General features: G+C 57.7%; 43 protein-coding genes and 2 tRNA genes (2 of these 45 cut by a window edge). 18 read left to right on the top strand and 27 right to left on the bottom strand.

Annotated features, from left to right (window positions below):
* The 6 genes from BXY66_RS19940 to lepA form a co-directional block, all read right to left on the bottom strand.
* Window positions 1-582 carry the beginning of a beta-ketoacyl-[acyl-carrier-protein] synthase family protein gene (locus BXY66_RS19940; protein WP_132862175.1) on the bottom strand. Its footprint begins 627 nt before the window's first position, so only the first 582 of its 1,209 coding nucleotides appear in the window; its start codon is at window positions 580-582; the stop codon falls past the left edge of the window.
* A 1-nt stretch (window position 583) separates the two neighbouring features.
* Window positions 584-847, bottom strand: a complete 264-nt coding sequence (locus BXY66_RS19935) for a phosphopantetheine-binding protein (protein WP_132862174.1) — start codon at window positions 845-847, stop codon at window positions 584-586.
* A 194-nt stretch (window positions 848-1,041) separates the two neighbouring features.
* On the bottom strand, window positions 1,042-1,434 hold the full coding sequence (locus tag BXY66_RS19930; RefSeq protein WP_132862173.1) for a rhodanese-like domain-containing protein: 393 nt from the start codon (window positions 1,432-1,434) through the stop codon (window positions 1,042-1,044).
* A gap of 882 nt (window positions 1,435-2,316) precedes the next feature.
* Window positions 2,317-2,799: a GIY-YIG nuclease family protein gene (locus BXY66_RS19925; RefSeq protein WP_132862172.1), complete on the bottom strand. Its 483-nt coding sequence runs from the start codon at window positions 2,797-2,799 to the stop codon at window positions 2,317-2,319.
* A 218-nt stretch (window positions 2,800-3,017) separates the two neighbouring features.
* Window positions 3,018-3,368 (bottom strand): hypothetical protein, encoded by a 351-nt coding sequence (locus BXY66_RS19920; RefSeq protein WP_132862171.1) that lies wholly within the window; start codon window positions 3,366-3,368, stop codon window positions 3,018-3,020.
* Between the two features lie 168 nt (window positions 3,369-3,536).
* Window positions 3,537-5,336, bottom strand: coding sequence for a translation elongation factor 4 (gene lepA / locus BXY66_RS19915; RefSeq protein WP_132862170.1), 1,800 nt, complete (start codon window positions 5,334-5,336; stop codon window positions 3,537-3,539).
* Window positions 5,337-5,513: 177 nt separating this feature from the next.
* Here lepA and BXY66_RS19910 point away from each other — a divergent pair, with 177 nt between their 5' ends.
* From BXY66_RS19910 to BXY66_RS19900, 3 genes are all read left to right on the top strand, one after another.
* Window positions 5,514-5,759 carry a hypothetical protein gene (locus tag BXY66_RS19910; protein ID WP_132862169.1) on the top strand — a complete coding sequence of 82 codons (246 nt, stop codon included), beginning with the start codon at window positions 5,514-5,516 and terminating at the stop codon, window positions 5,757-5,759.
* Between the two features lie 102 nt (window positions 5,760-5,861).
* Window positions 5,862-6,839 carry a hypothetical protein gene (locus BXY66_RS19905; RefSeq protein WP_132862168.1) on the top strand — a complete coding sequence of 326 codons (978 nt, stop codon included), beginning with the start codon at window positions 5,862-5,864 and terminating at the stop codon, window positions 6,837-6,839.
* Window positions 6,840-6,976: 137 nt separating this feature from the next.
* The gene (locus BXY66_RS19900) at window positions 6,977-8,635 is read left to right on the top strand and encodes an adenylate/guanylate cyclase domain-containing protein (protein ID WP_132862167.1); all 1,659 of its coding nucleotides are present in this window, start codon (window positions 6,977-6,979) and stop codon (window positions 8,633-8,635) included.
* A gap of 21 nt (window positions 8,636-8,656) precedes the next feature.
* On the opposite strand, the gene arsJ is transcribed toward BXY66_RS19900, so the two are convergent.
* The 5 genes from arsJ to BXY66_RS19875 form a co-directional block, all read right to left on the bottom strand.
* Window positions 8,657-9,913, bottom strand: a complete 1,257-nt coding sequence (arsJ, locus tag BXY66_RS19895) for an organoarsenical effux MFS transporter ArsJ (protein WP_132862166.1) — start codon at window positions 9,911-9,913, stop codon at window positions 8,657-8,659.
* Between the two features lie 48 nt (window positions 9,914-9,961).
* Complete coding sequence (locus tag BXY66_RS19890; protein WP_132862165.1) at window positions 9,962-10,972, bottom strand: ArsJ-associated glyceraldehyde-3-phosphate dehydrogenase; 1,011 nt, start codon at window positions 10,970-10,972, stop codon at window positions 9,962-9,964.
* A gap of 12 nt (window positions 10,973-10,984) precedes the next feature.
* Window positions 10,985-12,043, bottom strand: a complete 1,059-nt coding sequence (gene arsB, locus BXY66_RS19885) for an ACR3 family arsenite efflux transporter (RefSeq protein ID WP_132862164.1) — start codon at window positions 12,041-12,043, stop codon at window positions 10,985-10,987.
* On the bottom strand, window positions 12,040-12,387 hold the full coding sequence (locus BXY66_RS19880) for an ArsR/SmtB family transcription factor (RefSeq protein WP_132862163.1): 348 nt from the start codon (window positions 12,385-12,387) through the stop codon (window positions 12,040-12,042). Before BXY66_RS19880 ends, arsB begins: the two co-directional genes overlap by 4 nt.
* Window positions 12,388-12,472: 85 nt before the next feature.
* The gene (locus tag BXY66_RS19875; protein WP_132862162.1) at window positions 12,473-12,952 is read right to left on the bottom strand and encodes an Lrp/AsnC family transcriptional regulator; all 480 of its coding nucleotides are present in this window, start codon (window positions 12,950-12,952) and stop codon (window positions 12,473-12,475) included.
* A 132-nt stretch (window positions 12,953-13,084) separates the two neighbouring features.
* Here BXY66_RS19875 and BXY66_RS19870 point away from each other — a divergent pair, with 132 nt between their 5' ends.
* Window positions 13,085-14,488, top strand: coding sequence for an aminotransferase class V-fold PLP-dependent enzyme (locus BXY66_RS19870; RefSeq protein WP_132862161.1), 1,404 nt, complete (start codon window positions 13,085-13,087; stop codon window positions 14,486-14,488).
* On the opposite strand, the gene BXY66_RS19865 is transcribed toward BXY66_RS19870, so the two are convergent.
* The 7 genes from BXY66_RS19865 to BXY66_RS19835 form a co-directional block, all read right to left on the bottom strand.
* Window positions 14,485-14,904 carry a PaaI family thioesterase gene (locus tag BXY66_RS19865; protein ID WP_132862160.1) on the bottom strand — a complete coding sequence of 140 codons (420 nt, stop codon included), beginning with the start codon at window positions 14,902-14,904 and terminating at the stop codon, window positions 14,485-14,487. The genes BXY66_RS19870 and BXY66_RS19865 overlap by 4 nt on opposite strands.
* A 92-nt stretch (window positions 14,905-14,996) precedes the next feature.
* Window positions 14,997-15,773 carry an SDR family NAD(P)-dependent oxidoreductase gene (locus BXY66_RS19860; RefSeq protein WP_132862159.1) on the bottom strand — a complete coding sequence of 259 codons (777 nt, stop codon included), beginning with the start codon at window positions 15,771-15,773 and terminating at the stop codon, window positions 14,997-14,999.
* A gap of 1 nt (window position 15,774) precedes the next feature.
* On the bottom strand, window positions 15,775-16,800 hold the full coding sequence (locus BXY66_RS19855; RefSeq protein ID WP_132862158.1) for a phosphotransferase family protein: 1,026 nt from the start codon (window positions 16,798-16,800) through the stop codon (window positions 15,775-15,777).
* 65 nt (window positions 16,801-16,865) lie between these two features.
* Window positions 16,866-17,537, bottom strand: a complete 672-nt coding sequence (locus BXY66_RS19850) for a histidine phosphatase family protein (protein ID WP_243694445.1) — start codon at window positions 17,535-17,537, stop codon at window positions 16,866-16,868.
* The gene (locus tag BXY66_RS19845) at window positions 17,534-18,523 is read right to left on the bottom strand and encodes an NAD(P)H-dependent flavin oxidoreductase (RefSeq protein ID WP_132862157.1); all 990 of its coding nucleotides are present in this window, start codon (window positions 18,521-18,523) and stop codon (window positions 17,534-17,536) included. Before BXY66_RS19845 ends, BXY66_RS19850 begins: the two co-directional genes overlap by 4 nt.
* A gap of 132 nt (window positions 18,524-18,655) precedes the next feature.
* Window positions 18,656-19,558 (bottom strand): alpha/beta fold hydrolase, encoded by a 903-nt coding sequence (locus BXY66_RS19840; protein WP_132862156.1) that lies wholly within the window; start codon window positions 19,556-19,558, stop codon window positions 18,656-18,658.
* 5 nt (window positions 19,559-19,563) lie between these two features.
* Entirely contained in the window at window positions 19,564-21,189 is a 1,626-nt protein-coding gene (locus BXY66_RS19835) for a long-chain fatty acid--CoA ligase (protein ID WP_132862155.1), read from the bottom strand.
* A gap of 234 nt (window positions 21,190-21,423) precedes the next feature.
* On the opposite strand from BXY66_RS19835, the gene BXY66_RS19830 reads away from it, so the two are divergent.
* Window positions 21,424-22,335 carry a pirin family protein gene (locus BXY66_RS19830; protein WP_132862154.1) on the top strand — a complete coding sequence of 304 codons (912 nt, stop codon included), beginning with the start codon at window positions 21,424-21,426 and terminating at the stop codon, window positions 22,333-22,335.
* Window positions 22,336-22,407: 72 nt separating this feature from the next.
* On the opposite strand, the gene BXY66_RS19825 is transcribed toward BXY66_RS19830, so the two are convergent.
* Window positions 22,408-22,995, bottom strand: a complete 588-nt coding sequence (locus BXY66_RS19825; protein ID WP_132862153.1) for a TetR/AcrR family transcriptional regulator — start codon at window positions 22,993-22,995, stop codon at window positions 22,408-22,410.
* A gap of 126 nt (window positions 22,996-23,121) precedes the next feature.
* Here BXY66_RS19825 and BXY66_RS19820 point away from each other — a divergent pair, with 126 nt between their 5' ends.
* The 7 genes from BXY66_RS19820 (at window position 23,122) to BXY66_RS19785 (ending at window position 29,776) form a co-directional block, all read left to right on the top strand.
* Window positions 23,122-23,367 (top strand): hypothetical protein, encoded by a 246-nt coding sequence (locus tag BXY66_RS19820; protein WP_132862152.1) that lies wholly within the window; start codon window positions 23,122-23,124, stop codon window positions 23,365-23,367.
* An 80-nt stretch (window positions 23,368-23,447) separates the two neighbouring features.
* Entirely contained in the window at window positions 23,448-24,746 is a 1,299-nt protein-coding gene (locus BXY66_RS19815) for a homoserine dehydrogenase (RefSeq protein ID WP_132862151.1), read from the top strand.
* Window positions 24,747-24,900: 154 nt separating this feature from the next.
* Window positions 24,901-26,478 (top strand): VCBS domain-containing protein, encoded by a 1,578-nt coding sequence (locus BXY66_RS19805; RefSeq protein WP_165929257.1) that lies wholly within the window; start codon window positions 24,901-24,903, stop codon window positions 26,476-26,478.
* 136 nt (window positions 26,479-26,614) lie between these two features.
* Entirely contained in the window at window positions 26,615-27,589 is a 975-nt protein-coding gene (glpX, locus tag BXY66_RS19800) for a class II fructose-bisphosphatase (protein WP_132862148.1), read from the top strand.
* A gap of 87 nt (window positions 27,590-27,676) precedes the next feature.
* Window positions 27,677-29,419 (top strand): single-stranded-DNA-specific exonuclease RecJ, encoded by a 1,743-nt coding sequence (gene recJ, locus BXY66_RS19795; protein ID WP_132862147.1) that lies wholly within the window; start codon window positions 27,677-27,679, stop codon window positions 29,417-29,419.
* A gap of 156 nt (window positions 29,420-29,575) precedes the next feature.
* Window positions 29,576-29,650, top strand: a tRNA-Glu gene (locus tag BXY66_RS19790).
* Between the two features lie 51 nt (window positions 29,651-29,701).
* A tRNA-Glu gene (locus tag BXY66_RS19785) sits at window positions 29,702-29,776 on the top strand.
* A gap of 58 nt (window positions 29,777-29,834) precedes the next feature.
* Here the strand turns inward: BXY66_RS19785 and BXY66_RS19780 are convergent.
* Window positions 29,835-43,277, bottom strand: coding sequence for a putative Ig domain-containing protein (locus BXY66_RS19780; protein ID WP_165929256.1), 13,443 nt, complete (start codon window positions 43,275-43,277; stop codon window positions 29,835-29,837).
* Between the two features lie 415 nt (window positions 43,278-43,692).
* On the opposite strand from BXY66_RS19780, the gene BXY66_RS19775 reads away from it, so the two are divergent.
* Window positions 43,693-43,893 carry a hypothetical protein gene (locus tag BXY66_RS19775; protein ID WP_132862145.1) on the top strand — a complete coding sequence of 67 codons (201 nt, stop codon included), beginning with the start codon at window positions 43,693-43,695 and terminating at the stop codon, window positions 43,891-43,893.
* A gap of 3 nt (window positions 43,894-43,896) precedes the next feature.
* On the opposite strand, the gene BXY66_RS19770 is transcribed toward BXY66_RS19775, so the two are convergent.
* From BXY66_RS19770 to BXY66_RS19750, 5 genes are all read right to left on the bottom strand, one after another.
* Window positions 43,897-44,379 carry an SAM-dependent methyltransferase gene (locus BXY66_RS19770; RefSeq protein ID WP_132862144.1) on the bottom strand — a complete coding sequence of 161 codons (483 nt, stop codon included), beginning with the start codon at window positions 44,377-44,379 and terminating at the stop codon, window positions 43,897-43,899.
* A gap of 8 nt (window positions 44,380-44,387) precedes the next feature.
* On the bottom strand, window positions 44,388-45,710 hold the full coding sequence (locus BXY66_RS19765) for a TRAP transporter large permease (protein ID WP_132862143.1): 1,323 nt from the start codon (window positions 45,708-45,710) through the stop codon (window positions 44,388-44,390).
* Entirely contained in the window at window positions 45,707-46,213 is a 507-nt protein-coding gene (locus tag BXY66_RS19760) for a TRAP transporter small permease (protein ID WP_243694444.1), read from the bottom strand. The genes BXY66_RS19765 and BXY66_RS19760 overlap by 4 nt, the downstream gene beginning before the upstream one ends.
* 67 nt (window positions 46,214-46,280) lie before the next feature.
* Window positions 46,281-46,676, bottom strand: coding sequence for a Cu(I)-responsive transcriptional regulator (gene cueR, locus BXY66_RS19755; protein ID WP_132862142.1), 396 nt, complete (start codon window positions 46,674-46,676; stop codon window positions 46,281-46,283).
* Window positions 46,673-49,129: a heavy metal translocating P-type ATPase gene (locus tag BXY66_RS19750; protein ID WP_132862141.1), complete on the bottom strand. Its 2,457-nt coding sequence runs from the start codon at window positions 49,127-49,129 to the stop codon at window positions 46,673-46,675. The genes cueR and BXY66_RS19750 overlap by 4 nt, the downstream gene beginning before the upstream one ends.
* Window positions 49,130-49,368: 239 nt before the next feature.
* On the opposite strand from BXY66_RS19750, the gene xylB reads away from it, so the two are divergent.
* The 3 genes from xylB to BXY66_RS19735 all read left to right on the top strand — a co-directional run bounded on the left by xylB (window position 49,369) and on the right by BXY66_RS19735 (window position 53,512).
* On the top strand, window positions 49,369-50,823 hold the full coding sequence (gene xylB, locus BXY66_RS19745) for a xylulokinase (protein WP_132862140.1): 1,455 nt from the start codon (window positions 49,369-49,371) through the stop codon (window positions 50,821-50,823).
* Window positions 50,820-52,124, top strand: a complete 1,305-nt coding sequence (xylA, locus tag BXY66_RS19740; protein ID WP_207911352.1) for a xylose isomerase — start codon at window positions 50,820-50,822, stop codon at window positions 52,122-52,124. Before xylB ends, xylA begins: the two co-directional genes overlap by 4 nt.
* Window positions 52,125-52,207: 83 nt before the next feature.
* On the top strand, window positions 52,208-53,512 hold the full coding sequence (locus BXY66_RS19735; RefSeq protein ID WP_132862138.1) for a cytochrome-c peroxidase: 1,305 nt from the start codon (window positions 52,208-52,210) through the stop codon (window positions 53,510-53,512).
* Between the two features lie 43 nt (window positions 53,513-53,555).
* On the opposite strand, the gene BXY66_RS19730 is transcribed toward BXY66_RS19735, so the two are convergent.
* Window positions 53,556-55,100, bottom strand: a complete 1,545-nt coding sequence (locus BXY66_RS19730) for an FG-GAP repeat domain-containing protein (RefSeq protein WP_132862137.1) — start codon at window positions 55,098-55,100, stop codon at window positions 53,556-53,558.
* Window positions 55,090-56,283, bottom strand: coding sequence for an ROK family transcriptional regulator (locus BXY66_RS19725; protein ID WP_132862136.1), 1,194 nt, complete (start codon window positions 56,281-56,283; stop codon window positions 55,090-55,092). Before BXY66_RS19725 ends, BXY66_RS19730 begins: the two co-directional genes overlap by 11 nt.
* Window positions 56,284-56,497: 214 nt before the next feature.
* On the opposite strand from BXY66_RS19725, the gene xylF reads away from it, so the two are divergent.
* Together xylF and BXY66_RS19715 are read left to right on the top strand one after the other, a co-directional pair.
* On the top strand, window positions 56,498-57,511 hold the full coding sequence (gene xylF, locus BXY66_RS19720; protein WP_132862135.1) for a D-xylose ABC transporter substrate-binding protein: 1,014 nt from the start codon (window positions 56,498-56,500) through the stop codon (window positions 57,509-57,511).
* A gap of 136 nt (window positions 57,512-57,647) precedes the next feature.
* Window positions 57,648-57,671, top strand: partial view of a sugar ABC transporter permease gene (locus BXY66_RS19715; RefSeq protein ID WP_132862134.1) — the start only. The gene runs 1,242 nt beyond the window's last position; the window shows 24 of its 1,266 coding nt (coding positions 1-24); it begins with the start codon at window positions 57,648-57,650; its stop codon lies off the right edge, out of view.

Genomic DNA, 57,671 nt, shown 5'->3' with positions numbered 1-57,671 from the left:
GCTTTCAAGGCATGCTTCTGAACCGCCGGCGAGGCAGCGATCAACCTGCCCCAAAGCAACCATTTGCCAACCCATTCCAATGGATTGGCTTGCCGACGAGCAGGCCGTCGCGAGACACAGCGCCGGTCCCGTCGCACCAAACTCCATAGAAACCCAGCTTGCCGCGGCGTTGTTCATGATCTTGGGGACCGACATGGGATCAAGCCGCATGCTGCCTTCGACGGCAAATTTCACATAATTGCGGTTCAGGGTCTGCGCACCGCCGAAACCCGAACCGATGGACACGCCACAAGCGTCGCCAAAGTCAGCTTCGCCAAGTCCAGCCTGCGCCACTGCTTCGCGCGCCGCCATCAACGCATAATTCGCCACAGGATCACGCATCCGGTTTGCCGTTGCATCTTCCACGGTAGCCAGATCAGCCTCGGACAGGCGGCCGGCGGTCTTCACCCGCTGCACGTCGAGATCTTCGAAAGATATTGATTTCACGCCGGAATTTCCGGATTGCGTGGCCTCTATGAGCGCCTTTGCTCCCAGCCCGCAGGCGGACACAGCGCCCATGCCCGTGACGACGACGCGGTGCATGTCAGGCAGCCTGATGCTCTTCGATCTTGGAGATCGCGAGGTTGAGCAAATCCTGAACAGTTTCTACGTCGGTCAGTTCGTTATCGACCGAGATGTAGGCGCCCCATTTTTCCTCTATCGCCATCAGGATCATCACAAAATCAGCGGATTGAATGTCGAGATCTTCGAGCCGCCTGTCTGGGGTGATATCTGCAATATCAACCATGCCTTCCTGCGCGACCATCTCCATCAGTTCCTTGGTCAAGGTCTCGCGATCGGTGCTCATGGGTGTCCTTCCGGCGCTAAAGTCTGCATTTGCCGGCGCCCCAAAAAACGCCGAGCCTTGCGATAACTCTAGGGCGCTATTGCAAAAGTTTCCAGATGGAACTTGCGTCTGGTGCTACGGTAAAACGCCCGGCTGCATCGCGTCGGCAAAACGTCGGTATCGCGTCGGTATTTTGTGCAGCGCGCAAACCGGGATCACATGCCCGGGTCAACCGGCTCGATCACAGCTCCGCCACCTTCGACCCAATCCTTGAAGCCGCCGAGGTTGTGCACTTCCTGATAGCCCATGTCCTTCAGAAGTTTACCTGCCAGCGCAGCCCGCCCTCCTGAGGCGCAATGCAGGATCACGGGACGATCCATGCGCAATTCCGGATCATGGAACTGCGTTGCCGGATCAGCGCGAAACTCCAGCATGCCCCGCGGGATGTGATGGCTGCCCTCGGCACGACCGTTGGCCTGCAGCTCCGGCGCATCGCGCACATCCAGAAGAAGCGCACCGCCGGCAATCTTGGCCTGAGCATCAGCTGTTGAGATTTTGGGTACAACCGCATGTGCAGCGGCAAGAAGGTCGGCGGCAGTCGTCGGCATGGAACTCTCCTGTGTCTGAACAACCCCAGCCTAAAACACATTCCGGTTTTTGCAACTCAGATGCAGAGAAGGCGTCAGGTGCCCGGACATAACAGAGAGGAAGCCCCTCCAAGTCCGAAAACCTGACGCCTTCGTGGAATGTCCACACCCGCGGGGAAACCCCAACAGACATTTTCATTCGCTGCTCGGGCAAACCGGGCGATCCTCAAGGAGGAGCCATCTGATCCGCCTCTGCTGCGGGATACGAACCCTGTCACATCCACCCGACCGCGAGGTTGCCCCCTTGACCGGATCTCGTCCCAAAATTCGCTCCCCCCTACCGACAGGCGGGGCAAGCCCCATCCACCGGTCCACGCGCTGGTTTTTTGCGCTGCCTTCCCGCCTCGGGTTGATGGGGTCCGCTCAATGAGCGCGCCCAATCTCTTCGCGACGTTTCGGCCAGCGTCCTGATGCCTTCAACACGGTGTCTGGATGCGTTGCCGCTTCCGTCCTCCGCTCCGACCTCAAGAGACCTTCGCGTCCCGCCTGGAGCCTTTTGACGTGTGTCTCACGACCCCTTGCGTTGACTTAACGTTGGGTCAGGAAGGCCGAGTCGGGCAAGAGAATTTTGTCGAGGGCTGTGGGCAGGTGGGTGGGCAAGCCTGTGGATAAGATGTGGGGGATGTGGGGATGGGTTGGGAAAAGGGTTTTTGTCGGCAGGCTTACAGACGGACAAATGTTTTTGGCTTGGTTTTGGGAAGAACCACAGAGGGCGCGCCTGACCCTGGGAGGAAGCGAAAGCGCCCTCCCGTGGGGAGTGAAGGCCGTCTTGGAATTGATCCAGTGGATCAATTCAGGCCTGAACGGGCGGAGCCCAAGGGCGCGGCCCGTGCGAGGCACGGGCTAGGAAGCAACCTCTTCTTTCAAACGCTCAATCGCCTCTATGGCTTCTTCGGCGCTAATCAAAAACCACTCACCGTTTTGGCGTTGTGGCTTGAACTCAGCGTGCGCATTTTGCTCAATGGAATGCGCGGTTTTTCTGTCCTTAAAGGTCCACTTCTTTTTAAGAACAAGCTGGTCGTGAAAGGCTGTCTGAAGTCTGCGAAGCCGATCTTCACAGTCTGCCGCGATCCCAATTTTCACAGCTCCAGGCCCCTGGATCACATATACATCGCAAGTTGTTAGCAACTTGGAGTTAGTTAATTGGCGGCCTGCAATGTATTCCAGCGACGCTAAAAAGCGCTCCGCGGTTCCCACATTTTTCCCGGCCATATCCCCTCCTTCAATGTAGTAGGTAAGAAACGTTTCAAGTCTACCCGGGGTTACCTTTAACCAGTAGTTTTTACCGTCTTTGCGGATATCAGTGTTTGGATCAAAGCCCGCCATTGTCTATTCCAGTGATTTGCCCATTTTTTCTCGCCCACAAACTAAGTGGGATTGGCAAAAATGCTGTTAACCGGATCTCTGATCCGGATCGCGCCCGACCCCGCCCCCCAGGGCGGGTGCGATTTTGCAACGGCGCAGCAAATCGCAACGCTGGGGATTTTCGGATAGCGAAACGCAAACCGGAGAGCCGCCCTCGGGGTCGGGCGCGATCCTTAACGTTAGGCAGACGGCCACCATGGCAGGTCTTGGAAATTCACACCGTCCCGCCACTGTTTGCCGCCCTGCCCCCGCAGTACGTCCGCCCCGCGAAGTTGGTAGGCGATCTCGGCAAAGTCGGCCAATTTCAGCAGTGGAGCCCAGAAATCGCAGGATTTGGCGAGATGCCAGAGAAAGACATCGCTGTGATCCAAGCCACTCAGAGCGCCATCTACGTGGGTTTCCAGCGATGCCATCACTGCCGAATGGCAGTCAGGGTTGTCCTGAACAGTAGCAAAGGCAGGGCTACCGCGGCCTTCTTGTTCGGCGAGACGCACAAGGTCGTAGATCAGGGATTTGCTTTGTTTAGACATACGGGCACGATGCATGTGCCGTTGCGGTGGCGCAATAAGAAAGGCCGCTCGAGGAGCGGCCTTTGGGTGTTTTGGGGCAAGTGTTGTGCGCCTTAAGTGCTGGGGCGGGCACGAGTTTTGGCTTTGCCAAAAAGCTTTCGCCCGCTGGCCTTGTAAAATGGCCGACTTTTAGTCGTCCATTTTCAAGGCGCTGATAAACGCTTCCTGAGGAATATCCACCTTACCGAACTGGCGCATCTTCTTCTTACCAGCCTTCTGCTTGTCCAGCAGTTTCCGTTTCCGCGTGGCGTCGCCGCCATAGCATTTCGCGGTAACGTCCTTGCGCAGCGCCGAGAGCGTTTCGCGGGCAATCACCTTGCCGCCAATCGCCGCCTGGATCGGGATTTTAAACATGTGGCGCGGGATGAGCGTCTTGAGCTTTTCACACATCGCGCGGCCACGCTGTTCGGCACGGTCGCGGTGCACCATCATCGAGAGCGCATCCACCGGCTCGTCGTTTACCAGCACCGACATCTTCACAAGGTTGTCTTCGCGGTAGTCTTCCATCTGATAGTCAAAGGATGCGTAGCCCTTGGTCACCGATTTCAGACGGTCGTAGAAGTCAAAGACCACTTCGTTGAGCGGCAGGTCATAGACGCACATGGCGCGGGAACCGGCATAGGTCAGGTCCAGCTGAATGCCGCGACGGTCCTGGCAGAGTTTCAGCACGTCGCCGAGGTATTCGTCGGGCACAAGGATGGTGGCCTTGATGCGCGGCTCTTCGAGGTGGTCAACCTTGGACATGTCGGGCATGTCGGCGGGGTTGTGCAGCTCGATCATCTCGCCGTCTTTCATGAAGACGTGGTAGATCACGCTGGGCGCGGTGGTGATCAGCTCGATGTTGTATTCACGCTCGATGCGGTCACGGATCACTTCGAGGTGGAGAAGACCGAGGAAACCACAGCGGAAGCCGAAGCCCAGCGCCGCAGATGTTTCCATTTCAAAGGAGAACGACGCGTCGTTGAGGGCCAGCTTGTCGATGGCGTCGCGCAGGTCTTCGAATTCCGCGGAGTCCACAGGGAAAAGGCCACAGAAGACCACCGGCTGCGCAGGCTTAAAGCCCGGCAGGGCTTCTTCGGTGCCGTGACGGTCGTTGGTGATGGTGTCACCGACACGCGTGTCGCGCACTTGCTTGATCGAGGCGGTCAGGAAGCCGATCTCGCCGGGGCCCAGGCTGTCGACCATCTGCATCTCCGGACGGAAAACGCCCACACGGTCGACGTTGTGCAACGTGCCATTGGACATGAATTTGACGCGTTGGCCTTTTTTGAGCGTGCCGTCCATGATCCGGACCAGAACGATCACGCCGAGATAGGCGTCATACCAGCTGTCCACCAGCATAGCCTTTAGCGGGGCGTCGATGTTGCCGGTAGGTGCCGGCAATTCCCTGACGATGGCTTCGAGCGTGTCGTGAATGCCCTGCCCCGTTTTCGCCGACACCTGAATGGCGCCGGTTGCGTCGATGCCGATGACGTCTTCGATCTGCTCTGCCACGCGGTCACAATCAGAGGCCGGCAGGTCGATCTTGTTGAGAACCGGCACCAGCTCATGATCTGCTTCGATCGCCTGATACACGTTGGCGAGGGTCTGCGCCTCGACGCCCTGTGTGCTGTCCACAACCAGAAGCGAGCCTTCGACCGCTTTCATCGAGCGGGAGACTTCATAGGCAAAATCGACGTGACCGGGGGTGTCGATGAGGTTCAGGACATAGGTCTCGCCATCATCGGCCTTGTAGTCGATGCGCACGGTGTTGGCCTTGATCGTGATGCCACGTTCGCGCTCGATATCCATGCTGTCGAGCAGCTGTTCCTTCATGTCACGGTCTTCCACCGTGCCCGTCTCCTGGATGAGGCGGTCAGCAAGCGTGGATTTGCCGTGGTCAATGTGCGCCACGATGGAGAAATTGCGGATTTTGGACAGATCGGTCATGGATCGGGATATGCGCAGAAAAGCCCATGTGGTCAAGGCAGGTTGACGCTTCCGGATGATGAATTGATAGGCATCGGCATTTGCATGCCGCAATGGACCGGCACAAATCAGTAGAAAATTCACAAAACTGTTGGAGAATCAGGTTTAGTGGGGGCCATGACCGCTGGGGAGGGTCGAATGGCACTATGGGGAAAGGCGCCAGCCACTGGGCGCCAAGGACTGGATTTTCGCAACCACAGGGATGAGCCCAAGGGGTATTTCGCGGATGTTCCGAAAGAAATCGCGCGCAATCTTGCGCTGCTGACCTTGTTGGCAGGATTGGGCATATCCTATCTCAACACTGAGACAAGCACGCGGACACAGGCTTTGGCGGCACCGTCCCAAGTCTCGACCGCGCCTGTAACGCTGGCCTCAGCGAACTAAGCAGGCCCGTCCATCAAAAAATCGCTCGGAAGCGCGTGGTCGCGTGGCGCTGTACTTTGTGCTATGCAGACGCATTGTTTCTGTATTTTTTGAGGTGGCGTTATGGCCCTTGTTACGCTGAACGCACCGGAATTTTCCGGCGTTTCTATTGATCCCGACTACATTTCCGAAGACACACTCAAGCAAATAATGGACGACGCCCCTGCGCCGCGTTCTGCTGACAGCGAAACCCCTTTCGCAGCCCTTCTCGAAACCGGCGCAGATCGAGAAACAGCCATCGCTGCAGTGCGCGATGCTGTGGTGAATGGAGGATTGCTTGAGGACGAGTTCTCCGCCCTGATGGGAGAAAGCGACACTTCTGTCGATCCTGCAGCGCTGTTTGACGAAATCGCCGATGACTATCGCACACTGCCCACAATCGAGGACGCCACAGCCAAATTCGATGCCGAGAACGCGGGACTGTCGGATGCGTTTGTATTGGTCACCAACGGTGACATGGTCGAACTGTTGATCGACGGAGAGGTCCGTTTGGAAATGCCGGCGATGATGGCAAAAAAGAAGAAACTCGACAAAATGGTTGCCCTGATCCGCCTGTGCCTCGATGTGATTGCGCTGGCTTTTGCCTTGCTCGACATACCAATCGCGAAGAACAAGAAATGGGCAAAGGATCTCGCCGAAAGCTTGGGCAATGTAAAAAAATGGCTTGATGACGCGGAAGCGTTCTTCTCCAAGTTCGAAGAAGCCTATAAAATTTACAAGAGCGCGCTGGGCGACAAATTGGCCGGTGATGCGCGAGGCGCGAGCAAGGCAGAAGCGTTTGCCCAAGCGGCCAAGGCCTTTGCGTCTGGCCTACTGGCTACATTGAAATGGCTGGCGAACAAAGGCTGGGCGCTCCTGAAAGCTCTCATAAAGATGATCTTTTCAAACTGGCGTGCAATTGCCAGAGCTCTGGTGGACATCGCGATTGCAGCGCTTGAATGGGCCGGAGCGGGGGCAAGCAAAGTGGCAAAAGCTGTGGTGAAAGCAATAAGCTGCGCTCTGGACGTTCTGGACGACGTTGACGCGTGGCGAGCTGCTTAGCGCCTCACGGCAAACTGAACAGATCAGTTCACTTTATTCGCGCGAACCTCTTGAAGGTTGCCTTGCCCGACCCAAGATTCTGGGCGAGGTTTGAGGGAGGCCCGCGTCAGGCGGGCCCATTGTCAGGGAAGACATTCATGCGCCGGCGATTGACCACTTTGATGTGTGCGGATTTGGTGGGGTATTCTGCCCTTATGGGCGAGAATGAAGCCCTAGCCGTGGCCTCGGTTCAAGAGTTGCGCAAAACGCACCTTGAGCCGGTTGCAAAAGATCACGGCGGCGAAGTTCTCAAACGCATGGGCGACGGTTGGATTTTGTCGTTCCCAAGCGTTGAGGAAGCGTTGGATTGCGCCGAAGAGGTGCAGAGCAATCTTGCGGAGCACGATGTGATCAAGCTGCGTATCGGTTGCCACATCGGTGAGATCGTCGAAGACGAAGCCGATTTCTATGGAAACGGAGTGAATATCGCCCAAAGGATCGAAACCGAAGCACCTCCGGGCGGCGCGATGTTCTCCGAAGACCTGTTCCGGCAACTTTCCGAAGATCGCCAACAGGAGCTCAACGACGCGGGCGTTTTCAATCTCAAAAACATCGCCACGCCAATCCGCCTGTATCAATGGCGCCCTGCCAATCTGACAACAGCACCGGACAAAGGCCAGTTGCCATCCGTCGGGTTCGAGCCGTTTGCTGCGGCACCGGAAACACCTGACAATGCCGCCATCGCTCAGGATTTGCACGATGGTCTGGTTCTTTTGTCGATGAAGCGCACGGGTGTCATGACCGTAGACGCGGACAGTTTGGAAAATACGCCAACCGACTATCTTGTGCGCGGACGTTTACGGGTGGCCGGATCGCGGGCACGATTTTCGTTGTCGCTGATCTTGCGCGAGGACATGCAAACGCTTTGGACCGGCACCTATGAAGGGGACCCGAGTGATCCTTTCGCTTTTGTTGACGAGTTGATGCCCCGACTTGAGGGCGATGTACGCATTCAGACGATTTCACGTGACGGCGATCGTCTGGCGCATCTTAGCGTCAATCAGTTGAGCGTTTCCGAGTTGCGCGCGCGTGCTGCAACCATGTTCTTCAAGCAGAACCTTGAAAGCTGGTCACAGGGACTTGAAGCGCTTGATCGCGCCGTGCAACTCAGCCCCGGTGACGGCATGTCGCTTGCAATGCGGGCGCAAAGTCGTCTCAACCTCTGGAGCGTCAATTTCGCCGAGGAAGACCCCGAGGTTCTGGCTCAGTTGGGAAGAGACCTTGATGTCGCCATCGAGGAATGTCCTACAAGTGACTTTGTTTTCTGGGCACGCGGGGCTTATCGCCTGAAGGTTCTGCGGGATCTCGAAGGTGCGGCCAGTGACATTGCCCGCAGCCGCGAGATCAATCCGAACTTTATTGGAATCGTTGACCTGATTGCGCAGAAATCCTTCCTGGAAGGCAACTATGAAGGCGCGCTGGATGCCTTGACCATTTATGAGGAAATGGGCAGCGAGGATCCGTTCCGGGTGAACCGGCTTAGCTTCAATGCGCGCGTTCTTCTTGGCGCCGGAGAATTCGAGGCTGCCCGCGTGGCCGCCTTGGAAGCGGCTGACCTGCGCCCCATGGACCGTGGCCTGCAGCTGTTGAAAGCCCTGACATGCAGCAAAGCTGGTGATGAAACAGGCCTTAAGGTGGCGCGGGAAGCGGCGGACAATTTGCCCAAACTGCCATCGGTTTCCATCAATCGTCTGGCTCTACCGAACGAGCTGGAGTGGCTGAACACCGCGCTGCATCCTGACGCGGACCCAGTTTGATCCAGCTGAATAGCCCGGGCTCTAGTCTTGCTTAAGGCGTCTGGCGGCCAGCCAACTTAGCGCCGCCATGAGCGCCGCCGTGAACAGACAAAGAGACAGACCGCCAAGCTGATAGCTTAGCCCAGACAGCAATGTCCCTAAAAGACGGCCTGCCGCGTTGGACATGTAGTAAAATCCCACATCCATCGTAACACGCTCGTCCGATGTGAAGGCGAGGATCAGGTAGCTGTGCACGGACGAATTCACCGCAAAGACAAAGCCGAACACAAGCAAGCCGACGATCAGGATCGCGGTGAGTGAGTAGGAAGTTTCAAACAGAAGCACGGCCGCCGTCAGCGCCAATGGGATCAGCGTCAGGTAGCCCACCCAGTTGATTGCCTTTTGTACAATTTCAGGCGTTGTCGCATTCGCGGCTTTGAGGATACGCGGTGCGTTGCCCTGCACCGCTCCGTACAAGATGATCCAGACCGCCATGAAAATGCCGATGATAAAGAACGCCTCACGCCGGCCTTCAGCGGTGCCATCGGACAAAACGGCGTTAAAATAAACAGGAATACCGACCACGAACCAGACGTCGCGCGCCCCAAACAGGAACATGCGCGCGAGGCTTAGACGGTTCACATTCCTGTCCTTGGAAAAGACCTGACTGAACTTTGCCGATTTGGACCCTTGGGGCAGGCCCGAGGGCATGAAGGCAACGACACCGGCCAGGATGACTACAAGAATGATTGCCATGCCCCATACCGAGGCTTGAAAACCCCAGACTGCCAACAGGGCCGCACCCAGAAAGAACCCACAGCCTTTGACAGCGTTTTTAGACCCGGTAAGGATTGCGACCCACCGGAAAAGGCCGCCACCGTCTTTTGGCGCCAGCAATTTCACTGCGGATTTAGAGGACATCTTGGAAAGGTCCTTGGCCACGCCTGAGGCGCCCTGCACGCACATCACGAATATCACTGATGCGGTCACACCCCATGCCGGGTCGAGTTGGGCAAGCGCGACAAGAGCCAAGATTTGAATCGTCAAACCGGCATAGAGTGTGGAGGTCAGTCCAAACCGCGCCGCAATCCATCCGGCCGAAAGGTTGGTGACGATGCCCATGACTTCGTACAAAAGGAACAGATACGCCAACTGAATCGGTGAAAACCCGAGTTGGTTGAAGTGCAACAGAACGAGCATACGCAACGCGCCGTCGGTGAGCATGAAAGCCCAGTAGGCGGCGGTGACGGTGATGTAGGCGGCGAGGCCGTCTGGCTTCTTTGTCTGGGCGTCGGTCATCAAGATCACTCGGGTATGGCCCGTGCCAGAGGCACGAGCCGGAGTTGTTTACAAACTGGCAAGCACCATCCGCGTCACATCCGCAAGACGGAAGGCATACCCCCACTCGTTGTCATACCATGCATAGATTTTCACGTGACGGCCGTTGATAACGCGCGTGGACAGTGCATCAACAATGGTGGAGCGGTCATCATTGGTGAAATCGCATGACACAAGTGGGCGGGTTTCAAAGCCCAGGATGCCGTCCAATTCGCCGGCCGCCGCTTCTGCGAAAAATCCGTTGACCTCTTCGACTGTGGTGTCGCGGCTGACGTCAAACACGATGTCGGTCAAAGAGGCATTCAGGAGCGGCACACGCACCGCCGTGCCATCGATCTTGCCTTCCATATCCGGGAAGATCTGGATGATCGCCTTGGCGGAACCTGTGGTGGTGGGGATCAGGCTGTTGAGGGCGGAACGCGCCCGACGCGGATCCTTGTGGGCCTTGTCGACGATCACTTGCGTGTTGGTCACATCATGGATCGTGGTGAAACTGGCCTGTTCGATGCCGAGTTTTTCGCGGATGACCTTTACCACGGGGGCAATGCAGTTGGTTGTGCAAGACGCTGCCGTGATGACACGGTGGACTTCCGCGTCATAGATCCCGTCGTTCACGCCATAGACAATATTGGCCACGTCATCTTCTTTCACCGGTGCGGAGACCACCACCTTTTTGACACCCGCATCAAAGTACGGCTGCAGTTTGGCGTTGGTCTTGAAGGCGCCGGTACAGTCGACGACCACATCTACGCCCAGCTCCTCAAGCGGCAGATCCTCGATGTTCCATGCCGCCGTTTTGCGCATTTTGTGACCGTCAATGGTGATGCTTTCCGCATCAAATGCAAAATCAGCGCGCCAGCGGCCGTGTACGGTATCAAACTCCAGCAAGTGCGCGTGCAGTTCGGCGTCGCCTACCGGATCATTCAGCAGCACGATCTCTGCCTCGATGCCGAGGTCAAAGAAGCTGCGCATGATGAGCTTGCCGATGCGGCCGAGGCCATTGAGTGCGATCTTGGTCATGGGAACAAACCTTTAGGATTGAGAGGGGAACCAGCCGCGTGTGCGGTTGGCGAAAGCGACGAGGCTGAGCATCACTGGCACTTCGACAAGCACGCCGACGACGGTGGCCAAAGCGGCCCCTGAGCCAAGCCCGAAGAGTGAGATGGCTACCGCGACAGCGAGTTCAAAGAAGTTGGACGTGCCGATTAGCGCGCAGGGAGCAGCGACTTCGAAAGGAACTTTCCAAAGGCGTGCGGCTCCATAGGCGATGAAAAATATCCCGTATGTCTGGATCAGCAGCGGGACAGCAATGAGAAGAATGTTGAGCGGTTGTCCGAGGATCACCTGTGCCTGAAAGCCAAAAAGCAGGACCACGGTTAGCAGCAAGCCACCCACGGAGGCGGGGCGCAGGGTGTTGCGGAAGTCCTCAACCGCGATCTCACCCCCCTGCCCCAACAGGCGCTTGCGCGTGATATAGCCCGCGACCAGCGGCAGAAGGATGTAAAGCACCACCGACAGGATCAGGGTTTCCCAAGGCACGGTGATATCCGTTACGCCCAGCAGGAAAGCCACGATCGGCGCGAAGGCAAAAACCATGATCACGTCGTTCACGCTGACCTGCACCAAAGTGTAGTTGGCGTCGCCGCGCACAAGGTTGGACCAGACGAAGACCATCGCCGTGCAAGGTGCCGCGCCAAGCAGGATCACACCGGCGAGGTATTCGCTGGCGGTCTGGGGATCGATCCACGGCGCAAAGATGTGTTCAAAGAACAAGACGCCCAGCGCGGCCATGGTGAAGGGTTTGATCAGCCAGTTCACCACCACCGTGATCACCAACCCCTTGGGTTTGCGCCCAACGTCCGACAGCGCGCCAAAGTCGATGCCCACCATCATCGGATAGACCATCGCCCAGATCAGGACGGCCACCGGCAGGTTGACCGAGGCAACCTCAAGCGATGCAAGCCATCCGAAGATGTTCGGGAACAGGCTGCCGAACAGCAACCCCGCCGCAATGGCAATCGCCACCCACAGCGACAGCAAACGTTCGAATGTGCCGAGTCCGGCCTCGGCCTGAAGCGCGTGGTCACTCATGCGCAGATATCCTTGTCTGTACAGGTTAAGTCCGCGATCAGCGGCTGGCACAGCTCCGGCCGTCCGCCACAGCAATCCTGCAATAAAAACCCAAGCAGCCCCTGAAGCCCGTTGGTGTCTGCAAAGTAGCGGATTGCCCGCCCTTCGCGCTGGTTCTTGACCAACCCAGCGTTCAGCAAAACCGACAGGTTCGCCGACAGGGTGTTCTGTTTCACATCCAGAGTTTCAGCAATATCTCCGGCCACGAGTCCGGTGTCTCCGGCCTCGATCAAAAGGCGGAACACATCCAGGCGTGTTTCCTGAGACAGGGCGGCAAACGCCGATAGGGCACTCTTTTTTTCCATAATTCATGAATTATGGATATGTTTCCGAGTCTGCAAGCGCTTTTTCACGCAGTTTGGTGAAAGTTCGATGACAGCTTCAAAAGAGCTAGCGTGCAATCCCGTCAAACACGTCGATGGGCCGCCCCTCAAGCATTGTTTCCATTGCGAAATAGCCCGTGACAGTGTCCAGTTCGAACCCCGTTGTCAGGCGTTGATAGACCGCGTCGTATCCGGACATGCCCGTTGTCACGATCTTGAGCATATAATCCCAATCCCCGCCGATACGGTGCATTTCAACAACCTGCGGTATCAATGCGACGTGTTTGCGAAATGCATCCGCCCATTCCATCGAGTGATTGCGGGTCCGCACCATAACAAAAACCGTCAAGTCCAGCCCAAGCTGTTTTGCATCGATGTGCATGTGACTGCCCTGCAGAACTCCGCTTTCTTCGAGCCGCTTGAGGCGGCGCCACAAGGCATTTTGCGAAAGGCCGACCTGCTCACCAAGAGCACGCTGGCTCAGTGAAGCATCCTTTTGCAACTCGTCGAGAATTCGGCGATCAATGTTGTCAATTTTGGCTGTCATGAAGATCAAATGACACAAAAACGGCGAAAATACCATATCAAATGGTGAAGTTCCCCCACCTCGTTCCCCCTAATTTTATTTCACCACTTGGGAACAGCCACAAAACGTGGCGAATAGGAACTGGGAATACCGATGTCGCACTCACATGACGCTTTTGAGTCTTTTGCTGCCACGCTGGAAGGCGCGCTGCCTTCCGCCAGAAGCGCCCTGTATGACGGGCTCATCGGATCGCAAACCCAGATTGAGGGTCCGTTCGGTCCGCGACCGCTCATTTATGCAGACTATGTCGCCTCCGGTCGGGCCCTCCGCCAAGTGGAAACGTTTGTCATGGAGGAAGTCCTGCCCTTCTATGCCAACACGCACACCAAGGCGTCTTACTGCGGCGCACGGATGACAGAACTCCGTGAAGGCGCACGCACCAAGATCGGACAGCTTTGCGGGGCCAACAAAGACGAACACGCTGTGATCTTTTCGGGCAGCGGCGCAACGCAGGGCATCAACCAATTGCTGCATCTGTGGAAGGTTGGGGTTGGCGATACCGTGCTGGTAGGGCCATACGAGCATCACTCCAACCTGCTTCCATGGCGGGAAAGCGGCGCGCTGGTTGTGGAAATCCCCGAAGGCAAAGAGGCAGGTCCAGACATTGACGCGCTTCGGTCGGAGATAAAGAAATTCACGCAGCGTGGACGCGTTTTTGTCGCAATGAGCGCGGCCGCCAACGTGACCGGAGTGACATCAAACGTGGCCGAGGTTACCCGCGTGGCAAAAGAGGGCGGCGCACAGATACTCTGGGATTATGCGGGCGGCGGACCTTACCTAAAAATGTCGATGCAGCCCGAGCTGGATGCCCAAGTCGATGCGATCGTTTTCTCCGCGCACAAGTTCGTCGGCGGGCCTGCCGCGAGCGGTGTGCTTATCGTGCGGCGTGACAGCGTACGCTGTGATGTTCCCTACCGCCCCGGCGGTGGAACAGTCGCCTTTGTCAACGCGCATCGGCATGACTATGTCGCGGGGCTGGAACAACGCGAAGAAGGTGGAACACCAAACGTGATCGGCGACATCCGCGCAGCTCTGGCCTTGATCGTTAAAGAGGTCATAGGTCAGGACTATTTGAACATGCGCAACGCGGAGCTAACCGCCAAGGCCTTCGCGGCATGGAGCAACAACAAACATGTCAAACTTCTGGCGGCTGACAGGCCCGAGCGTTTGCCGATCCTTTCTTTTGTGCCACTCGACGACACAGGCAACCGCATCGACCACAATGCTTTCACCACGGCGCTCTCAGAGCGTTACGGCATTCAAGCCCGCGGCGGCTGCTCTTGCGCGGGGCCATACGTCCATCATCTGTTGGCAATTGCTGATGCAGACAGCCGGCGTATCCGCGACAATATTGTCCTCGGCGACAGTTCGGAGAAACCCGGTTTCGTACGCTTGAACCTGAGTGTTCTGATGGACGAAGAAACAGTCGAATATATTCTGACCGCTGTTGCCGAGCTTGCAGAAAATTGGGGCCGGCTGGACGAGGCCGCCGCCTAGAGGGTGGTATTGCGGTAGCGGAAAGCTCCGCTGCCGCGCGCGATAATCTCACCGGTTTCGTCGGAGATCGTGCCTTCCGCGAAGAACGTGCGCTGCCCGCCTCCGGTCCGATGGCCTTCTGCAATCATACCTTTGCCCTTTGGGCGGCTAAGGAAATTTGTGGTCAGGCTAAGCGTAAGTGCCAGCTTTTTGTGATCCGGCGTTCCAGTGTAGCAGCCTGCAAATCCCATCACGGTATCAAGCAACGTGGCATAGATCCCACCGTGCGGAATGCCCGCGCGGTTCATCAAATGCGGCGCTATGGGCAATTCGAGACGCGCAAAATCCGTATCCCAGTGGGTGAGCTGAAAGCCAAGGTGCTTTTGTAGCTCATACGGAGCTTCGTTCAGGCTCGGGTCCAACGGGGCGTGGGTCATTTGCATCACTTTCCGGCTGTTTTGCCCAGCGCCGCCTAGCGCATTGCGCCGGCGACGAGCGCCCCGATCAGAGGCGCTCTTGCGGCTTTACATCAAACGGCACTGAGGCCACCGTCAATGGCGATGGCCTGGCCGGTCATGAAACTGTTTTCCGGTGCGTTGATCCAGAGCATCGCCTGCACCACTTCCTCCGGCTTTGAGACCCGCCCCATGGGTACACGGCTTGCAATGTGGGTAAAGGCGTCTTCGCGGGACAAACCGGAGCGGCCGCCTACGATCTCCGCCATTTCCTCAACCATGGGTGTCGCAGAAAACGACGGACATAGGGCATTCACCCGGATCCCACGTTTGGCGTTCTCATCTGCGACAGCCTTGGTCATGCCGACGACGGCGTGCTTGGCGGCCGCATAAAGCGACAGGTGCCCTGCCCCCATGAGACCGGCGGCCGATGCAGTGTTGAGAATTGCGCCCTGCCCGTGTTCCTGCATCAACGGGATCTGGTACTTCATGCAAAGGAACACACCCTTGGCATTAACATCCATCATCAGGTCGAAGTCTTCTGTCGTCAGATAGTGCATAGGGCGCACGTCATGACCGATACCGGCGTTGTTGATGCCAACGTGAATGGTCCCGAAAGCCTTGGCGATGTTGTCCACATGAGTCTTGACCTGAGCTTCGTCTGCCACGTTGACCACATCTGCAACGACTTCGAAACCCTGAGCCCGAAGCCCGTCCGCAACCTCATTCAGCTTGTCGCCATTCACGTCCGAAAGACCGAGCTTCGCGCCTTCGTCAGCAAAACGCTGCGCCGCCATTGCGCCGAAACCACTTGCAGCGCCGGTGATCATCACCACCTTGTCTTGATACATTTTATCCACGTTTCGCGGCCTCCAGTCCCGCCATTGCAAACATCGGCACAAATCCCCCCAGACGCTTCGCCCGTTCGGGGTCGGACGCATTCCCATCCAAAGCGCGCTTTTTGACGCCCTGAATAATCCCCGCCATGCGGAAGAAGCAGAAAGCGAGGTAGAAGCCAAATTTCTCGATCCCCGGCAGCCCCATGCGTTGGCAATAAGCTGCGATGAACTCTTCATCCGACGGCAGGCCAAGTGCGGCGCGGTCAACACCTGCGAGACCACGGCCCTCGTTGCCCGGTGGCATTTGCCACTGCATGATCACGGCGGCCAGATCTGCATACGGGTGGCCAATGGTCGACAATTCCCAATCGAGCACCGCGACAACGTTTTCGCCATCCTTGGAGAACAGCATGTTGTCGATCCTGTAGTCGCCATGCACCAAAGTACGCTTGCCATCATCTTCGGGGATGTTGGCGTTGAGCCACTCGGCAAGTTCGTCCATCTGGGGCACGCTCTCGGTTTCGGACGCGCGGTATTGCTTGGTCCATCGGCCGACCTGACGTTCGAAATAATTCCCTTGAGGCCCGTAGTTGGACAGCCCAACCTCTTCGATATCAACTGAATGGATCGCGGCCAGAACACGTCCCATTTCGTCAATGACCCTTGCGCGCTGTTCGTTTGTAAGATCCTTGAGCCGCGGATCGTCAAAGTTGCGCCCGTCCACGAAGTCCATGACATAGAAATCGGAACCAATCACATCGGAGTCTTCGCAAAGGAGATGCATGCGCGCTACGGGCACATCTGTCTCTGCCAGTGCCTTCTGAACGCGGAATTCGCGGTCAACAGCGTGCGCGGACTTGAGCAAAACGCCTGGAGGTTTCCGGCGCAGAACATATTGTCCGGAAGGAGCATCCAGCCGGAAGGTCGGATTGGATTGCCCGACGTTAAATTTTGTTGCCTGCGAAGGGCCTTCATACCCTTCAAGGTTTTCCGACAACCAGCGGTCTACTGCCGCTGTATCAAGCGTGGTTGCGTCCATTTAGTCCTCCCTTGCCCACCCTATACGTGCAGGCGGCACAGCCCGATGGGGGCGCGCCAAATTTCTCAGCTGTATGTCAGCATGTCTTCTTCGTTTGACGCATCAATATGCGGCGTTTCATTGAATCCGTTGAGCCAAGTCTGACCCTTCGCTAGCACAAACCGCGCCACGGCGCAGTTCTTGACCTGGAGTTGAAGCAGGATCATCTGTTCAGCAGGCGCACCCATTACATCCGCAACCGTGCGGCCGATGGCACCTCCCGAACTGACCGCGATAGGGGTTGCTGCCCCCGAAGCTGCGACGATTTCCCGGGCCTCGCGTACGCGCTGAGTAAAGGCGGCGAATGTCTCTGGCGGGTTGTCGATTTCGTCGTTCTGCCATTCCAGAACCGTGTCACGCAGGATGCGGAAATGGGTTTTGCGGTCATCATGAAGTCCGGCCGGTTTGTCGTCTCTGCTGGCGTAGCGGGCTTCCAGCAGCCCGCCGAAATCGAACTCGTTCCACCCCGGCACAACGACAGGATCAAGCCCCGTTTGGAGAGCGCTTTCGATGCCCTCCCAGGTTTGCCGATGACGTTTCTGCGCGCCAATAAACACAGCATCCGGAGACACGCCCTGCCGCTTTAGAGCTGCCCCCAGTGCGGCGGACTGACGATGACCGAGGTCTGACAGATTGTCATAGTCGGCCGCGCCGAAGCTGGCTTGCGCATGACGCACAAGATGGAACATCTGGCTCATTTCATGCGGTCCTGAAGGCGTTCCCAAGCCGCAATGTATTCGCGTTCCAGCCGGTCAACGAGCGCGGAGGTCGGACCGACCTCTTTCACGGCGCCAATCCCTTGGCCGGACCCCCAGATCGTTTTCCAAGCCTTGGGTTTTTCGCGGTCGTTCCCGAAATTCATCGTTGAAACATCGCCCGCTGGCAGGTTGTCGGGGTCCATGCCTGCATTTTTCACTGACCCCTTCAGATAGTTGCCCCAAACACCGGTAAACAGCGATGAGTAAACGATGTCGTCTGCCCCACTGCCCACGATCATATCTTTGTAGCCCTGTACCGCGTTTGCCTCCTCGGTCGCGATGAACGGAGACCCGATATAAGCGAGATCAGCGCCCATGGCCTGCGCGGCGAGAATCGAGTCGCCGGTGCCAATGGAACCCGACAAAAGCAGCGGGCCATCAAACCATTCGCGAATTTCCGAGATCAGCGCCAGAGGGCTTTGCGGGCCCGCGTGACCGCCAGCGCCAGCGGCTACGGCGATGAGGCCGTCTGCGCCCTTTTCGATCGCCTTCTTCGCGAAGAAATTATTGATGATGTCGTGCAGGGCGATCCCCCCGCAATCATGCGCCGCATCGTTGACTTCCTTGCGCGCGCCAAGCGAGGTGATCCAGATCGGAACTTCGTGCTTATGACATAGCTCAATGTCACGCTCGAGACGCGTGTTGGACCGGTGCACGATCTGGTTCACTGCGAAAGGTGCCGCAGGTGTGTCAGGGTTCTCCTGATTGTGGCGGTCCAGTTCTTCGCGGATTTGCGTAAGCCACGTGTCGAGAAGTGGGTGCTCTCCTTCGCCTTCGCGTGCGTTCAGCGCAGGGAAGCTGCCAATGATGCCAGCCTTACACTGGGCGATAACCAGAGCGGGCACCGAAATGATGAACAAAGGCGATGCGACCGCGGGGATGCGCAGTCCTTGCAGGGCCTTGGGCAGATGGCTGTCACCAGACATGAATAACTCCTGTTGTTGTTAGGCAGGATAAGGCCGTTTGTCGGTCACTCAAGCAAGCGAATGGCAAAGTAACATGACGTCACATGACGTGGTGTCGTCACATCCCGACGTCCAAGACCCGAGGCCTGGCACTCATTGCACGACGGGACGGGCTTCCAGAAAGCGGCGAATACGGGCGGCGACATCTGCGGCTCGCTGATGCAAGATCCAGTGATCGGCGTTTTCGATTTCCTCGATGGTGAGATCATCGCAATAAGCCTCGAGCCCCTCATAGCTTTCCGGCAAAAGAGCGCTGTCGTTCATCCCCCAGATCAGCAGATGCGGCATCGATACACGCAGCGCCTCTTTTGGCAGGTCCGGTAGGTCTTCAGGCGGGATAGGCTCGCCAGGTTTGGCAAGCTTGAGTGGTGAGGCGCGATACCAGTTCAGCATCGCCCGCACACCGTCGACATCTCCCCACGCCTTTCGATATGCGTCGCGACGCGCGGGAGTCATCCAGCCCATATCCATGTGTTTGTTGAAAATATCGAAGATTGCCGCGTGCTCGTCCCTGACCAGTTCATGTTCTTTACCTTCTGCGCGCAAGTCCGAAATATACTGACTGGCCTCGGTTTGACGCCCGCCTGCGGCCATTGCCCGCTGGAATGGACCGGGATGAACGCCATTCGCGATGACAAGGTGTGAGACCAGTTCCGGAAATCGGAAGGCGAGCCCGTAGGCCACCGCAGATCCCCAATCGTGCCCGACAACCACTGCGGTTCTATCCGAACTGTAGTGCGCGATAACCTCCGCTGCGTCAGACAAAAGTGCCGGCAGCACATAGTCTTTTACGTTCTGAGGTTTCCAACTTGCACCAAACCCACGCTGGTCCGGTGCGACGCACAGAAACTCCTCTGCCAAGTGAGGCATCAAGTCTTCATATGCAGCTGAATATTCGGGAAAACCGTGCAGGAACAACATCAACGGCTGGCCTGCCTCACCGGCCACCAACACGTTGAAGCGGTGGCCGGAGAGGATAAGTGTTTCTTGCCGCATGCGCCCTAGCTGGCATCCGGCAGCTTGTGATCGCCAAATTGTTTGCGAAGTGTCAGCTTGGACACTTTGCCCGTCGCCGTCAGCGGCAACTCATCGACAAACACCACGTCATCCGGCAATTGCCACGTCGCAAAATGTTCTTTCAGCATGTCCATCAGTTCGCTGATTTCGGGCTTTCCGTCTGCCGACGGCACCACAATCATCAATGGACGCTCGTCCCATTTCGGGTGCGGCACTGCGATTACTGCGCAATTGGCCACTTTCGGATGGCCCATGACCGTATTTTCGAGATCAAGCGAAGAAATCCATTCGCCGCCGGACTTGATCAGGTCCTTGGCGCGGTCCGTGATCGTGAGGTATCCGTGGCTATCGATGGTCGCAACGTCGCCGGTACCAAACCAGCCCTCTGCGTCAAACGCAGTTTTGTTGGCTTCCTCATTTTTGAAGTAGCCCGAAGTGATAGCGTTGCCGCGCACATAGAGTTCGCCTGCCGCCTCGCCATTGTGAGGCAGGCGGTTGCCGTCCTCATCAACAATTTTCAGGTCGACGCCAAAGACGCGACGGCCCTGCTTGGATTTGATTGCAACGCGTTCACTCAGGACGTGATGCTCCAGATGCACTGGCAAATTGCCCTGAGTACCGATCGGGCTCATCTCGGTCATGCCCCAAGCGTGACAGACATTGACGTCGTCTTCTTCAAAGAACTTGATCATCGATGCCGGTGCCGCCGAACCGCCCACAACCATATCTCCAAGTCCGTCTGGCATGCGGCCCTGCTTCTGGATTTCACCCTGCAAACCAAGCCAAACCGTCGGCACGCCCCATGCCGAATAAACTTTCTCGTTGTCCATGAGGCGGAAAAGGCTTTCGCCGTCCAATGCTCCGCCCGGGAAAATCAGCGAGGCGCCGGTTAGCGGTGCGGCATAGGGAAGACCCCATGCGTTCACGTGAAAGAGCGGCACGACAGGCAGAATGCGGCGGCCGGGCTGCAAAGCCTTTGGCAATGAAAGACCCACCATCATGGCGTGCAACACAGTAGAGCGATGGGTGTATAGCGTCCCCTTGGGGTTGCCCGTGGTTCCCGACGTGTAGCACAGACCAGCGGCCGTATCTTCGGGGAAATCCGGCCAATCAAAACTCTCTGGCTGGCCCTCAAGCAGTTCTTCGTAGCAGAGGTAGTCACCGTCGGGCATATGCGCGCGATCGGTCATTACCACCACTTTGAGGCCCGACGGCCACTGGGCCCGCAATGCGTCTACAAGCGGAACGAATGTTGTGTCCACAAACAGCATTGTATCGTCGGCATGGTTGACGATGTAGGTCATCTGCTCCGCCGAGAGGCGTGGGTTGATTGTATGGCAAACGCCGCCTGCACCGGAAATGGCGTAATAAAGCTCTAGATGGCGGTAGCCGTTCCACGCAAGCGTCGCGATCCGATCGCCGGTCTGCATGCCTTGCGCCTTGAGCGCGTGCGCGAGCTTTGCGACCCGCAGAGCAGTATCGGCATAGGTCTGGCGGTGAATATCGCCTTCGGTGCGGACCGAAACGACTTCGCCGGACGGGTGAATTTCCGCCGCATAGCTAAGGATGTCCGCTATCTTGAGCGGACGCATCATCATGGAGCCTTGCATCACTGGCCCTCCCTGCCAAAGTGAATCGAGTGAACTGCAGCCTATGCGGGACAAAGCAAAAATCAAAAGCACAAATGGGTCATGCCGCAGCGTCGCAGGGCCTGAGACTTTGGTCGCATAGCCTCCTGGTTCTGTGCCTTATTGCACAAGTTCCGTTTTCAAACGCGAATTGCGCACATATCGACCGCGCCCTAACTTGAGGACAAGCGAACAGATCTTCGAAAGGAGAAACTCATGTCGATAAGACCTGTTTTGGAAACGCGTAAAGCCGTCCCTGCTATGGAGGGTGCCGGCGTTCATCTTCACAGAGCATTCGGATTTCGCGATCCGGAGGAGCTTGATCCGTTTCTGATGATGGATCATTTCCGCAACGACGATCCACGCATGTACGAAGCCGGTTTCCCTTGGCACCCGCACCGGGGAATCGAAACCATCACTTACGTGATCGATGGCGCGGTTGAACATCAGGACAGCCTCGGCAATACCGGAAACCTGAAATCCGGCGACGTGCAGTGGATGACCGCAGGGCGCGGTATTCTGCATCAGGAAATGCCTACCGCGGACGCAAACGGCGTAAACCATGGCTTTCAGCTTTGGGCCAACCTGCCGCGCGACCTGAAAATGACCGACCCCCGCTATCAGGATGTGGAAGGCAAGGAGATCCCCGAGATCATCGAAGATGACGGTACCCGCGTGCGCGTGATCATCGGCGACTTTTGGGGCCGCACCGGCCCGGTGGATGGAATCGCAGCCGACCCGATGTTTCTTGACATCACTGTGCCGGCAGGCGTGAAGAAAACATTTCCGGTGGACACGCGACGTCGTGCCTTCGCCTATGTCTTTGAAGGGGCTGGTGCATTTGCAGACGCCAGCCAACCAACCGGCATTCTACTGGAAAAGGAAGTTGCCGGACAGGAAGTCAATATCCGTGACCTAAGCGGCGACCGGACCCTTGTACGTTTTGGCAATGGCGACGAAGTGACTGTGCAAGCTGGCGAAGAAGGCGTGCGCTTTCTTCTGATCTCGGGACAGCCCATACAGGAGCCGGTCGCATGGCACGGTCCGATTGTGATGAACACTCAGGCCGAATTGCAGCAAGCCTTCACCGAGTTGCGGAACGGGACGTTCATCAAGCCGGCCCATTAAAAAGCCTCCAGAGGCGCGGAGCAAAACTGCTCTGCGCCTTTCTTGCATATCCAGCGAAAAGTCCCAGTGACGTTAAGCGCCGACGGACTTGCGCACCATATCCCAGTAAATCTGCTCAACTTCCTCGAGCGAAAGGCGGCCACCTTCGCGAAACCACGTGTTGACGCCAGTCAGCATTGCGATCACCGCCATCGTCGCCAATTTCGGATCTGCAACTTTGAAGACACCTTCCGAGACCCCCGCGCGCAGAATATTTTCCAACTGGTCTTCATAAGTCCGACGCAGTTTTTCAATGGCTTCGAAGTTTTCCGGTTCCAGATTGCGCAGTTCCATATAGGCGATGAAGACCTCTTCGGGCCTTTCGGAGTGGAACCGAATGTGAAATCTGGTAAACGTTTCAAGGGCTTCCAGCGGGCTTGCCGTTTCCGGAAGCTTATCACGGGACGACAGAAGATCGCTCATGTGGGTTTGCATCAAGTCAAACAACAAGCTCTGCTTGTCCGGCGTGTAGTTATACAATGCACCGGCTTGAACACCGACCTCCCGCGCGATTTGGCGCATCGAAACCGCGGCAAACCCGTGCTGCGCAAAAAGAGACAGGGCTGCCGCGCGGACACGCGGGCCGGTGATGTCGGAGTGAGAGCCAGTCGTTCGAGCCATACAACAGAGCTAACTGAACGTACGTTCTTTTAAAACCCGTCTCGTGACAGCCTGTCTGGCCTGTCGCTCTATTGCCGCACACCCACTGCTGGTTCATAAAGGGCAAAATCAAGACCGCAGGCCAGAATGCACCGCTTTATACCCAGATCTCTTGTTTGGACCGTCCTATGCGGGGCGCTGGCCGGTTGCGGGCAGTTTCCGGATGCTGTCAAGGAAGTGGACGACGACATTACTGACGCGGTCTACCCGAAAATCCTGCCGAATGCGGTGGCTCTGGTGACCCAACCGCCAAGGCTGGATGAAAACAGTGATGACGTTCTGGAAGCCCGAGAACGCAGGCTGCGCCGCCGTGCGGCCGCCTTGAAGCAATAGCCCAATGGCTCGCGTTGCACCGTCCTTCCGAACCCGCTAAACGGCTTTGAGCAGATAAACCTTTTGAGGAGACTTCGTCGATGACCACTTCCCCGCGCCCGCCTTTGCGTCTTGGGATCGCAGGACTTGGCACCGTTGGTGTCGGCGTTGTCAAAATCGTGCGCCAAAAGGCCGATCTTCTGGCAGCTCGAACTGGTCGCGCAATCGAGATCACGGCAGTCTCGGCACGGTCACGGGACAAGGATCGCGGTGTGGCATTGACCGGTTATGCCTGGGAAGACGAACCCGTCGCGTTGGCCAAGCGGGATGACGTGGACGTATTTGTGGAGTTGATGGGAGGCGAGGAAGGCCCGGCGAAGGACGCGATCGAAGCGGCCATTGCCCGAGGAAAAGACGTTGTAACCGCCAACAAGGCGCTTTTGGCGCACCACGGTCAGGCACTGGCGGAAGCTGCGGAAGCCAATAACGCCGTAATCCGCTTCGAAGCGGCGGTCGCTGGCGGCATTCCGGTGATCAAGTCCCTGACAGAAGGCCTTGCCGGCAACGAAATCAGCCGCGTAATGGGCGTGATGAACGGCACCTGCAATTATATTCTCACCCGCATGCAGGACGCGGGTCTCCCCTATGACGAGGTGTTCGCGGAAGCCGACGCGCTCGGGTATCTGGAAGCTGACCCCAATCTGGATGTTGGCGGGATCGATGCAGGACACAAGCTGTCGCTGCTGTCGTCCATCGCCTTTGGCACACGCGTGGATTTCGACGGTGTCGCGCTTGAAGGCATTCAGCGTATTTCAATCGAAGACATCCACCAGGCCGCCGAGTTGGGTTACAAAATCAAGCTTTTGGGGGTGACCGCTTTGACTGGTCGTGGCCTTGAACAGCGGATGTCTCCCTGCCTTGTGCCTGCAGACAGTCCGCTTGGCCAACTCAAAGGCGGAACAAACATGGTGGTGATCGAAGGCGATGCCGTTGAACAGGTTGTGCTACGTGGCCCCGGTGCTGGCGAAGGCCCAACGGCAAGCGCTGTGATGGGAGACGTGTGTGACATTGCACGCGATATTCGGGTTTCGACGTTCGGCATTCCAGCCGCTCAACTGACCAAAGCGAAAAGCGCGCAGTCCAACTCCCCCGCACCTTTCTATCTGCGCCTCGCGCTTGAAGACAAACCAGGTGCAATGGCAAAGATTGCCACTGCATTGGGCGACAATGGCATCAGCATCGACCGCATGCGACAGACACGACATGACGACACACATGCGCCGGTTCTGATTGTCACCCATAAGACCCAACGCAGCGCCTTGGATCAGGCCATTTCCGCCATGCGTGATACGGGCGTGATGGCGTCCGATCCGGTCGCGCTACGCATCGAAACCGTCTGACTGCTCCCACAGTTGCTTATGCGAAAAGCCGGTAAAGCTCTTCTTTCAAGGGCTTTTCCGAAGCCGTGCGTGTGCCGGATTCAATAATGTGTTAACCTACGACCAATTTTAGAAGGCGCGTTAGCGCGCGATAATTTTGGGCGGGGGATTTGATATGCCGGGAAATGGCAATGGGAAAGGTAATGGCGGGATCGTTGAGAATCCAATCCCGACCGTCACCGGAACGGATTTTGACGATATTCTTGATCTGTCGGGCGTTTTGACAGCCCATCGAATAAACGCCGGAAACGGGAACGATATCGTTCTCGGAGGGCTGGGCAATGACCGCATCAACGCCGGAGACGGCAATGACACCGTTCTTGGCGCAGCGGGTAACGACACGATTTTCGGAAACGATGGTGTCGACACCGCGCGCTACGAGGGTTCGATTTTCGACTACCTCTGGTCCGCCGGCACGGGCAACACCCTGATAGTCGAGGACACCAACACTGACGGCGGAGACAGCGGAACAGACGAACTCAAACACTTCGAGTTTCTGGAATTTGACGACTTTGTTTACGCCGTGGACGAACCGAATGCAGCGCTTGTGGAAGCATCGGACCAAACCACAGACGAAGAGACGTCCATATCTTTCGACATCACGGCTTTTGATTTTGACGGCGGCACCGTGGCCATCCAGTCCGTCAGTGTCACGGGCATCGGAACAATTTCTGTCTTAGGTATCCCGGTCCCGCTGGCGCAGGGCATGGGCGCTGGTGCCAGCTTTACCCTCACCTTTGATCCCGGCAGCGGGTACCAAACACTTGCCGTCGGAGAAAATGCTACAGAAACTGTGACGATTGTGGTTACCGACGGTCAGGGAAATGAAACCACTGAGACCGTCCAGGTCACGATTGAAGGATTGAACGACGATCCTGTCATCACCGAGGTCATCTATGACAGCACTGCCGTGCAAGAAGATGGCGTACAGGTCATGACGGGTCAGGTTGTTGCCGAGGACATCGACGCGTCCGATGTCCTGAACTACACCATCGACGGAGGCGGAACCGGCGCCTATGGCACACTGACGATCGATCCGAACGGCGACTGGACCTACACGTTGGACAACGACAACGAGTTTGTTCAGAACCTCGACTCCGGCCAAAGCCTGAACGAAGTTTTCACGGTCTGGGTGGACGACGGAAACGGCGGCAGTGTCAGCACAACGATCTCGGCGATCATCAACGGGACTGACGAAGTTGCTACAGTATCCTCGACGGCAACAGTTACATTTGACGAAGCTGCGGCAGGCGGATCTCCTGATGGCCTTGCAGGACTGACATGGTCCGGTGGTTGGTTCATCACCCGGCCAACCGCGCCAAGCAGCGACGGGCGCGATGCATCCCCGAACGGATACTTCAACGGCCTCGTGTCCGGTGACTCGGTCGCCGCTAACGCTGGTGGCGGGGATGTATCAATCACGTCGGACGAAAATTTCGACTTGGAGTCCGCATTTTTCACCGCAGCCTGGAACGATGGTCTGACGGTTGAGGTATTCGGATACGACGATGGTGTTTTGATTGGGTCTCAGAGTGTTGTGTTGAGCACCTCGGGTCCGACGCAGGTTCTGTTTGATGACTCCACCTTTGATTCCGTAGACGAACTGCTGTTTGTCAGCTCCGGCGGCGTCAACGCCGGTCTGGGAGGCGCAGGCACACATTTCGTGGTCGACGACATGCTGTTCTTCGTCTGAGGACGGTTCCAAGCATCATTTATGATGGCAAAGGCCTGTTTTACTGCGATTTCCCGACACAAAGGCGGTTCGCAGCCTTGTGATCTGTCCATTGTGTGGTCTATCTGGGGGCAACTTTGTTGATGAGGACCCCACAATGTCGCAAAAGCCCGAATTTCACGACCGCATGCTGTCCCTTGGCCTCGCGCGTGTCGCTGAACAGGCTGCCATCGCTTCTGCCGCTTTGATCGGCAACGGCGACGAGAAAGCCGCCGACCAGGCCGCCGTAAACGCCATGCGCGAACAGCTGAACCTGCTGGACATTGCCGGAGTGGTCGTCATCGGTGAAGGCGAGCGCGACGAAGCGCCAATGCTGTACATCGGCGAGGAAGTCGGCACCGGCGAAGGCCCGGGCGTCGACATCGCATTGGACCCGCTGGAAGGCACCACCCTGACGGCCAAAGACATGCCGAACGCGCTGACCGTGATTGCGATGGGTCCGCGTGGTTCGATGTTGCACGCACCTGACACCTATATGGACAAACTGGCGATCGGCCCCGGCTATCCTGAAAACGTGGTCTCTCTGGACATGTCCCCGGCCGAACGTGTCGCCGCACTGGCCAAAGCGAAGAACTGCGAAATGTCCGACATCACCGTCTGCATTCTGGAACGTCCACGCCACGAAGACATGATCGCAGAAGTGCGCGGCACGGGCGCATCGATCCGCCTGATTACTGACGGAGACGTCGCAGGCGTTATGCACTGTGCAGAAGCCGAAGAAACCGGCATCGACATGTACATGGGCCGGGGCGGCGCGCCGGAAGGTGTGCTGGCCGCTGCGGCGCTGAAATGTATGGGCGGTCAGATGTGGGGTCGCCTGCACTTCCGCAACGACGACGAACGTGCCCGTGCTGCCAAAACCGGCATCACCGATCTTGACCGCGTATACTCACGCGACGAAATGGTCACACAAGATGTGATCTTTGCCGCCACCGGTGTGACCGGCGGCTCTCTGCTGCCTCGCATCAAGCGCACTCCTGGCTGGATCGAGACAGAAACCCTATTGATGCGCTCGAAGTCCGGCTCCGTACGCCGCATGACCTACCGTGCGCCGGTGGACCAGACCTCTTGATCCACCACCCAAAGCTTGCATGATTGGGCCGACGTGCCCTTTCGGCCCGCCAATTGGCGGGCCTTTGCATAACTGGAAAGCCACACCATGAGCGATTTTCTGGACGTATCCGAAAGCCTGACAGGTCGGCGATGGGTAGGGCCGGATGTCGAGGTCACCCGTGCGGCGGAGCAAATCGCTCAAGACACCAACCTGCCGCCGGCGCTCTGTGCGGTCTTGGCGCGACGTGGTGTTTCCCCTCAGGATGCACCGAGTTTTCTTGAACCGAAGTTGGCGGACCTGCTGCCGGATCCGCGGTCTATAAAGGATATGGAGGTGGCCGCGGCCCGTTTCCTTCGGGCGGTCAGGTCGCGGCAGCGCATTGCCATCTTTGCGGATTACGATGTGGACGGCGGAACCTCTGCAGCTCTGCTGGTCACATGGCTGCGGGCCATGGGTCTCACAACCACGTTGTATGTTCCTGACCGCATAGACGAGGGGTATGGCCCCAATGAACCCGCAATGGCGGCCTTGGCCAAGGAACATGACCTGATCGTTTGTGTCGATTGCGGCACCCTGAGCCACGGGCCCATTGCGGCGGCGCAAGGTGCGGACGTCGTGGTTCTGGATCACCACCTCGGGGGCGAGACACTGCCGGACTGTGTTGCAGTGGTGAACCCGAACCGTCAGGACGAAAGTGGTGAGCTGGCCCATCTTTGTGCCGCATCGGTCGTTTTTTTGATGCTGGTCGAGGCAAATCGCCAGATGCGAGCAGACGGTACGCAAGGGCCGGATCTGATGTCCATGCTTGATCTCGTTGCACTTGGCACGGTGGCAGATGTAGCGCCTCTGGTCGGAGTAAATCGCGCATTGGTGCGACAGGGCCTCAAGGTGATGGCGCGTCGCGACCGTCCCGGCGTCGTGGCTCTCTCCGATGTCAGTCGCATGGACAGCGCTCCGAACACATACCACTTGGGCTTTCTGCTTGGCCCGCGAGTCAATGCAGGTGGTCGTATCGGGAAGGCCGATCTGGGCGCTCGCTTGCTGTCAACGGACAACGAACAGGAAGCCCGAGCGATCGCCGAACAACTTGACCATCTGAACACAGAACGCCGCGACATCGAAGCTGCGGTTCGGGCCGCGGCTCTTGCGCAGGCTGAGGACCGAGGTCTGGAGGCGCCGTTGGTCTGGGCTGCGGGCGAAGGATGGCATCCCGGAGTGGTGGGCATCGTTGCCTCGCGTCTGAAAGAAAGTACCAATCGCCCGGCCATAGTCATCGGCCTGGAGGGCGACGAAGGCAAAGGGTCCGGTCGCTCCATTTCGGGTGTCGATCTAGGCGCCAGCATCCAAAAGCTTGCTGCGGAAGGATTGCTGCTGAAAGGAGGCGGTCACAAGATGGCGGCCGGCCTGACCGTTGCACGCGACCAGCTCGAGCCCGCGATGGCACGCCTTTCCGAACTGCTGGCAAAACAAGGTGCCGGCGATGCCGGTCCGGCAGACCTCAAACTCGACGGATTGCTGATGCCTGGCGCGGCGACGGTCGAATTGATTCAGGACATCGACAAAGCGGGCCCTTATGGCGCGGGCGCACCGGCGCCGCGCTTTGCCTTTCCGGACGTTGAAATCCGCTTCACCAAGCGCATTGGCGACTCCCACATAAAGGTTACTTTCGGCGACGGGTTTGGCGCGCGACTGGAGGCCATCGCGTTTGGCGCATACGACGGCCCACTTGGTCCGGCGCTCGAATCGCACGGCGGCGCGCGTTTCCATCTTGCTGGCCGTCTGGAAATAAACACATGGGGCGGTCGCCAGACAGTGCAACTGCGACTTGAGGATGCGGCGCGGGCCTGATCGCACTGCTAGAGCGGTGGTTTTCAAAGGGTGTTGCGGGTCGTGAGCCTCAGGTAAGTGCCCCGCCTGCGCGACGAACCAAAAATCATCGCGCCCGCAAACTTTCCACTTGCGCACACCCCCGCCATTCACTAGATACGCCTCACGCTTCGGCACGGCCCGTTCGTCTATCGGTTAGGACGCCAGGTTTTCAACCTGGAAAGAGGGGTTCGATTCCCCTACGGGCTGCCAGTCGAAGCCGGTTCTCCGGACATTAGCTCCACCCGAACCAAGCAACAGCGTGGCCCGTTCGTCTATCGGTTAGGACGCCAGGTTTTCAACCTGGAAAGAGGGGTTCGATTCCCCTACGGGCTGCCACTGCTTCCCTCCAGCAGACAACAAGTTTCTTCCAGATCGTATTGCTGGTTTGCCTCTGTCAGAACTCTAGACTGGCACCGAGAGCTACCGTCAGGGATGTTTCCGACGACGCGCTGTTGCGCGAGGCGTAAATGTCCAGATCAAACTCGGCCGGCCCGCTCAAAACTTCGATCCCAATTCCAATGGCGGCCCGCGCGCTTGAAGTTCCGGCCGCGTTTAAATCGTATTTGGTTCCGGGCGTATCCAGATAATAAATCGACTGCGTGTAGCCACCTTCATAAACGTAGCCGACCTCCGCCTGAACCTTTCCGATAATAACGCCCCAAGGCCGCAAATAAGGCTTTCGCAGTTTCACGCCCACCGAAAGGTTCTGCGCGAGCCTGTCGGACGCGTCATAGCCGAGCGAGTAGATGCTGGCCCCATTTTCCTGATAGGCATTCAGCTGGGTCTTGATGGCATCATAACGGGCGTAAGGCGAGGCTATGAAGCCATTATGCCAAGCATAGTCGCCTGACACCCTAAGCGAGACATACTGGTTCGTTCCGTCCCGTTCCGACGTTTCAAAAAGATCGGCCTGCTGCACATAGCGCCGGTCGTCAAAGTCCAGCCAACCATATCCCAGCAGACCGTCCAGATAGAAACCCTCGCCAAATTGCCAAGAGAAATATCCGGTAACCGAATTGGTCTTCGCGTCAGAAGTGGTGCCGTATTCACCTATGATGGACGCGGCCTCGCCGTAACTCAGTGCGACCCCAGCGAACAGGTCGTCATGCACGCGGAAATCAAAGCCCAGCGTGTAGGTGCCGAAACTTTCCTCATCGCGCTCTGTGTATTGTCCTTCCTGCCACACGCCGAACGAGTTGCAATTCGCCTCATAGCCAAGACAAGCCATCTTGAAATGCAGTGTATCGGCGCGCCGGTTCACATTGCGTATCAGGCCATTCGCAAACTCTGCCGACACCCGATAGTGCCGGTCGATCAGGCCGATAACGTCTTCATCCTCAGCCGGGTTTGCTCGCCGGTCTTCGATAATCAGCGCATAGTTGATAAGACCCGTGTTGCCTTCACTATCGACAACGCTGACCGCAATATTGAACTCACCGTCGTTTTCGGGTGTGCCCGCCAACAACCCCGAAGTTGCTCCCAAGGTTATGCCGGTCGGTAAAACGCCCTTGGAGAGTGTGAAAGTGTTGCTTCCAGATCCGCCTGTCACCGTCAAAAGTTGAGAGTATTCCTCTCCCTTAGCGCCAACAGGTAGAGTGTTCGGCGACACATCCAGAATACCGATCGCAGGCAGGATTTCGACGGTGTAGGCCTGCGAGCCCGTGTTTCCCGCGCTGTCGACAACGCCCACCGCAAAGGCAAAGGTGCCTGTTTCGGTGGGAATTCCGCCCAAATGCCCATCGGTCTCCAGCGACATACCTACCGGCAAAACCCCCGACGAGAGCGAGAACACATAACCGCCAGATCCACCGGACGCGACGAGCGCTTCACCATAGGTTTCGCCGTAGGTGCCAGCACCCAAGGTCGTCGGAGCGATGGACAGCAACCCTCCCACAGCGTCAATTGCAAGGACGTAGTCACGCGTCCCCGTGTTGCCCAAGCCGTCCGTTGCGAGAACCGTAAAGGCGAAGGCGCCCGCATCCTCCGGTTCACCCGAAAGCGTTCCGTCCGCGGCGAGAGTGAGCCCCGCAGGAAGTGCACCGCTGTTGATCGTAAATGTGTAGGAGCCATCACCACCCGTCGCAGAGAACGCGGAGGAGTAAGCCACGCCGAATGTGCCGTCTGGCAGAGCGTTTGGCGAAATCGTAAGTACGGCAGCGGCTTCGACCCGCACCACGACTTGCTGTGTGCCTGTGTTTGACTGGTCGTCGATCACATCCACCCGGACGTTGAAGTCGCCGGTATCCTGCGGCACCCCCGTCAAGGTACCGTCACTTTGCAGGGTCAAACCGGCGGGCAATGCTCCATCGCCGACCGCATACGTGTAGTTCCCCGACCCATCCACCGTTTCAAACACGGCGGTATATGGGCTGTCGTAACTGCCTACGGGCAAACTGTCAGGAACAATATTCAGGTCGTCCACCGGATTTACGACAAGAGAATAAGTCTGTGTGCCAGTGTTTCCTTCGGCATCAACAATCAAGGCTAACACGGGGAATGTGCCTGTTTGCTGCGGTATTCCGAAGAGCGCCGTGTCTCTCTCGTTGTCCAGCACGCCAAAACGACTGCCTTCTGGCGAAAAGATACCGCCCTGCAAATTCCCGTCAGGAGAAACGAGCTCGACGGCATAAGGCGGAATGCCTCCACTCGGGCTGAGAATGACGCTGTAGAAATCGCCGAAGGTCGCCGTTGGCAAGGAATCAGGTGAAATGTCGAGCACGCCGCGCGCAGCCTCTATCGACAGGGTATAGTTCCGCGCGCCTGTGTTTCCTTGATCGTCGAACACCGTGACCGTCAATTGGAAGTCCCCGGTTTCCTTTGGCGTGCCCGCCAAGACACCACTGGTACTGAGACTGAGACCCTCAGGAAGGATTCCGGACGTGACGCCGAACACATAGCGACCGGTGCCGCCACTCGCGCTCAGCGTCGACGAATAGGGAATGTCAAACGTTCCCAGCGGCAGGGTAGTCGGCGAAATCGCAATATCAGTTCGGGCAATCACTCGTATGGAGTATGTCCGATCGCCCGTGTTCCCCTGGCTGTCGAGGGCCTGCACCGAGAAGTTGAAATCACCAGTCTCGATTGGCGTGCCGGTAATCGAGCCGTCTGTGGCCAATGCCAGCCCAATGGGCAGGACTCCACTGGACAGCGAGAATGTATACGGGCCGACCCCGCCAGAGGCTGTGACGGTTTGACTGTATGTTGAGCCATACTCGGCGGTCGCCAGTTGATCCGGTGAAAGAACAAGATCGTCGATGCTGCTAACCACGAGCACATAGTTTTCGGTTCCCGTGTTTCCTTGGGCGTCGACCACATTCACCGTGATGGGGAAAGACCCGGTTTCTGTTGGAATTCCGGTCAAGTCCCCCGTTGGCGTTGCAGCGCGGGCCGTGAACGCCATCCCGGCCGGAAGCGTTCCGGATTGCGTCATGATGTAAGGTGCCTGACCGTTGTTGCTGAAGAAAGGAACTGCGTAGGCGACGCCGAACGTCGCTTGAGGCAAGACCGGAGGCGACACGTCTATCAATCCGGACACCGGATCAACTGTCAGGTTCATCGTCTGTGTACCGGAGTTGCCTTCACTGTCTACAACCCTGACATCAAAGGAGAAGGCTCCGGTTTGTCTGGGGGTTCCAGAAAGCACACCGCCGGAAGAGAACGTCATTCCGGTGGGCAAAGCGCCCCCTGACTGGCCGAAAATATAGGTGCCGGATCCGCCCGAAGCCGTCAGTGTTTGGCTGTAGGACGTTTCATAAGTTCCGTCCGGCAAGGTCGTAGGCGAAATCGTCAGATTGGAAACTGCCTGGACCACCAACGTGTACGACCGCGCGCCGGTGTTGCCCTCACCATCAAGCACTGACACGGCAAACTGGAAACTGCCGGTTTCCGTGGGCGTTCCGGACAAAACACCGGCAGAAGACAAACTGACGCCGCTCGGGAGGGTTCCGCTCGTTTGCGTAAAGGCGTACCCGCCTGCGCCACCTGTGGCTGTCAGGGTTTGACTATAGGCCACGCCATATGACGCTGTTGTCAGCGTCGATGGTGAAATCTGAAGCCCGGTGATGGGCGAAATCACCAAAACATAGTCACGGGAACCTGTGTTGCCGACGTTATCGGTCAAGACCGCCGTGATGGGGAAGCTGCCCGTCTCAGTTGGTGCGCCCGTGATTTTTCCGGCGAGGCCGGCCACGCTTGTGTCAAAAGACATGCCGGCAGGCAACGCGCCTATCAGCACCGCACTGTAAGGTTCAACTCCACCATCACCTTGCACGAGAACCGAATACGGAGAGCCAAAAGTGCCTTCGGGCAAGGCTGCGGGTTCAACGGTGACAAGACCCGCCACAGGATCAATCTGAAGTGTATATGACGCAGTGCCAGTGTTGTTCTCCAGGTCTGTGGTGTTGATGTCGAACGAAAAACTACCGGTGGTAACAGGTGTACCCGACAATGTGCCGTCTGCGGCAAGCGAGATACCTTGAGGCAGGCTGCCAGACGCGAGCGCGAAGGTATAACCACCTGCCCCGCCGCTTGCGGTGAAGAGCGCTGAATAGGGCGCGCCATATGTGCCGTCGGCCAATGTCGGCGGTGCGATCACAAGTGACATGGTTGGGTCAACCGTCAGGGTATAATTCTGACTGCCGGTGTTGCCTTGGTTGTCCACCACATCGACGCGAATGTTAAAGTCACCGGTCTCCGTTGGGGTTCCCGACAACACCCCCCCAGCCGTAAATGTGGTTCCCGCAGGCAAGCTGCCGCTGCCGATGGAAAAGGCATAACCGGACGCACCGCCCGAAGCCGTCAATGTTTGAGAGTATGCGGTTCCGTAAGTTCCGTCAGGCAAGGTGGCCGGTGAGATTGCCAGATTGGTGACCGGGCGCACGGTCAGCGAATAGGCCTGTTCCCCTGTGTTGCCAGCGGAGTCCTCTGCGGAGACCGTAAAGGCAAAAGTTCCCGTTTCCAAAGGTGTGCCGGTCAACGATCCGGACGAGGAATCAAAGTTCATACCCGCCGGCAAGGTGCCCGAAAAAGTCAGCCTGTAAACTCCGGTGCCACCCTCTACTTGGACCTGGGCATTGTAATTCGTACCGAACGTAGCCTGTGGAAATGTCGGCGGCAGAACGGTCAGCAGGCCGGAAGCGGGGCTGATCTCGAAGGAATAACTACGCGTGCCTGTGTTGCCCTGCCCGTCCGAGACACCCGCTACAAAGTTGTAAATTCCAACTTCGGTTGGTGTGCCGCCAAGGCTTCCGTCCGCAGCCAATGACATGCCCAAAGGCAGGTTACCGGAGGAAATTGCAAAGCTGTATGCGCCGTCTCCACCGCTGGCAGTCAGTGTTTCGGAGTAGACTGAACCATAGGTGCCGTTAGGGACCGTGGTTGGCGCGATTGCCAGTCCTGTCACAGGATCAATCGTCAAAGAGTAGATGCGGTCGCCCGAATTGCCCTGCCCGTCTGTGACATGCACGATGACATTGAAGTCGCCCGTTTCGGTGGGTGTGCCGGACATAACACCCGCCGTCGACAGCGTCACGCCGCCCGGCAGCGCGCCAAACAGAATGCTGAAGGCGTAAGCGCCATCGCCACCGGTTGCCGTGAGGGTCTCGCTGTAAGACTGACCATACGTGCCGTCGGAGAGGGACGCCGGTGATATCGCGAGGTCGGAGATCGGCAGAACCGTAAGTGTGTAGTCTCGCGTTCCGGTGTTGCCAAATGAATCGGTCACGACAACGGAAACCGGGAAATCGCCTGTCTGGGTCGGCGTGCCGGAAATGTCACCGGACAGCGGATCGAACGAAATACCGGTCGGTAAGGTCCCGGTCAACGCACCTGTGAAAGGCGCGACGCCGCCGGTTGTATCGACAGTAATGCTGTAGGGCGTACCGTAGCTGGCATCTGGCAGAGTTGACGGGGTCAGATCAAAGAAACCGCTCGCAGGATCAATGGTCAGCGAATAACTCTGGTTGCCGGTGTTGTCTTCACTGTCTGTGGCACCCACTGAAAAGGTGAATGTGCCCGACTCGTTTGGAGTACCGGACAAGGTGCCGGCGGAGGACAGAGACAGCCCGGAAGGCAGCGCTCCGGAAGCCACGGCGAAACTATACCCTCCGCTTCCACCAGACGCCGTTAGAACTTGGGAGTAGCCGGTGCCGAAAACGCCGTCGCTCAGAGTTGTCGGGGCAATTACCAGAATGTCGGCGGAAAGAACCGTCAACGTGTATGTCCGCGTGCCGGTGTTGCTTTCGCTGTCAGTCACGCCCACCGAGAAGTTGAAGCGCCCTGTCTGGGTGGGTGTCCCCGAAAGCGCGCCGCCTGTGTCCAGAGTCAGCCCCGTCGGCAAGGCACCGAATGTCACGGCAAAGGCATATGGCCCGACACCGCCGCTTCCGGTGATTGTAACGCTGTAAGGGGTGCCGTACGTCCCGTCCGAAAGTGTCGCGGGAGATATGCCAAGGTTGCTAACCGGATCGATGACCAGACTGTAAGCCCGGGTGCCTGTGTTGCCATAGACATCGGTAGCGGTCACAGAAACCGGGAAAGTCCCAGTTTCGGTGGCAGTCCCCGAAAACTGCCCAGAGGACGCCGAGAAACTGATCCCTGACGGTAGCGTTCCTGTTTGCGAGAAAGTGAACGGCCCGACACCGCCGTCAGTACCGATGGTCGTCTTGTAGGCTGTCCCAAATGTCCCAGTCGGCAAGGTTCCTGGGGTCAGATCGAACAGACCGGCCACCGGATCGATCGTCAAAGACACGTCAACCGATCCGGTGTTGCCCTGTCCGTCTACCACGGCCACCGTCAGGCTAAATGTGCCGGTTGTCGTCGGAGTGCCCGATAGGTTGCCGCCCGGTGACATCTCGAGCCAACTCGGTCGTGTGCCAGATGTCTCGGAGAAGGTATACGATCCGTCCCCGCCCGACGCGCTAAACACTTGCTGGTACAGCGTGCCAAACGTTCCGTTTACAAGCGTTGTGGGCGAAATCGCGAGCGTGGTTACAGGCAAAACAGTCAGCGTGTAGCTGATGGTGCCGGTGGCCGAAAGCGAGTCAGTTGCTTGGACAGTAACGTTGAAATTCCCAGTCTCGGTCGGGGTTCCACTCAGGCTTCCGCCCGCTGTCAGTGTGATGCCAGCCGGAAGAGTGCCCGCCGTGACAGCAAAACTGTACGGCCCCGTACCACCAGAAGCCGTCAACGTCTGACTGTAGGCAGTGCCATAGGTCGCATCGCCCAGATTGGGCGGAGAAATCGTAAGCGTTCCAACAGCGGGCGTAATTGTGAGCGTATAAACGATCTGGCCTGTGTTGCTCTGCCCGTCGGTCACCTCCACCGTGAAATTCGATACGCCCGGTGCTGTCGGGGTGCCGGAAATCGTGAGCGTTGAACCATCAAACGTCAAACCGGTTGGCAGGCTGCCCGCACTAATTGATCCAGTGTAGTTGCCATCGCCGCCACTTGCGTTCAAACGGGCGGAATATGCCGAAAGGGCCACACCGTCATTCAGCGTTGCCGGGGTGATTGTGATGATGCCAGTCGCCGGATTGATCACCAGCGTGTAGTCTTCACTGCCGGTATTGCCTTCGCCATCCTCAACCGAAATCGTGATCGGGAAACTGCCGGATTGGGACGGAGTGCCACTCAACAGCCCTGCTGACGACAAGCTGATTCCGGTAGGCAAAACGCCTGTTGATATGCCGAAACTGTAACTGCCATCGCCGCCTGATGCGCCCAGCGATTGGCTGTACACGCTACCGTATGTGCCCGTCGGCAAACTGGGGGGAGTGATGGTCAGGGACGAAATTGGCGAAACCAACATCGAATAGGTGCGTGTGCCGGTGTTGCCTTCGCTGTCCGTGACCAGAACACTAAAGTTGAAAGTGCCGGTTTCAAGTGGTGAACCCGAAATACCGCCACCGGCGGCGAGGGTCAGCCCCGCGGGCAACGCACCGCTGGAGATTGCGAAACTATAGCCGCCGGCGCCGCCGGAGGCCGTCAGAGTTTCGCTATAGGACGTTCCATAAACACCGTCTGCCACATCATCCGGTGAAATCGCGAGCGAAGTGATCGGTGCAATTGTCAGCGTATAGCTTCTGTTGCCGGAGTTGCCCTCAGCGTCACTCACACCAACATCAAAACTAAAGGTTCCGGTTTCAGCGGGTATTCCGGAAATGGCCCCGCTTGGGGTTAAGGCAACGCCCGCGGGCAACGCACCGGAAGTTAGTCCAAACGTGTAATTGCCGTCACCACCCGTCGCCGACAGCCCTACCGCATACCCCTCGCCAAAAATCCCGTCTGACAAGGTGGAGGGCTGGATGTTCAGGTTAGTGGCAGGTGCGATGACCAGCGAGACCGTTTGGCTTCCGGTGTTGCCTTCGCCATCTGTGACACCAATGTCAAAACTGAAGGTCCCGTTCTGAAGGGGGATGCCTGTCAACTCTCCGGTCAGCGACAAAGCGAGGCCTTGTGGCAAGCTTCCACCGGTGCGCAGGAAAACATAAGTGCCGTCTCCTCCGGTGACTGTGAAGGTCTCGGAATAGGCCGTGCCGAAAACGCCGGGTGTCGCAACGGCGGGAGAGATTGCCAGCGTCGTAATCCGTTCGATTCTGAAGCTGTAAACCCGTGTGCCGGTGTTTCCCTGCCCGTCTTCGACGCGGACCTCGATGTTGACATCTCCGGTGTCTGTCGGCGTGCCGGACAGAACACCCGCGGCTGTCAGGGTCAGCCCTGCAGGCAAAGTTCCCGAAGTGACGGAAAACGAATAACTGCCATCGCCGCCGGACCCGACCAATGTTTCCGAATAGGCTGCGCCGAAAGCGCCGTCGGGCAAAGTGGTGGGCGTGATGCCTAGATTGGTGACCGGTGAGACAACCAGAGAATAGGCCCGACTTCCGGTGTTCCCTTCGCTATCGACCACGTTGACGGTAAGTGGGAAGGTCCCGGTCTGCACTGGCGTGCCGCTGAAAGTGGCACTGCCTGCGTCAAACGTAAGGCCTGTTGGCAGTGTGCCCACGAGAGTCGGAGTATAACTGCCTGACCCGCCGCTAAAGGATACTTTCAGGTTATACTCCTTGCCGTAGTCCCCTTCCGGCATTGCGGGCGGCTGAACCGCAATCAGTCCTGTGACCGGGTTGACCGTCAAGGAGTAGGAAATGCTGCCTGTGTTCCCGCTGGAGTCAGTGACACCTACATCAAATGCAAAGGTGCCGGTTTGCGTAGGCGTTCCAGAAAGGGCGCCGTTTGTGGCAAGCGCTATTCCGGTGGGCAACGCCCCTGATGTAACCGCAAAAGTGTAGGTGCCGTCCCCGCCGGAAGCGCTCAGCGTCTCGGAGTATGCGGTCCCGTATTCCGCCGCGACGAGCGAAGGTGGCGTAATCGTCAGGGTCGAAATTCTGTCGATGGACAGAGAATAGACTTTGAAACCGGTATTGTTCTGCCCGTCCTGAACCCGCGCAACAAAATTGAAGGTACCGGCGGCGGCAGGAACTCCGGACAGAGTCCCATCCGGTGCGAGCGTCAGCCCGGATGGCAAAGCGCCGAAGAAAACAGAGAAGCTGTAGGACCCGTCACCGCCGGACCCGACAAGTGTCTGCGCATAAGAATTGCCAAACGTCCCATCCGGCAAACTGTCCGGAGCAATTCCCAGGCCGGTTACGGGATTGATCACAAGTGAATAATCCCGAGAGCCGGTATTTCCTTCCGCATCTGTCACTTCCGCAGTCAGCGGGAAGGTGCCCGTCTCGGTCGGCGTTCCGGAGAATTGGCCGTTGGCCGGGTTGAAGGTTATCCCGGCGGGCAAAGTGCCTGTCAGGCTCCCACTGTAAGGCCCGACGCCGCCATTGATTGTGATCGTGACAGTATAGGCTGAACCATACGCTCCTTCCGGCAGAGTTGCCGGCAATAGGGTCAGCAACCCGTCAACAGCGTCGACAGTCAGTGAGTAAGCCTGTGAGCCAGTATTATTCTCGCCATCAACGACCGTCACGCTGAAGGGGAAGGTACCTGTTTCCTGCGCCGCGCCCGAAATCACGCCCGCTGAAGACAGTGACAAACCATTTGGCAATCCTCCGCCAGTAACCGAGAAGGTGTAGGCGCCGTCTCCGTTTTGGCCGGTCAACGTTTGGGAATACGCCGCACCGAATTCCGTATCCGGCAAAGTGGCGGGCGTGATAGTGAGCGTGGTGATCGGATTGATGCGCAGTGCATAGTCCCGATCGCCCGTATTGCCGGATGCATCCACGACGCCCGCAGTGAAATAAAAGGTTCCGGTTTCGGTGGGCGTGCCGCTCAACGCGCCATCTGATGCCAGTGTTACCCCTGCGGGGAGCGCACCGCTGCTCAGGGAGAAGCTGTAGGACCCGTCTCCGGCAAATGCGATGAGCGTTTCCGAGTAGGCACTTCCGAATTCACCCACAGCCAGATCAAACGGCAAAATTGGCAGGTTTGTCTGCTGGCCAACCACAAACGTATAATCGCGTGTACCGGTATTTCCGGCTGTATCAGTCACCGAAACGGTGATCGGGAAACTGCCGGCCTCGGTCGGGGTGCCGCTCAATTCTCCATTGCTGAAATTCATACCCGCCGGCAAGGTACCACTTATTCCGAAGGTGTACGGCGAGACACCGTTTTCAGCTCCAAAGGTAACGCTGTAGGGGATGCCGTAGGTTGCATCGGACAAGGTGTCTGGCGTTACGTTCAGCAACCCGTCCACAGCATCAATAGTCAGCGAATAATCGATTGTGCCTGTGTTGCCCTGCCCATCCAGGACCTGCACCCTCAGCACAAAGTCACCTGTCTGGGCCGGAATTCCCGACAACGCACCCGAACTGTCCAGCGAAAGGCCACTCGGGAGCGTTCCGGACACCACAGTAAACACATATGAGCCGTCGCCGCCGGATGCCGTAAGGGTTTCCGAATAGGCCGTGCCAAAGTCTCCATTGGGCAGAAACGCGGGGGCGATCAACAGATTGGTGATCGGGTCTACGATCAGCGTGTACTGGCGTTCGCCTGTGTTGCCCTCGGCATCTTCCACTCCAACCGTGAAACCAAAGCTTCCGACCTCCAGCGCGGTTCCCGTAAGAGTTCCGTCAGTTTCCAGAGTCAATCCGGCCGGCAAGGTTCCGGCCGCTAGGTTGAACTGGTACCCGCCAGCGCCGCCGGTAGCCGTGAAAGTGGCGGTAAACGGATCGCCATAGACCGTCGTGCCCAATGACGGCGGAGCGATGCTCAATGTCTGAACTGGATTTATAACCAGACTGTAGACAGCGTTGCCTGTGTTGCCTTCCGCATCCGTCACCCGAACGCCAATGGGGAAACTGCCTGTCTCTGTCGGCGCGCCAGAAATCGTGCCGTTGGTGGTGTCAAAGGTCAGCCCGTTTGGCAGCGACCCAATCAAAGCGCCAGTGAATGGAGCCACCCCTCCGGTTGTGTCGATAACGACGGAGTACGACACGCCAAATGTGCCTTCAGGCAGAACCGTAGGTAGCAGTCCGAACAGGTTCGGCACCGAATCGATGAACAAGTCATAGGCCTGCAAGCCGGTGTTCAGCTGTCCGTCCAGCACCTCAACGACGATCGGAAAGGTTCCGGTCTCCAGCGGGAAACCCACAAGTTGGCCCGCTGGCGTTAGGGTCATGCCATTTGGCAAAACGCCCGAATTCAGGGAGAACGAATAGCTTCCATCGCCACCTTTTGCAGACAGGGCTTGACTGTATGGCCGGCTAAACTCGCCATCCGCAATCGTGTCGGGATCAATGTCGAGAGTGTCGATCTCCAAAACCAGGAGTGCAACGATCCGCTGTCCGGTGTTGCCCTGACCGTCAACCACCGCAACGTCAAAGTTGAATGACCCTGTTTCAGTGGGCGTTCCAGAGATGCCGCCGTCAGCCGCCAAGGTCAATCCGGCAGGCAGGGAGCCGGATGTGATGGAAAACGCATAGGCGCCGTCACCCCCGCTCGCAGCAAGCTGCGCCGAATAGGTCTGTCCCCAGGTGGCATCGCTCAGGGTGTCCGGCTCAATCGTGAGGCTGTCGACCGGATTGACAATCAGCGTGTAGGCGCGAGAGCCCGTGTTGCCGTACGTATCGGTGACATCGAGCGTGAAGTTGAAGGATCCGGTTTCCTCCGGCACGCCACTCAGGTTGCCGGTCTCCGGCGCAAAAGTAATGCCGGCGGGTAGCGCCCCGGTTATCGATCCAGTGAACGGAGGTACACCACCCGTTGTGGAGAAAGTCACATCGTAGGACAGACCATAAGTGCCTTCGGGAATTGTCGTTGGCTCAAAGTCAAACAGGCCCGACACCGGCACGACTGTGAGAACATAATCCGCTGTGCCGGTGTTGTTCTGCTCGTCTGTGGCGCGCAGAGTGAATGGAAAATCGCCCGTTTCTTCGGGCGCGCCGGACAGCGTTCCATCCAGTGCCAGCGTCAAACCGTTTGGCAGCGCGCCGCTGGCGATGTCAAAAGTCGCACTTCCCACTCCGCCGGTTGCTGAAAAGCTCACGGAGTATGCTGCGTCAAATGTGCCATCTGGCACGGTGGTCGGCGCAATCGTCAAAAGGTTCTGCAGCGCCGAAATCTGGAATGTGTATCCGCGTCCCCCGGTGTTTCCCTGACCATCGATGACTTCGAACGTCGCATCAAAAGAGCCGGTTTCGACAGGCGTACCAGAAATGACCCCCGAGGCAGAATTCAAGGTCACGCCTGCTGGCAGCGCTCCGCCCGATAGCGAATAGCTGTAGTTCCCGTCCCCGTTTGCTCCGGTCAAAGTTTGCGAGTACGGAGCCGCGAAAACGCCGTCTGCCAATGTCTCCGGAAAAAGTTCGAGGTCTTCGTTGTCCAGAATGACCAAGTCGAAACTGCGGGAGGCAATAAACGTCCCGCGAGAGCTGTCTTCCCAAACCGACACGGCAATTGGGAAAGACCCGGTTTCAAGGGGTTCCCCTTGGAGCAAACCAGACGCTTGAAGCGACATGCCTGACGGGAGACTGCCGGAGGAAACTTCGTAGAAGTAGCTTGTGCTGTCTCCGAGGATGAAGAAGATCTGAGAGTAAAACTCGCCATAGTAGCCAACGGGCAATTCCAGAGGCAGAAGCAAAAAAGCCTCGGGCGTACAGTTATTGCCGCCCGAAAGAACCTTTAGGTCGAAGTCCTTATTGCCTTCGAACCGCCCGACTTGACCCTCTGCGTCGGTGATATGGACGTCAAACTTGTAGTTCCCGTTCTGGTCACAACTCAAGCCGGACAGGATACCATCGGAGGAAAGCGAGATGCCATCGGGCAACTCACCGCCGACAAGCTGAAAAGTATACGGGGGAACACGGCCCTGCGGCTCAATGACATAGCCATAGGTACGTCCACCCGTGACATCCGTAGGTTTCGTTTCGACGCTGATTCCGTTGTCGGTTTCGAGTTTTTGCGACAATCCCCGAACATTCGGCGAAGGCGCATTGGGCGCTCCCTCTTCTGAATTGAGGACGAGCGGAGCAAGGAGTGTTGTGGCAAAAAGAACGTCAAATGCTGTGTTGTCGCCCGTAGGCGGGTCAAATATTCCGCGGGTCGACATCTGGAAAGCCAGCAATTCGGGCGGCCCACGCGCGCGGACCACGCTGACGGTCCAAGCGTAGGCGCCTTTCTGTGCGGGTGTTCCGCTCAGCTTCCAATTTTCATCAATCTGCAAACCGTCAGGCAATACACCATCGACAACCGAAACGCTTTCAACAGGATTTTGCGGATCTTCTCGTGCCAGAGTGTGTTCAAATGGGAGACCAACCAGAGCTTCGGAGAGTTTGACGGGCTCCAAGGCCTGTTGCGCCATCGCAAACTTGGCAACGGCAACAACGAGAAACACGCTCGCAAAAAAACAGGTCAAAATGCGGCGGTACAGTCGCAAGTTTTCTCCGCAATACAACAAGGTTCGACTCAGTGCAGCCCGACTAGCCTAGGGAAGCCAAAGTGGTACGTCTATCCTGTTGATTATGATTCAAATTTTTTGGGTCAGATGCGCGATACGGGCGCGGTCAAGACCACTGCAAACAATTTCATTTGGTGAAATTTTCAATTTCAGGCAACAATCTGCTGGTTTGGCACATTTTATAGGTGAATTGTCGCCAGTTCAAAAACCGATGGCAGGAATTGGCAAGCCCATGCCATAGACATTAACCGCGCAGGCTTTACATACCCCTCGACGCTTGCAGAACGCACCGAATACCCCCCTCTGCCGCTGTCGAAACTGCTGCTGAAAACCTGTTATTTTGGGGACCCCCATGCCTGCTCATTTGTTTCTGATGTGGACTTTGCCGATCGCGGCACAACCTTCCAAAGCCGTGAATGGCACTGCCAATCCAACTGGCTCCTTTTTCTGGGCCACGACCAAGGCAGGACAGCGTGCCGACCTGATCTCGGAAACCAAAGCAGACAACGACAACAAATCGCCCCTGAAACGGCCGAGCTGGCTGCGCGACTGATCCTTATTTTGGCGGCACGTCCACAGCTGGCGCACTTGGTTTGATGTCCACCAGAGGCGTACCGTCAAAACAGTCGATTGCGTCGATCCCGATACGTCCGGCGGCTTGATCCAACGACGTTATGCGCACGGCCGCCAACGAGATCGGGTTCACCCGGTTAGGGGATCGCAGCGCAAACGTTCCCCGCGCACTGTCGTGGTGGCGGGGGCGTTGTGTAATCAAGTCGCGATGGGCTTGATCCATCCAGTAAAAAAGCAAAATCCCCTGCCCCACCTCAAGACCGGTCAATCCTTCGACAAACGGCAGATCCAGCTCGACGATGGCACCTTGTCCGGTTTCGCGCGCACGCGTCACATTCTTCGGGCAGTTGCCTCGCGACCAAGGTGTTCGAATGCGACCGATAAAGCGGATTTCGGCATCCACCCGTTCCAACGGATCAAAGTCCAGTTGCTTTTCGCCATGTCGGATCTCGGTTTTTTCGCCCATACCGGCCCTCAATAAATCAACCAAACCAATCCCAGCGTGATCGGCGGGAAGGCCACCAGAATGCCAACCCGTACGATATCCGCCAGAACAAACGGCGCGGTGCCCTTGAACGTCTCGCGGATTGGAATGTCGCGCGCCATCGCATTGATCACAAACAGGTTCATACCCACTGGTGGTGTAATGAGCCCCACCTCGACCACGATCAGAACAATGATCCCGAACCAAAGTGCAAAGTCCTCGACGCTCATGCCAAAATCAAGCGCCGTCATAATTGGGAAAAAGATCGGCACAGTCAGAAGCACCATCGACAAGCTGTCCATGACGCAACCAAAGATCAGATAAAGCACCAACACACACAGCAACACGAACATCGGTGAGAAGCCCTGGTCCGCTACCCATTGGGCTGAAGTCTGAGGCAGTTGGGTCAATGCGAGGAAGCTGTTGAACATGCCCGCACCGAGAACGATGAAAAAGATCATCGCTGTCGAGTTCGCGGTGGACAGGATGGACTGCACCAGTTTTGACCGGTTAAGTCCGCCGGATACCAACGCCACAAGCCCTGTGCCCATTGCCCCCACCGCAGCGGCCTCGGTCGGAGTGAAAATGCCGGTGTAGATGCCTCCGACCACGGCACCAAAAATCACGATAACCGGCCAAACAGCGACCAACGCGCGGAACCGTTCGCCCATGGGAACAGCTGGCAAGGCATCGCCGGACTTGGGCACCACCCTTACATAGATCGCGACCACCACCATGTAGGCGATTGCGGCCAGAATTCCGGGGACAAAGGCTGCAACAAAGAGCTTGGCGATGTTCTGCTCGGTAAGGATCGCGTAGATCACAAGGATGACCGACGGCGGTATGAGGATACCGAGCGTACCGCCTGCCGCGAGCGTGCCTGTTGCCAGCGGTCCGGAATAGCCGTACCGCCGAAGCTCCGGCAGCGCGACTTGGCCCATAGTGGCTGCTGTCGCCAATGAGCTGCCGCAAATCGCCCCAAAGCCAGCGCAGGCACCGATGGCCGACATTGCGACCCCACCCTTGAGGTGCCCAAGCCACGCCTCCGCCGCCTTGAACAACCCTTTGGACATGCCGGAGTGCGTCGCAAATTGTCCCATCAGAAGGAACAGCGGCACAATCGAGAGTGAATAGCTTGAAAATGTACTGAACGTCAGGTTCTTGAGCTGCCCCAGAACCATCAAGTGGCTGCCCATGATCATCCATGTGCCGCCAACACCGACCCCCATCATCGCCAACCCGATCGGCACACGCAGAAAGATTAGCACCAACAGGACGGGAAAGGACCAGATGCCAATTTCCAGATTGCTCATACTCCACCTCCGGGCAGTGCCTTGAGGCTTCGGAACACGCAGAACACCGAGACAATCACGAATGCTGCGGCGCCCACCAGGGCGGCTGCGTACGCCTGCCAAATCTCGATCTGAAGAATAAACGTGGTCTCGAAGTAAGACTTCTTGTCCAGCATTCCGAGCCACAAGCGCCACGCAATTATGATTGCGGCGAAGGCCATGCCCACATCAGCCACCAGATCAAGCACCCTGTTCCCCACATTGCCAAACGATTGCTGAAACAGGTCTACCCGCGCGTGACCGCGCACGTATTGGCAGTAGGGCAGGAATGCGAATATGGCGAAAGCCATGCCCATCTCGAGGAGTTCCACATCACCGCTGACCGGTTTCAATCCCAGCGGGATCAACGCCCGCCCTGTGATTGATACGCACACCATAATGACAAGTGCGATCAGCACCGCGCCACCGGCCAAAGCCACGGCGCGGGCCAGCCAGCCCACTGCCTTATCTATTCTTCGGTACAAGTGGTATCCCTCCCATGCGTCCGGCCAGAATGGCCACGCAGAGGCACCTGTCAACAGTTACAAAAATTCAGGGGCCGGGCGTCGCGCCAAGGCTGTCGAGAATGGGGCAATCCGGACGGTCATCGCCTGCGCAACTGGTGACCAGATGGGCCAAAGTCGCGCGCATTTCCTGAAGTCCGGCTATTTTTGCATCTATATCGGCAAGGTTTTGTTGCGCCACCTGTTTGACATCTGCCGAGGCGCGGCCGCGATCCTCGTAAAGCGCCAGCAGCGTTCTACAATCCTCGATGGTGAAACCGAGCGAACGGGCACGCCCGATAAAGGCCAGCTTGTGCAGATCCTTTTCCGAAAACTGCCGATAGCCGTTGGCGCTGCGGGCGGGCCGTATAAATCCAATATCCTCGTAGTAGCGGATCGTCTTGGCCGGAAGGCCGGAACGCTCAGCCACATCTCCGATATTCATGGTGTTGCCTCCTCTGGCATTTCGGCCTTAACCGAGCGAAGACGCAACGCGTTGCTCAGGACAAAGACACTGGAGAGCGCCATAGCTCCCGCCCCCAACATGGGCGACAGAAGTGGTCCTCCGAACAAATATAAAGCACCTGCCGCGACCGGGATCAGCGCGATGTTGTAGGCGAACGCCCAGAAAAGGTTCTGCCGGATATTGCGGATCACCATTTGGGAAATAGTCACCGCATTCACCACGCCGCGCAAATCGCCTGACATCAACACGACGTCCGCAGCCTCAATAGCCACGTCGGTTCCAGTTCCAATAGCAATTCCGACGTCTGCCGCAGCAAGGGCCGGGGCATCGTTGATGCCATCACCGACAAAGGCGACCGAACCGACTTCATCAGAAAGCGCTTTCAAAGCGTGCACTTTTCCCTCGGGCAACACTTCGGCAACCACGTGATCAATACCAAGCTGGACGGCCAACGCTTCGGCCGTGGCGCGGTTGTCTCCGGAAATCATCGCCGTTTTCAGCCCCATACTGTGCAGGGCGTCTACCGCCGCGCGGCTCGCGGGTTTTACGACATCGGAAACCGCGAGCAAGCCCGCCAGTTTTCCGTCAATTGCCGCGAAAACCGGCGTTTTTCCGTTACTTGCGAGCCTGTCGGCCGCCACTCGAAATCCCGCTACGGACACACCTTCGCTCTCAAGGAACCTGTCTGCGCCGATGACAACAGCGCGGCCATCGACGTCGGCGCGCAACCCCATGCCAGCCACCGCTTCAAAACGTTCGACCGGCGGCAAAGCAACGCTGCCAGCAGCCGCGATAATTGCCCGCGCAAGCGGATGCTCCGAGCCTTGCTCTGCGGCTGCGATCAAGCGCAATACCTCTGCCTCGTCAAATCCCTCCGAAACGACGAAGTCGCTGAGACTTGGCCGCCCTTCGGTCAAAGTGCCGGTTTTGTCAAAGGCCACGACGTTGCAGTCACGCAGGCGTTGCAAAGCATCGCCGCGACGGAAAAGGACACCCAGCTGTGCCGCCCGGCCTGTGCCGACCATAATCGAGGTGGGCGTTGCCAGCCCCATGGCACAGGGGCATGCGATGATCAGAACCGCAACACCCGCGACCATGGCGTGACCCAATGCAGGAGACGGGCCAAAAACAAACCAAGCAAGGACCGTCAGCGCAGCGACGGCAATGACAACCGGAACAAAAACAGCGGTGATGCGGTCGACCATTCCTTGAATGGGAAGCTTCGCCCCTTGGGCCTCGCGGACCATGGTGATGATTTGCGCCAACATCGTGTCCGCGCCAACGGCCTCGGCTTCATAACGCAGTACACCCTGCCCGTTCACCGTACCCCCGACAACCAACGTTCCAACGGTTTTCTCGACCGGTACAGGTTCACCGGTGATCATGGCTTCGTCGACATACGACACCCCGTCAAGCACACGCCCATCGACGGCTATCTTCTCGCCCGGGCGAACCACGACGACGTCTCCAACGGCGATTTCGTCTATTCCGATCTCTTTTATCTCGCCTTTTCTCTCAACCCGCGCCACACGCGGCTGCAACCCAACCAGCTTACGGATCGCTTCCCCGGTGCGCCCTTTTGCCCGCGCTTCCATCCAACGGCCAGCAAGAATGAGAACGACAATAACCGCTGCCGCCTCATAATAGACGTGCGCCGTACCAGCAGGCAGCAACCCCGGTGCAAAGGTCGACACTACAGAAAACAGAAACGCCGCGCTGGTGCCCATCGCTACAAGCGAATTCATGTCGGGCGCGCCTTTGAAGAGTGCCGGAAATCCCTTGGAATAAAACTGTCGCCCGGGACCTGCCAACAGAATGGCGGTCAATAGAAACTGGAGGATGTGGCTATTTGTGGTTCCCACATTGGCGGCAACCCAATGATGCAAAGGCGGGTACAAATGCCCGCCCATTTCGACCAGAAAGACAGGCAAAGCCAACGCCGCCGCAAAAATCACTTTCTTTTTCAGGATCGCTGCCTCGTCGGCCTTGCGATCGACCACGGGGTCTTCAGCCCGTTGCACCCGCGCCGGGTACCCTGCTCGGGTGGACAAAGCCGCGACTTGCGAAGCGGTAACAACACCCTCGGCATAGCGCACCTGTGCTGTCTCGGTCGCGAGATTGACCGAAACGTCGATCACGCCTTGCCCCTTCTTGAGAGCAGTTTCAGCCCGACGCACACATCCCGCACAGGTCATGCCCGAGATGTCCAGCGTGGTATCCGCCAATCTTGCGGGGTAGCCGGCTTTGTCCAATGCCGCAAAAAGGTTTCGAGCTTGCGCAGGCGCGTCAAACACAACGTGACCCGTTTCGGTCGCAAGGTTGACCGTGGCCTCGCTGACACCAGCGACACCCGCAAGCGCTTTTTCAGCGCGGCCAACACAGCCCGCACAGTTCAGCCCGTCAATTTGGAAATCCAACACATGCGCCGTCATTGAGTCGCCCTTTTGTCCTGCCTGACAGGCTACATAAGGCTTCCAGTTGGTGGAAGGTCAAGCAATCCCCTTGCATGGCAGCCATGCAGGAAACGCCCTAAAAACAAGGCTTAAGGCAAAAAATGCTGAGTTGAATGCAAAGGTGCTTCGGCAAATATCTGCAAAATTTGAATTTCTGGTTTGAAATCTGATTTAATTTGAGGCAAAAACTAATTGGAGGAGACACTAAGGAGAGGCCCATGTTTGTGGGAATCGACCTTGGCACATCCGGCCTGCGCGCGCTTTTGATTGATGAAGCCCAACAGGTCGTGGCAGCCAAGGAAGCATCATATGACACATCCCGTCTGCATGCTGGCTGGAGCGAACAGCTCCAATCAGACTGGACAGACGCCTGCATCAAGGTTTTTGCAGACCTGCGCGCCGAAGCCCCCGACGCCGTCGCCGCAATTCGCGGAATCGGAGTATCAGGGCACATGCATGGTGCCAACTTGCTGGATGCGGAAGGGACCCCCCTGCGCCCCTGCATGATGTGGAATGACACAAGATCCGTCGAACAAGCTGCTAGGCTGGACGCCACCGAAAACGTGCGCGACCTGTCGGGCAACATAGTTTTTCCGGGCTTTACCGCACCCAAGGTTGCCTGGGTGGCAGAAAACGAGCCCGAGATTTTCGCGAAGACAGCCAAGGTCCTGCTGCCAAAAGACTACCTGAACTTCTGGCTGACCGGAATTTACGCTTCCGACATGAGTGACAGCGCAGGTACAAGCTGGCTGGATGTTGGCGCCCGGGACTGGTCTGGCGACCTGCTGTCGGCTTCGGGCATGCGACGCGACCAGATGCCGGACCTTTTTGAAGGGTCGGACGCCATCGGAGCCGTGCGCGCCGAGATCGCATCTATGCTTGGCCTGCCTGAGGGCGTAGTTGTCGCGGCCGGTGCCGGAGACAATGCGGCAGCGGCCTGTGGTATCGGTGCATTAGGAGAAGGCGACGGGTTTGTTTCGCTTGGCACATCCGGCGTCTTGCTGACAGGGCGCGACGCATACGCGCCGAAGCCGGCCAGCGCAGTGCATACTTTCTGTCACGCGATACCGGACCGCTGGTATCAGATGGGTGTCATATTGGCGGCGACAGACAGCCTCAACTGGCTGTCACGCAATGTGCAGGAAAGCCCCGCCGATCTCACCAAGGCGCTCGGAAACACAATCAATGGCCCCGGCAAGATGCGGTTTCTGCCCTACCTTTCCGGCGAACGCACGCCGCACAACGATGCCGATATTCGCGGCGCCTTTATCGGGCTGGACATTGCTTCCGGCCACGAAGCGCTCACACAGGCCGTCCTTGAAGGGGTAACCTTTGCCCTGCGTGACAACCTCGAAGCGCTGAAATCCACCGGCGCCAAGCTTGATCAGGTCATTGCCATTGGCGGCGGCTCTCAATCTCCATACTGGGTGGAACTTATCGCAACCGTTCTGAACCTGCCGATCGCATTGCCCAAGGCAGGCGAATTCGGCGCCGCTCTTGGCGCGGCCCGGCTTGCAATCTGCGCTGCCGAAAATACCGATCCCGTCGAGACCATGACACGTCCGGAGATTGATCAAACCATCCAACCGCGCAGCGACCTGCGCGACGACTACGAAGCGGCCTATGCCGCGTTCCGCAACTCTTACTCCGGCATAAAGGCCCTGCAATCATGACCGATTTTTTCTCCGGCATCGCCCCCGTCAAATACGAAGGCGCAGACAGCACAAATCCTCTGGCGTTCCGCCACTACAATCCCGACGAAGTGGTCATGGGCAAACGCATGGAAGATCACCTGCGCTTTGCTATCGCCTATTGGCACTCCTTTGCCTGGGAAGGCGGCGACCCCTTTGGCGGGCAAACCTTTGTGCGCCCATGGCACCCGCAAGACCAGATGGCGACAGCAAAAGTGAAAGCGGACGCCGCCTTCGAAATGTTCGACATCTTGGGCCAACCGTACTTCTGCTGGCACGACGCCGACATTCGTCCCGAGGGCGACAGCTTTGGTGAAAGCCTCAAAAACTTTGAGGAAATCATCGATTACTTCGAAGAAAAAATGAGCACCCGAAAGGTCAAACTCCTCTGGGGCACAGCCAATATGTTCAGCCATCGTCGCTGGATGTCAGGCGCTTCGACGAACCCCGACCCCGAAGTGTTCGCCTACTCGGCCGCGACCGTAAAAACCTGTATGGACGCCACCAAAAAGCTTGGCGGCGAGAATTATGTCCTTTGGGGCGGTCGCGAAGGCTACGAAACGCTGCTCAACACGGATATGGGCCGTGAACTCGACCACATGGGTCGCTTCCTCAACATGGTTGTCGACTACAAACACAAGATCGGTTTTGAGGGGCAGATCCTTGTCGAGCCCAAGCCTCAGGAACCGTCAAAACATCAATATGATTTTGACGCCGCCACCTGCTACGGGTTCCTGCAAAAATACGGCCTGGAAAACGAGGTGAAACTGAACCTCGAGCAAGGCCACGCCATCCTCGCCGGCCACAGCTTCGAACACGAGATCGCCACCGCCGCGGCTTTGGGCGTGCTGGGCAGCATCGATATGAACCGCAACGACTATCAATCCGGGTGGGACACAGATCAGTTCCCCAACAACGTGCCTGAAGTGGCGTTGGCCTATTACCACATCCTCAAGGATGGTGGCTTCACACAGGGCGGCACCAACTTCGACGCGAAGCTGCGTCGGCAATCTCTGGATGCCGACGACCTGATCGCGGCACATGTCGGCGGCATGGACATCTGCGCACGCGGGCTCAAGGCAGCGGCGGCCATGATTGAGGATGGCGGGCTGGAAGACGCCATCAAAGATCGTTACGCCGGTTGGGACACTCCCGAAGCACAGGCGATGCTGGGGTCCGATCTTGCTACCATTTTTGACAAGGTAGCTGGCGAAGGCATCAATCCGGCGCCAAAATCCGGTCGTCAGGAAATGCTGGAAAATTACGTGAACCGTTTTGTCTGACACACAGTCATGACAAGCTGATTGAAACGAACTCCCCTCGCGCCTTTGCCGGCGCGCGGGGATTTGAATATCCAAGGACAGCCATGCGCCATTTGCTTGCCTCAGCCCTATTGACCCTGCCCCTCGCAGCCGGCGCGACAGAAGTGCCAAAACCAAACGCGGTTTTCCCGGCGCAGGACGAGGCGGAGGTTCGACTGGGTTGGCAACTGTTCTATGACCCGATCTTGTCAGGCAACCGCTCGGTAAGCTGCGCCACATGTCACCACCCTGATCTTGGCACTTCTGATGGGCTGTCTCTCGGACTGGGCGACGGGGCAACCGGTCTCGGGACCAACCGCGTCATTGATCCACAAAACCCGCCGGAACAACGCATCCCGCGCAACGCGCCCGCGCTTTGGAACCTAGGCGCAACAGAGTTCACCGTGTTTTTTCATGATGGCCGTTTGGAAGACGATCCGTCCCGTCCATCGGGGATACGGACCCCATTGGGCACCGAAATGGAAATGGGATTTACAAATGCGCTGGCTGCGCAGGCCATGTTCCCGGTTCTATCCGGCGACGAAATGGCCGGCCATTACTCGGAAAATGATGTGGCCCAAGCTGTGCGCCTCGGACGTCTGACCGGCGACGGCGGTGCATGGGACATACTGGCGAAACGGGTGGAGGCAATCCCCGCCTATCGCGCTGCATTTGACGAGGTGATCGGCGCGGAAACCCCGATTCATTTCACACATATCGCCAATGCCATGGCCGCCTTTATCACCTTTGAATGGCGCGCCGATCAAAGCCCGTTTGACGCCTTTCTTCGCGACGGCACACCCCTAGACGGCAAGGCCACCGCAGGCATGGACCTTTTCTACGGAAAAGCTCAATGCAGCACTTGCCACAGTGGCCTTTTTCAAACCGACCACGATTTTCACGCCATTGCCATGCCTCAGATAGGACCCGGCAAGGCAGCGCGGTTTGAACGCCATAACCGCGATGTTGGCCGTGGGCGTGTGACCGGAGAAGCCGGTGATTTTTATGCCTTTCGCACGCCGTCCTTACGCAATGTGACGGAGACCGCGCCCTACGGGCATGCGGGTGCCTATGCTTCGTTGGAAGACGCGGTGCGCCATCACCTGGATCCCGAAGCAGCGCTTGCGGCCTATTCCATCGAGATTGCTGTCCTTAGCGATGGCACCTTTGCCAACGACACAGCACTCATGGAGAAGGCCGCCGAAGTTGCAGCGGTTGCGGCAGCAAACGAGTTGCAGCCAATCAGCCTTACGGATCAGGAAGTAGACGAGTTGCTCGCTTTTTTGGGCGCCCTAACAGATTACGACAGTCTAAAAGGTCGTCTTGGCGTTCCCGAAAACGTACCCTCCGGCCTGTCGGTCGATAGATAATCTTCCGAGTCCAAAGCCCACGACCTAAGCGATGTTGGCTAAATTAGTACTCTACGACAGCCAGCCCGTCGCCATCTGCCCACAGCATCCAGACCGCACCAGCGTCCAGTTCAATCCAGTCACTCGCTGCGCCTCCCGGCCAAATGACACGTGCTTGAACTGCATCAAACGAACCCAGACCGAAATGTTCGGGCGCCGCGACGCCCCCTGCGTGGCCACCGCCAACAACGACCTCACGCACATATGTCCGCTCGCCGGCTTTAACCTCAATAAACGCCCCGACCGCATCACCGTTGCCGTCCTCGCCGAGCAGAGTCACACCGACCCAGTTACCGGTTGCATTACTGACATTGCGATAAATTTCCATGGGCGCGCGGCGATTGACCACCACCAGATCGAGCAGGCCATCATTATTCAAATCCGCCAACGCCGCGCCCCGCGACCGGTGCAGCGTATCGATGCCCGCGTCGCTGCCGCGCTCTTCAAACGTGCCGTCTGACTTTTGAACCAACAAATTGTTCGGATCGTCCATTGCCGCATCGGGCATTTGTTCGACATTGCCTTTCGCGATGAACACGTCATCCAACCCGTCGTTATTCACATCGCCGAACGCAATGTGCCAACCCGTAGATGGCCGCCCGTCCCCTCCGGTATAAGGCCTATGCGCCGAGGTGCCTTTTTCGTAAGGAACATCCTCGAATGCCGGTCCTTGGCCCCCGCTCAAACGCATCAGCCGCTGATCTCCCATCGAGCTGAGGAACACCTCGCTCAGGCCGTCAAAATCCAGATCACGGCTCGCGATCCCCATGCCCCAAAGCATGTGCGTCGCCCATCCATCGGCCTCTTCAAACAGGCGTGGTGTTTCTTCCATCGCCCACATCTGTTCGGCGCCACCTTTGACATAATAGTGCCGATCGTTGCTCATCCGCAGGTCAGCCCGCCCTTGTCGCCCCCAATCGGAAAACAGGATCGACAGCGGACAGAATCCCGGTTCGAGGACAGTCTTGACATAGCCGTCGCCATTCGGACGAAACAAAGTGTTGGAGTCGCAGGCCTCAAACGGCCCGTCGGGATTGTTCCTGTCGACATAGTTGCCAAATGCCATGGTCGGCAGGCTGTTCCCGGCTTCCCAGGTGGCCGAAAACGCGGTTGTCCATCCGTCGCCACCATCGAACCCGTCAATTTCCATCGGTCGGAACGAACATTCCGGCCCGCCTTTGAGCAATTTGTTTTCTCCAACCCGCAGGACAACGAGGTCGCGCCAGCCGTCGCCATCGATATCGAGCGCATAGACGCCAGTCACTCCGGTCATCGCCAAAACATCAGGTGTGGCAACGTCGAACCGGATGTCGCCGCCGACTTCGGAACGATTGCGCATCAAAACGGCTGGGTTTTCGCCGCCAGCCGCCACAAGATCCACCAATCCGTCACCATCGCAGTCTGACACCGCGACGCCACCGCCGACAAAGTGCTCCCATCCGCCGTCATAAACGTGATCATCGACAGCGACTGGCGCAAAGCGCACTTCCGCGCCGACATTGGTTGCCGACACACCGACGCAAAGCGCCACCCAAGACTTAAGCCACATGTTCCTTCATTTCCTGCAAAGCGAGTTCGGAGACGTTATCCAGCGCATAGGCCGCGGCACCGCGCGCCCACATCTGGTTGCCCCACTTGTGCACCACCACTTCAGGCGGCGCCTTGTCGACCTGAACGATGAGCTTGCGCATGACCTCTATGACTTCTTCGGCGTAGAGATGGCTGGCCTGCATCTGCTCACCCGCGAGGATGATCAGTTCCGGATCAAAAATGTTTACGAGATTGGCAAGCCCCATGGCGAACATCCGGCCGGCCCGTTCCACGATTGAACCTGCCACGGCATCGCCGTGCTTCGCCGCTTCAAGGAGTTCATCCACCTGCCGGCTGTCCTGACCGCCACTTGCACTCATAGCTTCGCGCAACAAGGCGTAGTCGGCAACGTAGGCCTCAAGGCATCCGCGCTGGCCACAGCGGCAAAGAGCGCCCTCCAGTTGTACTTTGGTGTGACCGAACTCCGCACCGCAACCGCGCGTGCCGCGATAAATTTCGTCACCGATCACGACGCCCATACCGACACCGCTTTCAATCGTCACCACAATGAAATCCGAATGCCCCTGTCCGAGACCGAAACTCTTTTCAGCCATCGCCACAAGGTTCGCGTCGTTGTCCAGAAAGACCGGTATGGACAGCGTATCCGTGAGGATTTGCCCGAACTCCACGTTTCGGGAGGTCAAAGAGGGCGACCAGTGCACAAACCCACGTGGCGCATCCACGATCCCCGCGATGCCAAGGCCAAAGCCCGACACATCGACAAGACCGCGCCCCACTTTGGCAGCCAGATCGCCGACATGCCCAGCCAGAATTGATGCAAGGTCCGATGCTTCATTTGCGGTCTGCTCCAGTTCAACTTCGTGGTCGGCCAACTGCCGCCCTTCAAAATCCAGAAGCACCAGTGAAACGGACCGGTTGGAAATCTTGGCGCCTGCAATCAGCCGCGCGTCGCCACGAACTTTAAGGTCGACCTTTGGCCGTCCTCTACGCGCATCTTTGTCACCAGATTCGCTTGTCACCTCCTCAATCAGGCCCTCGCGCAGCAACTCCGCCGTGATCGTGGTGACCGTTGCGCGGCTGATTCCGGTGTGTTCCGACAAGCTGATCCGGGGAATCCGCCCATGCCGTCGAATTTCCGCAAACAACGTCCTGCGCCCGATTTCTCTTTGATTCACCGACATATAGACCACTTCCTTCCTTGCCGCGGTCGCCAAAACTCTGCGTGCGCTTGACGGCCTCGGTCCGACGAGGTGTCGCCAAATTACTGATTTTTTCAAGACTAGCTTATTTAATTTGATTTACAAATTTAATCCGCTAACATGGGTTCACCAGCCCGCAGAGTGATTCACGGTGTGAGCGTCTGTCGGGAACTGGATCGAATATTGGGAGGAAACCATGAAACTATTCGCATCCGCGACGGCGATCATCGCCGGCGCACTTATGAGCACCGCCGCGCTGGCCGACGACCTTGTGATTGGCGTAAGCTGGTCCAACTTCCAGGAAGAACGCTGGAAAACAGACGAAGCCGCCATCAAAGGCGCGCTGGACGCCGCAGGCGCCAAATATATCTCTGCTGACGCACAAAGCTCCTCGGCCAAGCAGCTGTCCGACATCGAAAGCCTGATCGCTCAAGGCGCAGATGCTCTGATCATTCTGGCACAGGACGCCTCCGCAGTTGGTCCGGCGGTTCAAGCCGCAGCAGACGAAGACATTCCTGTCATCGCATATGACCGCCTGATCGAAGACGCACGTGCCTTCTATCTGACTTTTGACAACGTCGAAGTTGGCCGCATGCAGGCGCGCGCTGTTCTGGCCGCTATGCCCAAAGGCAACTACGTCATGATCAAAGGCTCGCCGACTGACCCGAACGCAGACTTCCTGCGTGGTGGCCAGCAAGAAGTGCTGCAGGCAGCAATTGACTCGGGTGACATCACCATCGTTGGTGAAGCCTACACCGATGGCTGGGTTCCTGCGAACGCACAGCGCAACATGGAACAGATCCTGACCGCCAACGACAACAACGTTGACGCTGTGGTCGCCTCCAACGACGGCACCGCAGGTGGTGTTGTTGCTGCCCTGACCGCTCAAGGCATGGAAGGCATTCCGGTATCTGGTCAGGACGGCGACCACGCTGCTCTGAACCGCGTTGCCATCGGCACCCAGACCGTATCAGTTTGGAAAGACGCACGCGCATTGGGCGCGGCAGCTGGCGAGATCGCGGTATCTCTGGCGAAAGACATGGCCGTTGAAGGCGCAGCCGAGTGGACTTCCCCGGGCGGCACCACCATGAACTCCATGTTCCTGGCACCGGTTCCTGTGACCGCGGATAACCTGAACGTTGTTCTGGACGCCGGCTGGATCGAGAAAGACGCACTCTGCGCTGGCTCCGACAACGCAGCCTGCAAATAAAACTGCCTGCCCCTCTGACCCGTCAGAGGGGCACACCACCACTCCCCCCCAAAAAGCAATAAACTTTGCTGTTGCGGCTCAAATCGCACAGTATCTCTGTGCACTCATATCGCCGCGACCGAAGAGGTAACGCAAAATGCAAAACCAAGCTAAATCCCTG

It is taken from the genome of Shimia isoporae, assembly GCF_004346865.1.
In the GTDB taxonomy this organism is placed as follows: Bacteria; Pseudomonadota; Alphaproteobacteria; order Rhodobacterales; family Rhodobacteraceae; genus Shimia; species Shimia isoporae.
This window is presented reverse-complemented; position numbering and strand designations above follow the sequence as displayed.

Coding starts and splice junctions, on each gene's coding strand:
- BXY66_RS19725 (WP_132862136.1), bottom strand. CDS start 56,283: ATGTCGGTGAATCAAAGAGAAATCGGGCGCAGGACGTTGTTTGCGGAA.
- BXY66_RS19925 (WP_132862172.1), bottom strand. CDS start 2,799: ATGGCGGGCTTTGATCCAAACACTGATATCCGCAAAGACGGTAAAAAC.
- arsJ (WP_132862166.1), bottom strand. CDS start 9,913: ATGACCGACGCCCAGACAAAGAAGCCAGACGGCCTCGCCGCCTACATC.
- BXY66_RS19825 (WP_132862153.1), bottom strand. CDS start 22,995: ATGGCTCGAACGACTGGCTCTCACTCCGACATCACCGGCCCGCGTGTC.
- BXY66_RS19935 (WP_132862174.1), bottom strand. CDS start 847: ATGAGCACCGATCGCGAGACCTTGACCAAGGAACTGATGGAGATGGTC.
- BXY66_RS19870 (WP_132862161.1), top strand. CDS start 13,085: ATGTCGCACTCACATGACGCTTTTGAGTCTTTTGCTGCCACGCTGGAA.
- xylB (WP_132862140.1), top strand. CDS start 49,369: ATGTTTGTGGGAATCGACCTTGGCACATCCGGCCTGCGCGCGCTTTTG.
- BXY66_RS19880 (WP_132862163.1), bottom strand. CDS start 12,387: ATGGAAAAAAAGAGTGCCCTATCGGCGTTTGCCGCCCTGTCTCAGGAA.
- BXY66_RS19735 (WP_132862138.1), top strand. CDS start 52,208: ATGCGCCATTTGCTTGCCTCAGCCCTATTGACCCTGCCCCTCGCAGCC.
- xylA (WP_207911352.1), top strand. CDS start 50,820: ATGACCGATTTTTTCTCCGGCATCGCCCCCGTCAAATACGAAGGCGCA.
- BXY66_RS19775 (WP_132862145.1), top strand. CDS start 43,693: ATGCCTGCTCATTTGTTTCTGATGTGGACTTTGCCGATCGCGGCACAA.
- BXY66_RS19730 (WP_132862137.1), bottom strand. CDS start 55,100: ATGTGGCTTAAGTCTTGGGTGGCGCTTTGCGTCGGTGTGTCGGCAACC.
- recJ (WP_132862147.1), top strand. CDS start 27,677: ATGAGCGATTTTCTGGACGTATCCGAAAGCCTGACAGGTCGGCGATGG.
- BXY66_RS19770 (WP_132862144.1), bottom strand. CDS start 44,379: ATGGGCGAAAAAACCGAGATCCGACATGGCGAAAAGCAACTGGACTTT.
- BXY66_RS19815 (WP_132862151.1), top strand. CDS start 23,448: ATGACCACTTCCCCGCGCCCGCCTTTGCGTCTTGGGATCGCAGGACTT.
- BXY66_RS19840 (WP_132862156.1), bottom strand. CDS start 19,558: ATGCGGCAAGAAACACTTATCCTCTCCGGCCACCGCTTCAACGTGTTG.
- BXY66_RS19875 (WP_132862162.1), bottom strand. CDS start 12,952: ATGACAGCCAAAATTGACAACATTGATCGCCGAATTCTCGACGAGTTG.
- BXY66_RS19910 (WP_132862169.1), top strand. CDS start 5,514: ATGGCACTATGGGGAAAGGCGCCAGCCACTGGGCGCCAAGGACTGGAT.
- xylF (WP_132862135.1), top strand. CDS start 56,498: ATGAAACTATTCGCATCCGCGACGGCGATCATCGCCGGCGCACTTATG.
- BXY66_RS19865 (WP_132862160.1), bottom strand. CDS start 14,904: ATGACCCACGCCCCGTTGGACCCGAGCCTGAACGAAGCTCCGTATGAG.
- cueR (WP_132862142.1), bottom strand. CDS start 46,676: ATGAATATCGGAGATGTGGCTGAGCGTTCCGGCCTTCCGGCCAAGACG.
- BXY66_RS19835 (WP_132862155.1), bottom strand. CDS start 21,189: ATGCAAGGCTCCATGATGATGCGTCCGCTCAAGATAGCGGACATCCTT.
- BXY66_RS19765 (WP_132862143.1), bottom strand. CDS start 45,710: ATGAGCAATCTGGAAATTGGCATCTGGTCCTTTCCCGTCCTGTTGGTG.
- BXY66_RS19860 (WP_132862159.1), bottom strand. CDS start 15,773: ATGTATCAAGACAAGGTGGTGATGATCACCGGCGCTGCAAGTGGTTTC.
- BXY66_RS19855 (WP_132862158.1), bottom strand. CDS start 16,800: ATGGACGCAACCACGCTTGATACAGCGGCAGTAGACCGCTGGTTGTCG.
- BXY66_RS19920 (WP_132862171.1), bottom strand. CDS start 3,368: ATGTCTAAACAAAGCAAATCCCTGATCTACGACCTTGTGCGTCTCGCC.
- BXY66_RS19750 (WP_132862141.1), bottom strand. CDS start 49,129: ATGACGGCGCATGTGTTGGATTTCCAAATTGACGGGCTGAACTGTGCG.
- BXY66_RS19905 (WP_132862168.1), top strand. CDS start 5,862: ATGGCCCTTGTTACGCTGAACGCACCGGAATTTTCCGGCGTTTCTATT.
- BXY66_RS19930 (WP_132862173.1), bottom strand. CDS start 1,434: ATGCCGACGACTGCCGCCGACCTTCTTGCCGCTGCACATGCGGTTGTA.
- lepA (WP_132862170.1), bottom strand. CDS start 5,336: ATGACCGATCTGTCCAAAATCCGCAATTTCTCCATCGTGGCGCACATT.
- BXY66_RS19830 (WP_132862154.1), top strand. CDS start 21,424: ATGTCGATAAGACCTGTTTTGGAAACGCGTAAAGCCGTCCCTGCTATG.
- BXY66_RS19900 (WP_132862167.1), top strand. CDS start 6,977: ATGCGCCGGCGATTGACCACTTTGATGTGTGCGGATTTGGTGGGGTAT.
- BXY66_RS19890 (WP_132862165.1), bottom strand. CDS start 10,972: ATGACCAAGATCGCACTCAATGGCCTCGGCCGCATCGGCAAGCTCATC.
- BXY66_RS19820 (WP_132862152.1), top strand. CDS start 23,122: ATGCACCGCTTTATACCCAGATCTCTTGTTTGGACCGTCCTATGCGGG.
- BXY66_RS19845 (WP_132862157.1), bottom strand. CDS start 18,523: ATGTCTGGTGACAGCCATCTGCCCAAGGCCCTGCAAGGACTGCGCATC.
- BXY66_RS19805 (WP_165929257.1), top strand. CDS start 24,901: ATGCCGGGAAATGGCAATGGGAAAGGTAATGGCGGGATCGTTGAGAAT.
- glpX (WP_132862148.1), top strand. CDS start 26,615: ATGTCGCAAAAGCCCGAATTTCACGACCGCATGCTGTCCCTTGGCCTC.
- BXY66_RS19850 (WP_243694445.1), bottom strand. CDS start 17,537: ATGAGCCAGATGTTCCATCTTGTGCGTCATGCGCAAGCCAGCTTCGGC.
- arsB (WP_132862164.1), bottom strand. CDS start 12,043: ATGAGTGACCACGCGCTTCAGGCCGAGGCCGGACTCGGCACATTCGAA.